This window comes from uncultured Streptococcus sp., assembly GCF_963536705.1.
Taxonomy (GTDB): Bacteria; Bacillota; Bacilli; order Lactobacillales; family Streptococcaceae; genus Streptococcus.
In genome coordinates this window covers 1-57671 of the sequence record NZ_CAUTAP010000011.1, presented here as the reverse complement: position 1 = coordinate 57671, position 57671 = coordinate 1, and the positions used below count along the sequence as shown (strand labels likewise).

Sequence of the window (57671 nt, the reverse complement as noted above, 5' to 3'; positions counted from 1 at the left end):
TATCGAGTTTTATCAGATGTCAGACACTACCATTTTCAGGTTGAGCTGGCAGAAGCGAAGGTCAAGGGTAACCGCACCTATCTGCTCAAGGCTATCAAGAATCTTTTGGATAATGCCTTTCATTATACAGTAGAAGGTGGACAGATTCTACTCAGGCTGGAGGAGCATAAGCTAGTCATCGAAAATGAAGCGGAACGAGTTTTGAACAAAGACCAAATTCAGCAGATTTTTCAGCCTTTCTACCGGCCAGACTACAGTCGCAATCGCAAGGATGGCGGAACTGGTCTGGGACTCTTTATCGTTCAGCAGATTTTGGACAAGCATGGTCTGCGATATCAGTTTGAAGCCGTTGATGGGCGGAAGATGCGCTTTAGCATTTCTCTGCCGGCTGTCGAGAAATAACCTTGGATTCTAGCTGGCCTTGCAGGAACCGAAGAGAGAAGTCAGAAGCTGTATTTTGCGAAAAATACAAGTCTTCTGGCACCTCTCTTTTTTTTGCTTTTCCCTATAGCTGAGCAGAGAATTTTTCTCTGAAAAATGTTACAATGAAATGACAAGTTAAAGGAGGAGAATATGGAGCACAAAGAAAAAGATTTTAGCCTATCTTGGTTTTTTAAATGGTTTTTAGATAACAAGGCCATTACAGTATTTTTAGTAACCCTTTTGATGGGACTGAATATTTTTATACTTAGTAAAATCAGTTTTATTTTTAGCCCAGTCATTGAATTTTTGGGAGTAATCATGTTGCCAGTTATTTTAGCTGGCCTGCTTTATTATCTGTTAAATCCCATCGTAGACTGGATGGAAAAGCACAAGATTAATCGACTGGTTGCTATTACCATTGTCTTTGTTTTAATTGCTTTTTTGATTATCTGGGGCTTGGCTGTTGCTATTCCTAGTTTGCAGCATCAGGTCATGGCTTTTGTCAGAAATGTTCCAGCTTATCTAAAGCAGGCTGACAAGTTCATCGACGATGTTGTGACCAAGTATATTTCGGCAGATTTCAAGCCGCAGATTGAAGAATACACTAGTAATCTGTCTAGCCAGATTACTGATTGGGCCAGCAATTTTTCATCGCGGGCAGTTAACTGGGCGGGGAACTTAATCAGTACAACTTCGCAGATTGTCGTGGCTATTATCATCATGCCCTTTATCCTTTTTTACCTGCTGAGAGATGGGAAAAATCTGAAAGGCTATGTGACCCAGTTTCTGCCAACTAAATTCCGCGCTTCCTTTGGTCAAGTGATGACGGATATCAACAGCCAGTTGGCCAACTATGTGCGTGGTCAGGTGACGGTTGCTATCATTGTAGCTCTGATGTTTATCGTTTTCTTCAAGATTATTGGTCTGCGCTATGGTGTCACTCTTGGAGTAATTGCCGGCGTTCTCAATCTGGTGCCTTATCTGGGCAGCTTTTTGGCTATGCTTCCGGCTCTGGCAATCGGTTTGATTGCTGGCGGTCCAGTAATGCTGGCTAAAGTCATTGTTGTTTTCATCGTTGAGCAGACTATCGAGGGGCGTTTTGTTTCTCCTCTGGTCTTGGGCAGTCAGCTCAGTATTCATCCAATTACGATTTTATTCGTATTATTAACTTCTGGTACCATGTTTGGCATTTGGGGCGTTTTCCTGGGAATTCCTGCCTATGCTTCAGCCAAGGTTGCCATTGCGGCCATCTTTAAGTGGTATCAGAAAGTAAGTGGCCTCTATGAAGCCGATTTTAAACAAGAAGGAGAAATCAGTGAGCAAGAGTGAGCAAATGTTGGCAGCTTTACAGGAGCAGGACCTAGCTCTGGCTGATCGCTATTTCGAGCAAGCCCTGACTACAGACAGCGAAGAAGAATTATTGGATTTGGCCGATTACTTAGAGAGTATCGGCTTTTTCCCTCAGGCCAAGCGTATTTTTGAAAAGTTGGCTCCTGACTATCCGGCTTCTTATATCAGCTTGGCAGCTATTGCCAGTGATGATGGAGAGTTGGAGCAGGCGTTTGCCTATCTTGAGGAGATTCAGCCAGACAGTGACTGGTATGTTGCTGCTCTCCTGGCTAAGGCTGACCTCTATCAGCTAGAGGGACTGCCTGATGTGGCTCGTGAAAAATTAGCTCAGGCAGCAGAGCTGACTGATGAGCCTTTGGTAACCTTTGGTCTGGCTGAGATAGATATGGAGCTGGGGGATTTTTCTCAGGCGATTAAGGAATACGCCCAGCTAGATAATCGTACAATCTTTGAGCAGACAGGTGTCTCAACTTATCAGCGGATTGGAGTCTGCTATGCAAGTCTTGGGAAATTTGCAGCTGCCATTGAGTTTTTGGAGAAAGCAGTTGAGCTGGAATACGACGATGCTGCGGTTTATGAGCTGGCAACTATATTAGCGGACCAGGAAGAATACCAGAAGGCCAATCTTTATTTTAAGCAACTGGATACTCTGTCACCGGATTTTGAAGGCTACGAATATGTTTATGCTTTGTCTCTTCATGCGGAACATCGGACGGATGAAGCCCTGACTCTTGCTCAGCAGGGCTTGGCTAAGAATCCTTTTGAGACTCGGCTTTTGCTTTTAGCCTCACAGCTTTCTTATGAACTTCACGATGAGAAAGCGGCTGAACATTATCTTTTGCAGGCTCAGGAAGATGCGGATGATTTGGAAGAGATTGCCTTGCGATTGACTACTCTTTATTTGGAGCAGGAGCGCTATGAGGATATTTTAGAATTTGCAGAGCAAGAAGTCGATAACGCCTTGACCCGCTGGAATCTGGCGCGTGCTTATCAGGCTTTGGAAAATCTGGAAAAAGCAGAAGAACTCTATAATCAACTGGCTCGCGAATTGCAAGATAATCCAGAGTTTCTGGAGCAGTATGTCTATCTTTTACGAGAACTAGGCCGATTTGAAGAAGCTAAAAGAGCTGCTGCTTCTTATCTAAGATTAGTGCCTGATGATGCTAGTATGCAGGAGCTTTATGAAAGCTTATAAAAGCTCAAGAAGCACTTGCTCAGCTCTTTCCCACAATTTATGGTATAATGATTGGCGGTAGAAATTCAGTAAGTACATGTAATTAGGATGAAAAAATCTTAGCTGGATGGGCAATAATATTTTTAGAAGAGAAAGATTAAGGAAAAAGAATGGCAGAACCAATCAAATTATTTCAATATAATACTTTGGGAGCCTTGATGGCTGGTCTTTACGACGGCAGTATGACTGTTGGGGAGTTGCTGCAGTATGGAGATTTGGGCTTGGGGACATTGGACTCTATTGATGGTGAGCTCATTGTTCTTAATGGTAAGGCTTATCAGGCAAAGGGATCTGGAGAAGTGCCGGAAGTGGTTGAGGTGTCACCAGATATGACAGTACCTTACGCGGCAGTTGTTCCCCATCAGGCGGAGGTCATTTTCCGTCAGCGCTTTGAGATGGATGACAAGGAGCTGGAAAAGCGGATTGAGTCTTACTATGATGGCGAAAATCTTTTCCGCTCTATCAAGATTCACGGTGATTTTGCTCATATGCATGTTCGGATGATTCCCAAGTCTACGACGGAGCAGAAGTTTGCAGAAGTAGCGGTTAATCAGCCTGAGTATCGTAAGGAAAATGTCACAGGCACCATCGTTGGTATCTGGACGCCTGAGATTTTCCAAGGGGTCAGTCTAGCAGGTTATCATCTGCATTTTGTATCGGATGATTTAACTTTTGGTGGACATGTTATGGATTTTGTTATCAAGGAAGGTGTCGTCGAGTTGGGTGCTGTAGACCAGCTGGATCAGCGTTTCCCAGTACAAGATCGCAAGTATCTCTTTGCTAAGTTTAACATGGATGAGATGAAAGAAGATATTGAAAAGTCGGAATAAATAGTAGAGGTGAGCATTGTTTGCTTCCCTCTTTTTTGATATAATTGGAAAAAATAAAGGAGAAGAGAAGCTATGATTTATTTGGTAAACGCCAGCCCGAATAGGAATGGTAATAGTTTTAAGCTGGGCCACTTTTTTCTGCGGGATAGAGATTATGAGGCTCTTCAATTAGTGGACTACCACATCGAGCAATATGGCCAGTCAGCAGAAAACGACCAGTTCTTTCAAGTCTATGAGCAACTGAGCCAGGCTGATGTACTGGTCTTTACCAGTCCTATTTATTGGTGGTCTTTTTCAGGCTTGCTAAAAACTCTGTTGGACCGAGTGGCAGATGTGCATGAGCCGCAGGAAGCACTCAAGGGCAAAAAGGTGTTTTTCCTCCTGCAAGGTTCTCAACCCAGCAAAGAAATTGAAATGCTGGACTACGTGATGAGTCGCTTTTGCCAGAACTGCGGACTCGAATATGAGGGGCTGGCAGTAACCAATCATAAGCTAAAAGAAATCGAAGGTTGGGAATTAACAGCCCTGCAGGAAAAATTAGATAAGGTTTTATCAGAAGGTTAAAAGTGAGAAGATTCGTTTGCGAGTCTTCTTTTTTTACTATAAAAATGGAGTCTTTTTTTTATGTGTCTATTTTTGGACACTATGCCCCTCAACTACAGTCATATCCATGGCTAACTAAATATAAATGTTGTATAATACCAATTGCTATTAAATATTAATATAGGAGATTCTATGGGAAAAGAATTATTTAACCCCCATTTAAACAAGTTTTCGATTCGAAAATTAAATGTCGGAGTTTGCTCGGTATTATTATCTACCGTTTTCCTTTTAGGTACTGCGGCTACAGTCAATGCAGATGAAACTTCCAGCGGATCTGTAGATGATAATATCTCATTGCCAGAAAAACCGACGGACTCTGCTGTGAGTCAGCCAGTCAGTCAGCCTGCTCTTGAGAATACAGCAATATCTGCTGTTCCTGAAACAGCTAACTTAGAAGCAAGTGCTGATCAAAATCAGCTGGTAAGTCCAGCTGCTGCCCCAGAGCAAGCGACACCTGAAAAGGCACAAGAAGCTAATCAAACAGCTGAGACCTCTAATGAAGCCAGACCAGCTGAAGCTAGTCGGACTCGCTCTTATTCAGTGCAATATACGCCAAAACCAAGTTCTGCGGCTATGCCAAGGTCTGATCGTAATGGTCAGCCAATGGAGGCAGGAACTTCATTCCGTACAGCCAGTCCTGCTGGTCAAGCTAGCTCTGCTATACAAGATGCAACACCTAATCCTACAGTTTCTAAACCAACACTGGAAGAATCAGTAAGAAAACGCTCTGATGAGTTGATGAAGCAAGTGAACTGGCTAGATTTTGGTGATACTAAATCACTGAGAAATCTAGATAAAGATGGCTCCTTTAAAGTTGGAACAGTATATGAGAAGGAAATTTCGCCGGGCTATGTGGTAAAACTGACTGTGACGGAATTGAAACCTTTCTATGCGACAGAGATCTATCGTGATCGAGTAAAGGGAACTGAGTACGAAAGCAGTTATGATCCCAATGCAAAAAATACTTGGCTTCAATATAACAATAGTAATAATTATGCTTATCAGTATTGGTATGGTGATGATTATCGCCCTAAAATTACTGGTGCTGCTCAGAATCAATGGTCTGCTATTAAGTCAGAAGGGATTGATACCAAAGGACGTAAAACCCAACTGCAGGTTCCTAAAGATGAAGCCAACTATGGTGTGAAGTTCAAAGTTGAAGCTAGATATCGTGGGAAGCCAGTTAAAGCAACCGTTGTCATGGCTGATGGAGAAGAGGCAAACCCTGGTGAGTATGCTATCTTTACAACCAATGGTAAGGGTTGGGAACATTTGGCCGAGTGGAAGCGTACAGTTACAGACGCAAATGGTGTGACTACTGAGATTACAGAAACCTATAAGCCAATGAAGCCTACTACAGAAGGACAATTTATTGGAAATGACGGTACTGGAGTTCATTGGCAGGCCTATGTCAGTCCTGACCAAAAGACTGGCGGACTGGGAAGCCAAGTATTTGGACCGAACGTTTCTAGACACAATACAATTCCGCTTGTCATGACACGTGGTGCATCAGAGGTTGGTATTTATATAGCTTCTTCTGGCCAGCAGGCTGCGATGATTGGTTTTATGGCAATCGATGAAGGGGATGCACCGGATTCCTATGGAAAAGCTATCCATGCTATTTCAAGATACAATGCAGAAACTGGCGGTCAAAATCCACAGCCATTCTTGGGCCGTGTTGCGGCTGATATTGATACCACATCTGGAAACAACTGGAAGCATGACGATCAGAATGATTTAGCCGATGAAGGTATTAATCAGCTCTTGTCTGATGATTTAGTCGGGAAAACCAATGGTCTCTTTCCAGTCAACCGTCTGCGTGACGGAGATTATTCTCTCCGCATCCATGCTTCGGCTAACGGATATGAAAAAGCCTATGTCCGTGCCTGGATTGACTTCAATAATAATGGCGTCTTCGATGAAGACGAAGCCAGTGAATTTACCGAAGTAACAACTGCGGGAGATTATACTGTCAACTTTAAGAAGAATCCAGCTATGACCAATCCTGAACTTAGCAAGTTGGGAATGCGTGTTCGTATCGCCTTGAACAAGGGAGATATTGAAAAGCCTACTGGAACAGCATTTAGTGGTGAGGTTGAAGACCTAGAAGTTGAACTGACCTATCCACCAAAAGGGGAGAAGAAGGAAAGTACTGGAATCCGTGATCAGAGACAGACAGCCACTCTTCATTTCACTCCTCAGGGCATTGCTCAAAATACTGAAAATAAGAGAGTAGCGATTGATACTACTAAAGCTCCGATTGTATTGGATGCGAGAGGAAATGCCCTGACAGCTGATGCAGAAGGCTGGTATAACACTGCTGAAGGCCGTTATAAAGTAACTGCAAACGGTGCTGATGTAGATGTGGTATATGAGCCTAAGGCAGGCTTTATCGGCACAGCCCAGGGAATTAATATCCGTCGTTTTGATACTAACGGCGCAAGTACGGATTGGATTGCCAAGAATCAGGCTGAACCAGTCATCAATGATCAACTGAATACGATGGATGGACGCTATGTGCCAACCGTGCTCAATGTTCCTAAGTATGAAACAACGGATGCTCAAGGATTAACGCAAGAAAAGACGCCTATCTTTAATGATGGTGATGCTCGCAAAACTCCGGCAAGTCCGACGGCAGCAAATCCAGTAAAATTTGTGAAAGCGGATGGAACGACTACAGATGATACTAGAGTTCCAGCTTTATCAAATGGTCGGGAAGTCGGTCGTTTTGAAGTCGAATCTGCAACAGGTAAGATTACTTTCAAACCAAACAAAAACTTTGTTGGTACTGTAGACCCTGTGTCTGTTCAAATGATTGATGGTAAAGGTATTCCGCATCAAGCTGTTTATCAACCAAAGGTGACTCCTGTTAGACCGACTGCTCAAGGTGCCAGCAGCGAGGGCATTCAAGGTGCAGTTCAGACAGGGCAATTGACCTTCAATCCAGGCAATAATCGTGTGCCTATTGATAGCAAGAAGTTGCCAACCTTTGATAATGGCAGCCAGACTAAAACAGTTGATGGTGTCGGCACTTATCAGGTGGATAATCAAGGCCTAGTTACCTTCACTCCACTACCGACTTATACTGGACGGCCAGCGGCAGAGGCTGTCAAGCGAGTAGATGTCAATGGGACAGAAGTAACAGCTACTTATCAGGCTGATGTAAAAGCAGCAGCACCAAGTGCGACGAATGCTGAAACCAGTGGTATACAAGGCCAAGTTCAGCGAGGAAAAGTCAGCTTCACAGAAGGTTCTGCGCAAGTCAACGGTCAAAAACAAACTGTGGCTTTCCCGGCTGGCTCAACTCCGCTCTTCGACAATGGTTCGACTGTTAAAGAAGTGCCTACTGTTGGTAAGTTTGAAGTGGATGAGGATGGAAATGTAACCTTTACTCCAGAGAAACAATTTAAAGGCCTTACGCCGGACATCAGGATTACTCGTACAGATACGAATGGTAGCACAGCTACAGCTATCTACAAGGCAACAGTCACTGCTGTTACTCCAACAGGGACAAACATCACCAGCACTGGTAAACAAGGTCGTCCACAGACAGGTAAGCCAAACTTTGTCAGTGGTAACCCAGATGTACCGATGGATAATGATACTCCAGCGACTTTCGATGATGGAAGTAAGCGCAAGGTGGTTCCGAATGTCGGAATCTTTGAAGTGGCACCAGATGGATCTGTCACTTTCACACCAGACAAGCAATATGTTGGTACACCGGATCCAGTAACAGTTAAGCGAGTAGATAAGAATGGCACTCCTGTGACGGCTAAGTACACGCCTACTGTTGAGAAAGTGACCCCAAGAGCAACAGGCGCTCAGACAAAAGGGCCACAAGGTCAAGTTCAAAAAGGCAAGGTTACTTTTGAACCAGGAAGTCCTCAAGTTGGTTTCCCAGAAAACAGCACGCCAGTCTTTGATACCGGCACGAATGTGAAAGAAATTGCCAAAGTCGGTAAGTTCGAAGTGGATGGAGAGGGTAATGTCACTTTTACTCCAGTCAAAACGTTTGTCGGTAAGACGCCAGAAGTTGAACTCAGCCGTGCAGATGTCAATGGCACAGTAGCTAAGGCCAAATATCGTGCGACTGTGACCGCTGTGACTCCGACGGGAACTGGAGATCAGACAGAAGGTCCGCAAGGCCAAGTTCAAAAAGGCCGTGTAACTTTTAAAGCTGGCGATCCTAAAGTAGGATTCCCAGCCAACAGCACCCCAGTCTTTGACACGGGTACGAATGTAAAAGAAATTGCCAAAGTCGGTAAGTTTGAAGTAGATGGAGAGGGCAATGTCACCTTCACGCCAGACAAGCGCTTTGTAGGTGAAACGCCAGAAATTAGCATTTCTCGCAAAGATGCAAATGGTATTGCCGCGAAAGTTACTTATATCGCGACAGTTACATCAGTAACTCCAACAGGAACTAATGTGACTAGCACTGGCCCACAAGGTCTTCCGCAAACTGGTACCCCAACTTTCCAAGGTGGTGATCCACTGGTTCCAATTGATGAAACCGCTGAGCCAACCTTCGAAGATGGCAGTAAGAAAAAGGCTATTCCAGGTCAGGGAACTTACACCATTGCACCAGATGGCACAGTGACCTTCACACCAGAGAAGCAGTTTGTAGGCAAGCCAGATTCAATTACCGTAAAACGTGTCGATAAGAATGGTACACCAGTCACTGCGACTTACAGTCCAGAGTTTACTAAGGTGACTCCAACTGGTACTGGTGATAAGACAGAAGGTTTGCAAGGTCAGGTTCAAGAAGGTCATGTCACCTTCACGCCTGGTCATGCCTCTGTACCATTCCCAGCTGAAACAACTCCACTCTTTGACAATGGTTTGACTGTTAAAGAGATTCCAACCGTTGGTAAATTTGAAGTGGATGCGAATGGCAAGGTGACTTTCACGCCAGACAAGCAGTTTAAGGGAACCACTCCTGAGCTGACATTGGTTCGAGCAGATGTGAATGGCACTCCTGTTACCGTCAAATACCAAGCAGTGGTGAAAGAAGTGGTTCCAACGGGAACAAATATCACCAGCACTGGTGAGCAAGGCCGTCCACAAACAGGCAAGCCAAACTTCGTGAGCGGCACTCCGGGAGTTCCACTGGATAATGATACTCCGGCTACTTTCGATGACGGAAGCAAGCGCAAGGTTGTTCCAAATGTCGGTATCTTTGAAGTGGCACCAGACGGTTCTGTTACCTTTACCCCAGATAAGCAATATGTTGGGACGCCAGATCCAGTTGTTGTTAAGCGAGTGGACAAAAATGGCACTCCTGTGACAGCTAAGTATACGCCAACAGTTGAAAAAGTGACTCCAAGAGCGACAGGTGCTCAGACAGAGGGGCTTCAAGGCCAAGTTCAAAAAGGCAAGGTTACTTTTGAAGCAGGAAGTCCGCAAGTCGGCTTCCCAACCGACAGCACACCGGTATTTGATACTGGCACGAACGTCAAAGAAATTGCCAAAGTTGGTAAGTTCGAGGTTGATGCGGAGGGGAATGTTACCTTCACACCAGTCAAAACGTTTGTCGGTAAGACACCAGAAGTTGAACTCAGCCGTACAGATATCAACGGTACAGCAGCAAAAGCCAATTACCAAGCAACTGTGATAGCTGTTACTCCGACAGGTACTGGTGACAAGACAGAGGGCTTGCAAGGTCAGGTTCAAAAAGGTCATGTCACCTTCACGCCAGGCCATGAATTAGTTCCATTCCCAGCAGGATCGACTCCGCTATTTGGTAACGGAAAAAATATTAAAGAAGTACCAAATATCGGTAAGTTTGAAGTGGATGCTGATGACACTGTAACTTTTACTCCAGACAAACAGTTCAAGGGTGAAACACCAGAATTAGGAATTATTCGTGTGGACGCCAACGGAACTCCAGTAACAGTCAAGTACCAAGCGGTAGTGAAAGAAGTAACTCCGACAGGTACCACAGTTACGAGCACCGGTCCACAAGGTATCCCGCAAACAGGAACTCCAATCTTCAAAGCTGCGGACCCACTAGTTCCGATTGATGAAACTGTTGAGCCAACCTTTGCAGATGGAAGTAAGGAAAAGAAGATTCCAGGCCAAGGAACTTACACCATTACTCCAGATGGCGTAGTGACCTTAACGCCAGAGAAGCAGTTTGTAGGCACACCGGACCCAATCACAGTGAAGCGAGTGGACAAGAACGGCACTCCAGTGACGGCAACTTACAGTCCAGAGTTTACTAAAGTAACTCCAACAGGTACTAATGCAACAAGCACCGGTCCACAAGGTCTTCCTCAAATTGGCACACCGACCTTTGCAGGTGGTGATCCATTGGTTCCGATTGACGAAACAGTTGAACCGACCTTTGAAGATGGAAGCAAGAAGAAGACCATTCCAGGTCAAGGAACGTATACCATCACTCCGGATGGAGCAGTGACCTTCACGCCAGACAAGCAATTTGTAGGTAAACCAGATCCAATTACTGTAAAACGTGTGGACAAGAATGGTACTCCAGTAACTGCGACTTACAGTCCAGAGTTTACCAAGGTGACTCCAACAGGTACCGGCACTAAAACAGAAGGCTTGCAAGGCCAAGTTCAAGAAGGCAAAGTTACCTTCACGCCAGGCCATGAATTAGTTCCATTCCCGGCAGGTTCAACTCCATTATTTGACAATGGTTCTTCTGTCAAAGAAGTACCGAATGTCGGTAAGTTCGAAGTGGATGCAGATGGCAAGGTGACTTTCACTCCAGACAAACAATTCAAGGGGGAAACACCGGAACTTGAATTGACTCGGACTGATGTCAATGGTACCCCTGTTACAGTTAAGTACCAAGCGGTAGTGAGAGAAGTCACTCCGACAGGTACTACCTCAACCAGCTCTGGCCCACAAGGCCGTCCACAAACGGGTAAACCAAACTTTGTTGGTGGCGACCCGAATGTACCACTGGATAATGATACCCCAGCGACTTTCGATGATGGAAGTAAACGCAAGGAAGTTCCAAATGTCGGTACCTTTGAAGTAGCACCAGATGGATCTGTCACTTTCACACCTGACAAGCAATATGTTGGTACACCAGATCCGGTAACTGTTAAGCGGGTAGATAAGAATGGTACACCAGTGACGGCTAAGTACACACCAACTGTTGAAAAAGTCACTCCAAGAGCCACAGGTGCTCAGACAGAGGGGCTTCAAGGCCAAGTTCAAAAAGGTAAGGTTACTTTTGAAGCAGGAAATCCGCAAGTCGGCTTCCCAGAAAACAGTACACCAGTCTTTGACACTGGCACGAATGTCAAAGAAATTGCCAAAGTCGGTAAGTTCGAGGTTGATATGGAGGGTAATGTTACCTTTACTCCAGTTAAAACGTTTGTCGGTAAGACACCAGAAATCGAAATCAGACGCGCCGATGTCAATGGTACAGTAGCTAAGGCTAACTACCAAGCGACTGTGACTGCTGTTATTCCGACAGGTACTGGCACCAAGACAGAAGGTCTTCAAGGCCAAGTCCAAGAAGGCAAAGTGACCTTCACGCCTGGTCATGATTCAGTTCCATTCCCAGCTGGTTCGACTCCGTTATTTGACAATGGCTCTTCTGTCAAAGAAGTACCGAATGTTGGTAAGTTCGAAGTGGACGCAGGCGGTAAGGTTACTTTCACTCCAGACAAACAATTCAAGGGTGAAACACCGGAACTCGAATTGACTCGCATTGATGCCAATGGAACATCAGTAACCGTCAAGTACCAAGCGGTAGTGAAAGAGGTAGCTCCAACAGGCACCACCTCAACCAGTACAGGCCCACAAGGCCGCCCTCAAACAGGTAAACCAAACTTTGTCAGTGGCGACCCGAATGTACCACTGGATAATGATACTCCAGCGACTTTCGATGATGGAAGCAAACGCAAGGAAGTTCCAAATGTCGGAATCTTCGAAGTAACGCCAGATGGATCTGTTACTTTCACACCTGACAAGCAATATGTTGGTACACCAGATCCAGTAACTGTTAAGCGGGTAGATAAGAATGGTACCCCAGTGACGGCTAAGTACACGCCTACTGTTGAGAAAGTGACCCCAATAGGAACTACCGCAACTAGCACCGGTCCACAAGGGGTCCCTCAAACGGGTACTCCAACCTTCGCAGGCGGCGACCCACTTGTTCCAATTGATGATACAGTAGAGCCAAGCTTCGACGATGGTAGCAAGGAAAAGACCATTCCAGGTCAGGGAACTTACACCATTACTCCAGATGGCTCAGTGACCTTTACTCCAGACAAGCAGTTTGTAGGCAGACCAGATCCAATCACTGTTAAACGTGTGGATAAGAATGGTACTCCAGTAACTGCGACTTACAGTCCAGAGTTTACCAAGGTGACTCCAACAGGTACCGGCACTAAAACAGAAGGCTTGCAAGGCCAAGTTCAAGAAGGCAAAGTCACCTTCACTCCGGGCCATGATTCTGTTCCATTCCCAACGGATTCGACTCCACTGTTTGATAATGGTTCTTCTGTCAAAGAAGTGCCGAATGTTGGTAAGTTCGAAGTGGATGCAGACGGCAAGGTTACTTTCACTCCAGACAAACAATTCAAGGGTGAAACGCCAGAACTTGAATTGACTCGCACTGATGTCAATGGTACCTCTGTTACAGTTAAGTACCAAGCGGTAGTCAAAGAGGTAACTCCAACAGGCACCACCGCAACGAGCACTGGCCCACAAGGTCTTCCGCAAACCGGCACTCCAACTTTCAAAGGTGCAGACCCACTAGTTCCGATCGATGAGACAGTTGAGCCAACCTTTGCAGATGGCAGCAAGAAGAAGACCATTCCAGGTCAAGGAACGTATACCATCACTCCGGATGGAGCAGTGACCTTCACCCCAGACAAACAATTTGTAGGCACACCGGACCCAATCACTGTGAAACGAGTAGATAAAAATGGTACACCAGTGACTGCGACCTACAGTCCAGAGTTCACCAAGGTAACTCCGACAGGTACTGGTACCAAGACAGAAGGTCTGCAAGGTCAGGTTCAAAAAGGTCAAGTGACTTTTACGCCAGGACATAAATTAGTACCATTCCCAGCTGGTTCGACTCCACTCTTTGGTAACGGAAAGAATATTAAAGAAGTGCCAAATGTTGGTAAGTTCGAAGTGGATGCGGATAACAAGGTGACCTTTACTCCAATAAAACAATTCAAGGGTGAAACGTCAGAACTGGGATTGATTCGTTTAGATACTAACGGAACTCCTGTTATTGTCAAATATCAAGCAATAGTGAAAGCAGTAGTCCCAACTGGTAAAAATGCTTCCTCTACGAATATCAAAGGCCATGTTCAGACTGGCAAACCTGTCTTCGAAGCAGGTGATCCATTGGTTCCAATTGATGAGTCAGTAGAGCCAACCTTCGAAGACGGAAGCAAGGAAAAGACTATTCTGGGTCAGGGAACATACACCATCGCACCAGACGGTACAGTCACCTTCACTCCAGATGCTGATTTCCTTGGTCAGGGTACTGGTGTGACCCTTGTCCGTCGTGATAAGAATGGCACTTCAGTTACAGCTCGCTATGTTCCAACCGTAGTTGAACCATCAACTAGCAAGGACAGTGTATCTAGCGGCCGCAAGGGCCAAGCTCAAACGGGCACGCCAATCTTTGAAGGAGCGATTGACCAGGCAGTAGCACCGACCTTTGCGGACGGCAGCACAGAGATGGTTGTCCCAGGAGAAGGAACATATCGGTTCAATATGCTGGGAGCAGTGACCTTTGTGCCGGAAGCCGACTTTGTCGGAACTGCTCGCGGAGTTGTCGTGAAACGTTCAGATATTTATGGCAATGCCGTGACGGCAACCTATACCCCAACTGTTTTGGGAAGTACTGCTACAGAAGATACCAGCAGCATAGGTCTAAAAGGACAGCCGCAGACTGGCAAACCAATCTTTGAAGGCGACGTGGATCCAACTGTTCCGCCAACTTTCGAGGATGGAAGTACTGAAAAGGTTGTTCCAGGCCAAGGAACCTACACGATTGCGCCAGATGGCACTGTAACCTTTGTACCAGAAACGGGCTTTGTCGGCCAAGCTGATGGCGTAACAGTGATTCGCAAAGACCGTAATGGCCAGACGATTTCAGCGGTTTACGTTCCAACTGTGACAGAAAATCCTGTTCAGCCAGAGCGGACGATTACACCTGCACCGCCATCACTTTCTAAGAGTGCGGGTGCAAAATCCCTTCCTAAGACTGGTACAGAAGAAACCTCATACTTGGCAGCAAGCTTACTTGCGGGAGTATCAGGTTTAGGACTGATTGGTTTAGAGAAGAGAAAGAAGAAGTCTGAAGACTAAAAATTAAGAATTTAGGTTTCAGATACTAAATTAAAAGAGGAAAGATTCGTTTATGGATCTTTCCTCTTTTTTTGTTAAAAATAGACTGTTTTCAACAAAGTGTCTAATTATAATGTTGGTTTCTTACAATTATAGTTATATATATGGATAACTAAAATAGAATAGTGTATAATAAAATCTGCAATTTAAATGATTATTTAGGAGATTATTATGGGAAAAGATTTATTTAATCCTCACCTGCGTAAGTTTTCGATTCGGAAACTAAACGTCGGTGTTTGTTCTGTGCTCTTATCAACCCTGCTTCTTTTGGGTGCGGCAACGCAGGTTAGCGCTGATGAGACTGTTTCTTCTGGGACTCAAAGCGAGGTTTCTCAAGCAGGCATAGCAGATTCCGCAGGAAGTACTGCAGAATCAGTAAATTCACCAGCTGAGGAAAGTAAGCCTGACACTATTGCAGTTCAAGCAGAAGATGCGTCTTCAGTAGCGGCTGCAAGGCCTGATTCAGTTGATAAGCCAACAAGTGAGCAGCCGACTGCAGAAACTGCCTCTTCGCAAACAACTGTTCCTGCAGAAGTTAAGTCTGAGGAAAACAGCCAACCAGCTCCTGCTCAACCGGCAGGAACTACAGAGACTCCTCAGCCTAGTCGCTCTCGTCGCGTAAGACGGGATGCGGCACCTACTGGTCTGCGAGATGGTGACCCTAACAACACCATTGAGAAGCCTACTTTGGCTGATTCTGAAAAAAAGAACCCGACAGACTTAATGAAGCAGATTAACTGGCTGGATCTTGGTGATAAAAGTGCCATCAGCAACTTAGATACGGACGATTCCTTTAAAGTTGGTACTGTCTATGAGAAGGAAATTTCTCCAGGCTATCGTATTAAACTGACAGTGACGGAATTAAAACCCTTCCACTCAACAGAGATTTATCGTGACCGTGTCAAGGGTACTGCGTATGAAAACAGCTATGATCCGAATGCGAAAAACACTTGGTTCAGATATGTAAACGAAGACTATAAAAAGCAAGAAGCCGAAGGAGATTCGGCTAGACCAAAAATTATAGGTTCGGAACAGAATCAATGGACAGCCGTCCGAGACCAAGGGATTAACACCAATGGTCGAAAGACTCAATTACAAGTCCCTAAAAATGGTGCTAGCTACGGTATAAAATTCAAGGTAGAAGCGACTTACCTTGGAAAACCTGTAAAAGCAACGGTTATCATGTCAGATGGAGAAGAAGCCAACCCAGGGGAGTATGCTATCTTCACGACCAATGGCCAAGGATGGGAACACTTGGCAGAATGGAAACGTGTCCTGCCAGATGGTCGGGAAATTACCGAAACTTATGCACCGATGAACCCTAACAGATATGGTCAATATATAGGAGATAATGCGACTATACCTGTAATCGACTGGACTGCTTTTACTAATCCAGATCAAAAAACAGGAGGCTTGGGCTCTCAGGTCTTTGGTCCTAATACTTCTAAAGATCACACAGTTCCGATTGTGATGACACGTGGCGCTTCAGAAGTTGGGATTTATATTGCTTCTTCTGGTCAGCAAGCTGCTATGATTGGTTTTATGGTAGTTGATGAGGGAGATGCACCGGCTTCTTATGGAAATGCTATTCATGCTATTTCTGGTTATGATGCCAATACAGGTGCAAGAACTCCTCAGCCATTCTTGGGTCGGGTCGAAGCAGATATTGATACTACTTCGGGTAATGACTGGAGGCATGATGACGATACTGATCACGCAGACGAAGGGGTTAATCAGCTCTTGCCTTCTGATTTGACTGGTAAGACAAATAACCTCTTCCGAGTTAATCGTCTTCAAAATGGTGACTACTCAGTTCGCCTGCAAGCCTCTGCCAATGGCAATAGCAAGGCCTATGTCCGTGCTTGGATTGATTTCAATCAAAATGGTGTTTTTGATGAAAATGAGGCCAGCGAATTTACTGAAGTAACAACGGCTGGTGACTATACTGTCAATTTTAAGAATAATCCAGCGATGACCAATCCTGCAGTTAGCAAGTTGGGAATGCGGGTCCGTATTGCCCTGAATAAGGGAGATATTGAAAAACCTACAGGAACAGCCTTTAGTGGGGAAGTTGAAGACTTAGAAGTCATCTTGACCTATCCACCAAAGGGAGAAAAGAAGGAAAGTACGGGGATAATCGGCCAGCCTCAGAAAGCTACTCTTCAGTTTACACCTCAAGGTATTGATCAAAATGATGAAAGCAAGAAAGCGGCTATTGATACAACTGTAGCACCTGTTGTTTTGGACAATGCAGGTCATACATTAACAGCAGATGGCGACGGCTGGTACAATACTGCTGAGGGACGATATAAAGTAACAGCCAAGGGTGCAAATGTGGATGTGATATTTGAACCTGGCACGGGCTATATCGGTACTACTCAAGGAATTAATATCCGCCGTGTTGATACTAATGGTGCAAGTACAGATTGGATTGCGAAGAATAATGGAGAGCCTGTTATCAACGATAAGTTGAATAATATGGATGCCCGCTATATCCCTACTGTACTCAACTTTAACGAGCATCGTTCAACAGATGCTCAAGGCTTACAACAAGTGCAAGATATTATCTTTAATGATGGCAATCCTGCTAAGACACCTGCTCAACCATCTGCAACGAATCCTGTCTTTTTCTTGGATGCTGATGGCAATCGTATTGCTGGAACAAGTGCGAAGGCAACCTCGCAAGGCCAAGAAGTGGGGACATTTGAGTTAGATCCAGCTACTGGGCGTGTGACTTTCACTCCGAATAAGTCATTTGTTGGGACAGTTGACCCTGTTAACCTACAATTGTATGATACCGATGGAACAGAGCACCGTGCAACCTATCAACCGACAGTAACGCGTGTTGTTCCAACAGCACAAGGAGCAAACTCTGAGGGTATTCAAGGTGCTGAACAATCTGGTAATTTGATCTTTACGCCAGGTGATAATCGTGTGCCAATTAATGAGGCAGTTGCTCCAACTTTTGATAATGGTCAAACAACTAAGGTTGTTCCGAATGTCGGAACTTATATGGTTGATAACGCAGGTCGCGTAACCTTCCAACCAGTTCCTAGCTACACTGGCCGTCCAAGTGCTGAATCTGTTAAACGTGTTGATATGAACGGGACAGAAGTATCCGCTGCTTATCAAGCTGAAGTTAAGGCCGCAACCCCAACAGGTCAAGATACACAGTCTACTGGTTTACAAGGGAAACTTCAAATGAGTCACCTAAACTTTACTCCAGGTCAAGCAAGTATTAATGGACAGAAAGCGACTGTGCCTTTAGCGCCAGAGGGACCACAATTTGTAGTTAATGGGCAAATTCAACAAGCTAATAGTCTACCTGTGCATGATGCAAGTGGCAAGCTACAAGGAACTTACACTGTTCAAGCTAATGGAGATATTAGTTTCCAACCTGCACCAGATTTCCATGGGACGCCAACTCCTGCGCGTCTTCGTGTAAGGGATAAAAACGGATCTACAGCAGAAGCAGTTTACCAACCTACAGTGACTCAAGTAATCCCAACCAGCACAAATGCTGAATCAACTGGCCTCCAAGGTCAACCACAAAGTGGCAAACCAACTTTCAGCCCAGGTGACTCAGCTGTTCCAATTGATATGGATTCTCCAATGACCTTCGAAGACGGTCAATCTAAGAAGACTGTTCAGGGAGTAGGGGTATACACAATTAACTCAGATGGTTCTATCACCTTTACACCTGAGAAACAGTATGTTGGCACACCAACACCGGTTACAGTAAAACGTGTTGATAAAAATGGCACGGAAGTTACCGCAACTTACACGCCAACTGTTACTAAGGTTACACCGGTAGGTACTAATGCGAATAGTACAGGTCCTCAAGGGGTACCTCAAACTGGCACCCCAATTTTTGCGGGTGGTGATCCACTTGTTCCAATTGATGACTCGGTAGAGCCTACCTTCGCAGATGGAAGTAAAGAAAAGACCATTCCAGGTCAGGGAACTTACACCATTGCTCCAGATGGGGCAGTGACTTTCACACCAGAAAAGCAGTTTGTAGGCAAGCCAGATTCAGTGACTGTGAAACGTGTTGATAAGAACGGCACTCCAGTAACTGCGACATACAGTCCAGAGTTCGCCAAGGTAACTCCAACTGGCACCACAGCGACTAGCACCGGTCCTCAGGGTGTTCCGCAAACCGGTACCCCAACCTTTGCGGGCGGTGATCCACTGGTTCCAATTGATGATACAGTGGAGCCTACTTTCGCTGATGGCGATAAGGAAAAAGTGATTCCAGGTCAGGGAACCTATACCATTGCACCAGATGGTGCAGTAACTTTCACGCCAGACAAGCAATTTGTAGGTAAACCGGATCCTATCATTGTGAAGCGAGTGGATAAGAATGGTAGCCCAGTAACGGCTACATACAGCCCAGAGTTTACTAAGGTTACGCCAATCGGCACCAACGCAACCAGCACAGGTCCTCAAGGTCTTTCGCAAACGGGTACCCCAACCTTCCAAGGCGGTGATCCATTAGTTCCAATTGATGAAACCGTTGAGCCAAGCTTCGAAGATGGCAGCAAGAAGAAAGCTATTCCAGGTCAAGGAACGTACACCATTACTCCAGATGGCTCAGTGACCTTTACTCCAGCCAAGCAGTTTGTAGGCAAGCCAGATTCAGTGACTGTGAAACGTGTTGATAAGAACGGCACTCCAGTAACTGCGACATACAGTCCAGAGTTCGCCAAGGTAACTCCAACTGGTAAAGATGCGACCTCTACGAATATCAAAGGTCATGTTCAAACTGGCACACCTGTCTTCGAAGCAGGTGATCCACTAGTTCCAATTGATGAGTCTATTGAACCAACCTTTGAAGACGGAAGCAAGGAAAAGACCATTCCAGGTCAAGGAACATATACCATCACACCAGACGGTACAGTGACCTTCACTCCAGATGCTGATTTCCTTGGTCAGGGTAATGGTGTGACTCTTGTCCGTCGTGATAAGAACGGCACCTCAGTGACAACTCGCTATGTTCCGACCGTGGTTGAACCATCAACTAGCAAGGACAGTTTATCCAGTGGTCGCAAGGGCCAAGCTCAAACGGGCACGCCAAGCTTTGAAGGGGCGATTGACCAGGCAGTAGCACCAACCTTTGAGGACGGCAGCACCGAAATGGTTGTCCCAGGAGAAGGAACTTATCGGTTCAATATGTTGGGGGCAGTGACCTTCGTACCGGAAGCCGACTTTGTCGGAACTACTCGCGGAGTTGTCGTGAAGCGTTCAGATATTTATGGCAATGCTGTGACGGCTACTTATACCCCAACTGTTTTGGGAAGCACTGATACAGAAGATACCAGCAGCACAGGTCTAAAAGGACAGCCTCAGACCGGTAAACCAATCTTTGAAGGAGACGTGGACCCAACCGTTCCGCCAACTTTCGAGGATGGCAGCACTGAAAAGGTCGTTCCAGGTCAAGGTACTTATACGATTGCGCCAGATGGCACTGTGACCTTTGTACCGGAAACGGGCTTTGTCGGTCAAGCTGACGGTGTGACTGTGATTCGCAAAGATCGCAATGGTCAGACTATTTCAGCGGTTTATGTTCCGACTGTGACAGAAAATCCTGTTCAGCCAGAGCGGACGATTACACCTGCACCGCCATCACTTTCTAAGAGTGCGGGTGCAAAATCCCTTCCTAAGACTGGTACAGAAGAAACCTCATACTTAGCAGCAAGTTTACTTGCTGGAGTATCAGGTTTAGGACTGCTTGGCTTAGCGAAGAGGAAGAAAAAGTCTGAAGACTAAAAATTAAGAATTTAGATTTCAGATACTGAATTAAAATAGGAAAGATTCATTAATGAATCTTTTTTCTTTATATTCAAAGAAATAGATCTTAAAAACTTCATAATAGCATTTCTAAAATGTTAAACATTAAGGTAGAATCTGAAATGTTACCAGATTTATTTAATTTATAAGGATTTTTCTATGGTCTATTTTTTCTTTTGTTTTCAAAAATAGACTATAAAACGCTTTGTGTCAATTTTTAAAAAAATTTTTTATATAATTATAGTTATATATATAGCTAACTAAAATGGAATGTTGTATAATAAAACTATTGTAACTAGATGATTATTTAGGAGATTATTATGGGAAAAGATTTATTTAATCCTCACCTGCGTAAGTTTTCGATTCGAAAACTAAACGTCGGTGTTTGTTCTGTGCTCTTGTCAACCCTGCTTCTTTTGGGAGCAGCGGCACAAGTTAGTGCTGACGAAGCTAGTGATTCTGGTGCCCCAAACGAAGTTTCGCAAACAGGAATAGCCGAATCATCAGTGAATTCTGCTGAAACTGTGGCTTCTGAACATTTACAAGCAAAAGAAAGTTCAGCACTTGCTTTTGCTAGTGAGACCCCTCGATCAGATGATAATCCTAGTCCAAGAAGCTCAGAGCCTGAGAAAATTGAAGAATCTACTGAACCTACAGCAACTAAACCAGTTGAGAATACTCAACCAATCACTGTTCACCCAGAAACATCCAACGCGGCTGTCGTGGCTGAAAAGTCAGAAGCAACCGTAGATCTAGCTCAGCCTAATCGCTCTCGTCGTATGAGACGGGATGCCACACCTACTGGACAACAGAACAGCGTAACAACAGGAGTTCCGATAGGTACTGGACCAGCTGGCGCAGATGATGCTACCTCTACGCCACGAGTACCTAAACCAAGCTTGGAGGAATCTGTCAAGAAAGATAGTACCCAATTAGCCAAACAGATTACTTGGCTTGATTTTTCGGATACTGCAAGTTGGAAAGGATTGGATCCACGAGGCGGACTCCAAGTAGGAACGACCTTCAAGAAGGAAATTTCACCGGGCTATGAAGTAACCCTGACGGTCACTGAGCTTAAACCTTTTAACTCGACTGAAACTTATAGAAAACGGGTTGAAGGAACACCGACAGCAAATACTTATGACCCAAATGCTCAGAATGATTTCTTGAAGTCGAGTTCAAAATATGGGAGAACACCGCTTTCAGTTATAGGGGCAAGTCAGGATCAATGGACAACTATTCGTAATCAAGGTTTTAATACCCAGAATCATAAGACGCAACTTGTTTACCCTGAGGATTCAGCTAACTGGGGAGTGAAATTCAATATTGAGGCTACCTATCTAGGGAAGCGTGTGGCCCCTACGGTGGTTATGGCCGATGGTGAAGATGCCAACCCAGGTGAATTTGCTATCTTCACTACTAACGGAGAAGGATGGGAATATCTCGGTGAATGGAAGAATAAGAGTACTGCCAAAGAAGCCTACACCGTTATTACCAAGCAAATGCTGGATGATGAAAATGTAAAGAGAAGAGGTCTCTTAATCTTAAGAGATACAAGCGTAGACTGGTATAAGTACCTCAGTCCGGATACAGTGACAGGTGGCTTGGGAACTCAGGTCTTTGGACCAAACCGTTCGAACGAACGGACGGTTCCTGTGGTGATGACACGCGGAGCTTCTGAAGTAGGATTTTACGTAGCATCATCTGGGCAACAGGCTATGATGATGGGATTTTTAGTGGTGGATGGCAGTGATGCGCCAGCGACTTATGGCGAAGCCTTCCATACCATTTCAGGTCGTGATTCTCTGACTGGTAAGCTAATTAATCAGCCTTACTTAGGGACTACTCCAGCAGACATTGATGTTGAGTCATCCAATGACTGGGTTCTGGATGATAAAAAGGAGCATAAGGACGAGGGTGCCAGCCAATTACTAGCAGACGATCAATTAAGTACTTCTAATGATTTGCTAGATTTAGACAAAGCAAAAAATGGAACTTACACAATTAAAATCAAAGCTAATCCAAATGGCAATGCTAAATCCTATGTCAAGGCATGGATAGACTTCAACAATGATGGAGTCTTCAATGAAAGCGAAGGTAGCAACCTACAAGAGATTACAGCTGCTGGTGACTATACCTTGACCTTCAATGCCAACTCAAATATTACTGGCGGTCAAGTAGACAAATTGGGTATGCGTTTCCGAATTGCGACTAATAAAGGTGATATTGAACAACCAACCGGTATTGCCTTTAGTGGTGAAGTAGAAGATATGCTCTTGCACCGCATTTATCCTCCTAAGGGGGAGAAGCAGACTACGGATGGCTTTACAGGCGAGACTCAAACTGCTGTCCTTCACTTCACACCTAAAGGAACGGATCGCTCAGACGACAGTGTCAATGCAGTTATGAGTACCCAAGCGCCTCAGGTTCTGGATAAACAAGGCAATGCTCTGACGCCTGTTGATGGCAACTATATTCGTCCAGAAGGGACCTATCGCTTGACCGTCAATGGCAATGATGTTCAAGTAGTCTTCACACCAAATGCGGAATTTTCTGGAATTGCTGATGGAATTAACATCCGTTGGACTGACAGCAATGGTACATCAACTGGATGGACTTCAACGGATGCTTCTGACCCTAATAAAAATGATCAATTGACTACAATGGATGGCCGTTATGTACCGACAGTTCGTAAGATTCCAAACTACGAATCAAGTGGTCTTCAGGGACTGGAACAAAACAAAACGCTAGTCTTTAACGATGATGATGCGAATACGCCTCCTGTTACGCCAGACGCTACCCATCCTGCCAGCTTTGTGGATGCTAACGGTCAGACAGTAGCAGGCAACACGGTGCCAGCCATGTCCAATGGCCAGCAAGTCGGGACCTATGAATTAGATCCAAATACCGGCCAAGTGACCTTCAAACCTATCAAAACTTTTTATGGTACGCCAGACCCAGTGGTAGTTCAAGTCAGTGATGCCGATGGTAAAGCACACCGAGCACGCTACCAACCTAATGTGACCCAAGTAACACCAAGAAGCACCAATGTTGAATCAACTGGCCTCCAAGGTCAAGCACAAAGTGGTAAGCCGACCTTCACCCCAGGTGACCAACAAATCCCAATTGACATGAGCAAAGCCATGACTTTTGAAAATGGGACGAACACCTTGGAAGTAGCTAATGAAGGAACTTATACTATCAATTCAGATGATACCATTACCTTCAAGCCACTTAAGCAATTCACTGGCAAGGCAACACCGGTTACAGTCAAACGTGTCGATGCCAACGGCACAGAAGTGACTGCAACCTATACACCGAACGTGACCAAGGTCACACCAACCAGCACACCTGCTACTTCATCAGGTCCTCAAGGTGTTCCACAAACAGGAACGCCAGTCTTCAAGGAGGGCGATCCAGCGGTCCCAATCGATATGACCAAGCAAATGACCTTTGACGATGGTCAACCTAAGAAGATTGTTGCGGGCGTAGGGGAATACACCATCAATTCAGATGGATCTATTACCTTTACTCCAGATAAGAAATATGTTGGAACCCCAGCCTCGGTGACGGTCAAACGAGTTGACGAAAATGGCACCGAAATAAGAGCAACCTATACGCCAACCGTGACGGAAGTGACGCCAAGAAGTACCAATGCCGTTTCAAGCGGCTTGCAAGGACAACAACAAAGTGGCAAGCCGATCTTCACCCCAGGCGACAAAGCTGTGCCGATTGATATGGCCCAACCAATGACCTTTGAAGATAATCAAACAACCAAGAAGGTAGACAAGGTCGGGACTTATGTCATTGAGTCAGATGGTACGATTACTTTCACGCCAGACAAGCAATATGTGGGGACCCCATCTCCAGTAACAGTTAAACGCGTAGACACAAATGGAACAGAAGTAACGGCTACTTACACACCAACCGTGACGCGTGTCACACCAACCAGCACCAATGCTGAGTCAACAGGCCTGCAAGGTCAACCACAAAGCGGCAAGCCAACTTTCAGTCCAGGTGACCAACAAATCCCAATTGACATGAGCAAAGCCATGACCTTTGAAAATGGTACCGACACATTGGTAGTAGCTGATCAAGGAACTTATACTATTAATTCAGATGGTTCCATTACTTTTAAGCCAGAGAAGAAATTTACTGGTAAGGCAACACCAGTCACGGTCAAACGTGTAGATGCGAATGGAACCGAAGTGACAGCTAAATATACTCCTTCTGTTGAAGAAGTTATTCCAAATGCGACTGGTGATCAGACTGAAGGTCTACAAGGATTGGTTCAGAATGGTAAGATTACTTTTGAAGCCGGAAGACCAGAAGTTGGTTTTTCAGCAGACAATACCCCAGTTTTTGACACGGGTACCAATGTGAAAGAAATTGAAAATGTTGGTAAGTTTGAAGTGGATATTGATGGCAATATTACCTTTACCCCGGTTAAGACATTTGTAGGTAAAACACCTGAAATTGAAGTCAGTCGTGCAGATGTCAACGGTACCCTTGCTAAGGCAAAATATCAAGCAACAGTGACAGCTGTAAAGCCAACTGGTGTTGGAAACAAGACAGAAGGCCTGCAAGGTCAAGTTCAAGAAGGTAAAGTGACCTTCACACCAGGGCACGACTCTGTTCCATTCCCTGTTGGTTCGACTCCATTGTTTGATAACCATTCAACAGTGAAAGAAGTACAGAATGTCGGTAAGTTTGAAGTGGACTCTGATGGTAAGGTTACCTTTACCCCACTCAAGCAGTTTAAGGGGGAAACACCAGAACTTGAATTGACTCGCACCGATGCTAATGGCACTCCAGTAACCGTCAAGTACCAAGCAGTTGTGAAAGAAGTGGTTCCAAGAGGAACTGACGCGACTAGCACAGGTCCTCAGGGGGTTCCGCAAACAGGTAGTCCAAGCTTCCAAGGTGGTGATCCACTTGTTCCGATTGATATGGATTCTCCAATGACCTTTGAAGATGGTCAACCTAAGAAGACAGTTCAAGGAGTAGGAGAATATACCATCAACTCAGATGGTACTATCACCTTTACCCCAGACAAACAGTATGTGGGGACCCCAGCTTCAGTTACTGTTAAACGTGTAGATAAGAACGGCACGGAAGTTACTGCCACCTATACGCCAACGGTAACACGGGTAACGCCTACTAGTACCAATGCTGAATCAACTGGTATCCAAGGTCAACCGCAAAGTGGCAAGCCAACTTTCAGTCCAGGTGACCAAGCTGTTCCAATCGATATGACCAAGCCAATGACCTTTGAAAATGGGACTGACACTTTGGTAGTGGCTAATCAAGGAACTTATACCATTAATTCAGATGGTTCTATTACCTTCCAACCAGTTAAGCAATTTACTGGCAAGGCGACACCTGTTACGGTTAAACGAGTCGATGCTAACGGTACAGAAATAACTGCGACTTATACACCGACCGTTACCAAGGTGATACCAACCAGCACCAATGCAACCAGCACTGGCCCTCAAGGTATTGCGCAAACTGGCACTCCGACTTTCCAAGGCGGCGACCCACTTGTTCCAATCGATGACACAGTGAAGCCAACCTTCGAAGATGGAAGCAAGGAGAAGAAGATTCCAGGTCAGGGAACCTACACCATCACTCCAGATGGCGCAGTGACTTTTGCGCCAGACAAGCAATTTGTAGGTAAACCAGATCCAATCACTGTGAAACGTGTTGATAAGAATGGTACTCCAGTAATGGCAACTTACAGCCCAGAGTTTACTAAGGTTACTCCAACTGGTACTGGCACTAAGACAGAAGGCTTGCAAGGCCAAGTTCAAGAAGGGCAAGTAAGCTTTACCCCAGGCCATGACTCTGTTCCATTCCCAGCTGCTTCAACTCCACTGTTTGATAATGGTTCCGCAGTTAAAGAAGTACCGAATGTTGGTAAGTTCGAAGTGGATGCAGATGGTAAGGTGACCTTTACTCCAGACAAACAATTCAAGGGTGAAACACCGGAACTCGAATTAACTCGTGTGGATGCCAACGGTACTCCTATCACCGTCAAATATCAAGCAGTAGTGAAAGAAGTGATTCCAACTGGCACCAATGCGATTAGCACTGGTCCTCAAGGTGTTCCACAAACCGGTACTCCAACGTTTGCGGGTGGTGATCCGCTGGTTCCAATCGATGACACAGTAGAGCCAAGCTTCGACGATGGCAGCAAGAAGAAGACTATTCCAGGTCAGGGAACGTATACCATTACTCCAGATGGCGCAGTGACTTTCACGCCAGACAAGCAATTTGTAGGCAAACCAGATCCAATCACTGTGAAACGTGTGGACAAGAATGGCACTCCAGTGACGGCTACCTACAGTCCAGAATTTACGAAAGTAACTCCAAATGGTACTGGCACTAAGACAGAAGGCTTGCAAGGTCAAGTCCAAGAGGGCCAAGTCACCTTCACTCCAGGCCATGACTCTGTTCCATTCCCAGCTGGTTCAACTCCATTATTCGATAATGGTTCCGCAGTTAAAGAAGTACCAAATGTTGGTAAGTTCGAAGTGGATGCGGACGGCAAGGTTACTTTCACTCCAGACAAACAATTCAAGGGTGAAACACCAGAACTCGAATTGACTCGGACTGATGCGAATGGCACTCCAGTAACCGTCAAGTACCAAGCGGTAGTGAAAGAAGTGATTCCTACTAGCACCAATGTGATTAGCACTGGTCCTCAAGGTGTTCCGCAAACTGGCACCCCAACTTTTGCTGGCGGTGATCCACTAGTTCCAATTGATGACTCAGTAGAGCCAACTTTCGAAGATGGAAGTAAGGAGAAAAAGATTCCAGGTCAAGGAACTTACACCATTGCACCAGATGGCGCAGTGACCTTCACCCCAGACAAGCAGTATGTAGGTAAACCGGATCCAATCACTGTAAAACGTGTCGATAAGAATGGCACACCAGTGACTGCAACCTACAGTCCAGAGTTTGTCAAGGTAACTCCAACTGGTACTGGCACTAAGACAGAAGGCTTGCAAGGCCAAGTTCAAGAAGGCCAAGTCATCTTCACGCCAGGCCATGACTCTGTTCCATTCCCAGCTGGTTCAACTCCGCTGTTTGATAACAATTCAACAGTTAAAGAAGTTCCAAATGTCGGCAAGTTCGAAGTGGATGCGGACGGCAAGGTGACCTTTACTCCAGACAAACAGTTCAAGGGGGAAACACCGGAACTCGAATTGACTCGGACTGATGCGAATGGGACTCCAGTAACCGTCAAATATCAAGCAGTAGTGAAAGAAGTGATTCCTACTGGCACCAACGCAACCAGCACAGGTCCTCAAGGTGTTCCACAAACTGGCACCCCAATTTTTGCGGGTGGTGACCCACTAGTTCCAATTGATGAAACCGTAGGGGCAACCTTCGCAGACGGCAATAAGGAAAAAGTGATTCCAGGTCAAGGAACTTACACGATTGCCCCAGCTGGCTCAGTGACCTTCACTCCAGACAAGCAATTTGTAGGTAAACCAGATTCAGTTACCGTTAAGAGAGTGGACAAGAATGGTACTCCAGTCACTGCAACTTACAGTCCAGAGTTTGTTAAGGTAACTCCAACTGGTAAAGATGCTTCCTCTACAAATATCAAAGGTCATGTTCAAACCGGCAAACCTGTATTTGAGTCAGGTAATCCATTGGTTCCAATTGATGAGACGATTGCACCAACCTTCGAAGACGGAAGCAAGGAAAAGACTATTCCGGGTGAGGGGACTTATACCATCACGTCAGATGGGACAGTCACCTTTACTCCAGAAGCTGATTTCCTTGGTCAGGGAAGCGGTGTGACCCTTGTCCGTCGTGATAAGAATGGCAGCGAGATTACAGCTCGCTATATTCCGACCGTGGTGGAACCATCAACTAGCAAGGACAGTATATCTAGCGGTCGCAAGGGCCAAGCTCAAACGGGCACGCCAATCTTTGAAGGGGCGATTGACCAGGCAGTAGCACCTACCTTTGCGGATGGCAGCACCGAAATGGTTGTCCCAGGAGAAGGAACTTATCGTTTCAATATGCTGGGGGCAGTGACTTTCGTACCGGAAGCAGACTTTGTTGGAACTGCCAGTGGAGTTGTCGTGAAGCGTTCAGATATTTATGGCAATGCCGTGACGGCTACCTATACACCAACTGTTTTGGGAAGCACTGCCACAGAAGATACCGGCAGCACGGGTCTCAAAGGCCAGCCGCAGACTGGTAAACCAATCTTTGAAGGCGACGTGGATCCAACCGTTCCGCCAACTTTTGAGGATGGCAGCACCGAAAAGGTTGTTCCAGGTCAAGGTACTTACACGATTGCGCCAGATGGCACTGTGACCTTTGTACCGGAAACTGGCTTTGTCGGTCAAGCTGATGGCGTGATAGTGATTCGCAAAGACCGCAATGGTCAGACGATTTCAGCAATCTATGTTCCGACTGTGACAGAAGATCCTGTTCAGCCAGAGCGGACGATTACGCCTGCACCACCTTCTCTTTCCAAGAGTGAGAGTGGAAAAGCCCTTCCTAAGACAGGTACGGAAGAAACCTCATATTTAGCAGCAAGCTTACTTGCGGGAGTATCAGGTTTGGGATTGCTTGGATTAGAGAAGAGAAAGAAAAAGTCTGAAGACTAACATAGGCTTGAAGAAATTCCGTTAACGAACTAGAAGAATTTCGGGAGAGCGCAAAAACAGGTAGAACTTATGTTCTACCTGTTTTGTTATCAAAAAATTCTTGAAAGTGATGGAGATAATAGAAAGCTTCAGCTAGCTAATGACTGTCCTGCTCCTAAGTCTGTTTCATAGTTAAAAAGGGTAATTCTACATTTTCATGCTTTTAATTTTCTCTTCGTCTGGTGTGACGCGCAGGGTTTTCTGGCCCGTATAGGTGACAAACCCTGGCTTACCACCGGTTGGTTTGTTGAGTTTTCTAGTCTCAATCATATCTACTTGGACCAGATTAGAGAGTCTGGCCTTGGAGAAGTAGGCCGCTAGCTCGGCAGCGTCAGTCTTGACTTCATCGCTGGGCTGAAGATTGCCTGTGATGACCACATGACTGCCTGGAATATCCTTGGCGTGAAACCAAAGCTCGTCCTTCTTGGCCATCTTAAACGTCAGCACATCATTTTGTAGATTGTTACGTCCAACCAGGATAATGGTTTGGCCATCTGTTGCCAAATATTTCTCCGGTTTCTGCCTTTTTTGGATTTTCTCTCTCTGGCGTCGGCGGATAAATCCAGTCTGGATTAGTTCCTCTCGTATTTCTGCAATTTCAGTCAGGCTGGCCTGAGCAAGAGCTATTTCCACGCTCTCTAGGTAGAGAATCGTAGTCCGTGTCTCCTCAATCAAGCTGGTCAGGTGTTTGACGGCTTCCTTGAGCTTCTGGTAACGTTTGAAATAGCGCTGGGCATTTTGGTTGGGAGTCAGGGCCTTGTCAAGCGAGATAATAATCTTCTCACCTGTATAGTAATTATCCAACTCAACCTGGTCCTGATCGTTAGGTACCTGATGGAGAAAGGTAGTTAAGAGCTCCCCTTTTTGGCGGAATTCTTCTGCATTCTCCGTTGCTAGAAGTTCTTCCTCTTGCTTGACCAGCTTTTTTCGGTTCTTTTCCAACTCATTTTCTACTCGGCGAATCAGTTCGCTGGCCTGCTGGTTGACCCGATCTCGCTCTGCTTTGTCCTTATAGAAAGAGTCCAAAAGCTCGGATAGCGTGGACATTTGGGCCTTGCTGTCGGAAAATAGCAGAGCAGAGAAGGATTTTTCGGTCAGGCTAGGCTGAGTCGGACTGGCAAAGAAGGCTCGGAAAGTTTTGAGCTTGTCAGCTGTCAGACGACAACTGAGTTCAGTAGCTGTATCCCGCCCCAATCCTTGAAAAATCTGTTGCAGGCGTTTGGGCTCTAAGTCTTCAGTATGTAAGATTTCAAAGAGCTTTTCATCACCCACAGTGAAAGGATTGAGACTGCCAGTCTGAGGAGGTGCGACATAGGTTGAGCCAGGCAGGATGGTTCGATAGCTATTCTGAGAAAATCCGACATGTTTGATGGCTTCAATAATCTTACCGCTAGACTTGTCCAAGAGAATGATATTGCTGTGCTTGCCCATGATTTCGATGACCAGAGTCACAGCCACGCTATCGCCGATTTCGTTCTTATTGGAGACGCTGATTTCCAAAATCCGATCATTCTCCACTTGCTGGATTGCTTCAATGACGGCTCCCTGCAGGTATTTGCGCATGACCATGATAAAGGTATTGGGAACAGCTGGATTTTCAAACGTGGTATCTGTCAGCTGGACGCGCCCAAAGACCGAGTGGGCTGATAGGAGCAGCTTGTGGCTTTTACGGTTGCTGCGAATCTGTAAAACCAGCTCCTGTTCAAAGGGCTGATTAATCTTCTGAATACGGCCGCCCAGCAATTCGCGGCGGAGCTCCTCTGTCATGTGGTGTAAAAAAAATCCGTCGAAAGACATGTTTTTCTCCTTGAAACTTGCTAAAGAAAATTATAACAAAAAACCAAGCTAAAAGCTTCTAAAGTCTCGCCAAAAAGCAATTTAATTTTTGTCTATAATTGCTTCTATAAACCAAATCCGAACATTTTATAAAAATTTTCAAAAAGGTCTTGACATCCTTTCAGGAAAAACTTAAAATATAGGAAATTAGAAAAGTAGTAGATGCATTTGTTTTTAGCGAGCTTGTGGTTGGTGGAAATGAGCAACAAATCTTTATGAAATTGGGCTAATGGATAAAATGAATTTGAAACAATAAGAATTCGGTGGGCACACCTTACAGTGCAGCTTGTTTGATGACAAGATAGAGACATGGGGAATATTAGCTATTTTCCATAATTGAGGTGGCACCGCGATTTTCGCCCTCACACAGAATACCTGTGTGAGGTTTTTTTGTTGCTTATTATAAAAAACAAGGAGAATTGCCTATGTTTAAACGATGGCGTCCCTAGGGATTGATAAAAAATATAAAACAAAGAAATGGAGAAAGAACATGAAAAACAAACGATTAGTAACTATCTTAGGCCTTTTGGCCGTTTTGGCAATCGGTGGGATTGTCTATTCCAGCTTGAACAGCAAAGGTAACACCACTAAGACTGGCGACGACAGTCAGACAGTCAAGGTCGGCGTGCTGCAGTATGTCAGCCATCCTTCGCTGGATTTGATTTACAAGGGGATTCAGGATGGTCTGGCTGAAGAAGGCTATAAGGGCGACAAGATTAAGATTGACTTTATGAATGCTGAGGGCGATCAGAGTAAGGTCTCTACTATGAGCAAACAGCTGGTTTCCAATGACAACGATGTGCTGATTGGGATTGCGACTCCATCTGCTCAAGGACTAGCTGCAGCTACTAAGGACAAGCCTATTGTCATGGGAGCTATCACAGATCCAGTTGGAGCAAACCTAGTGAAAAATCTGGACAAGCCAGGGGGCAATATTACTGGTGTCTCTGACCGCAATCCAGCTAAGCAACAGCTAGAGCTGATTAAAAAATTGACCCCAGATGTCAAGACTATCGGTGCGCTCTACTCTAGCAGCGAAGACAACTCTAAAACTCAAGTGGAAGAGTTCAAAAAATTAGCTGAAGAGGCAGGCTACAAGGTAGAGGAATACTCTGTTCCTTCAACCAATGAAATTGCTTCAACCATGAATGTCATGACTGGCAAGGTTGATGCTATATGGATTCCAATTGACAATACCATTGCATCAGCTTTTGCGACAGTTGTGTCCAGCAATAAAGAAGCTAAGAAGCCGATTTATCCAAGTGCGACAGCCATGGTAGAAGAAGGAGGCCTTGCCTCTGTCGTTGTAGACCAGTATGACCTAGGTGTTGCGACTGGAAAAATGGCAGCTAAAGTTCTTAAAGGTGCCAAACCTGCTGACACTGCAGTAGATATTTTCGATACAGGTAAATCTGTAATCAATACCAAAAATGCCAAAGAGCTTGGCATTACTGTACCAGAAGATGTCCTCAAAGAAGCTGGCCAGGTTATCAAATAAAAAGAAAGAAGTCTGTTGTTTCACAGGCTTCTTTTTCTCGATAGTCTCTTCTTGTAAAACCTTTCCCGCAGTTGTATAATAGAATTGGCTCAAGTGAATGAGAAGAGCAAATGAAGTGCAGTTTGCTCCAGTAGATTTTACGAAGAGATAGAAGCGGAAAGGGAGTTAGTCAAGAAAGAATGGAAGAAGATATTCAAAAAAACCGCTATATGGGATCGGTCAAGGTTGGCCCCAAGGGGCAGATTGTCATTCCTAAAGAAGTGAGAGATATGTTTGAAATTCAACCTGGGGATGCTCTGGTCCTCTTTGCAGATGCCCAGCAAGGCATTGCCATCCAGCGTTACGAACTCTATGAAGATCTATTTAATCAGACCTTCAATGGAGACAAAAATTCAAAAAGTGATTTATAAAATCGGAATCTGCTTAAGCAGATTTTTTCTTTTGCTTTTATTTGCTACTACTAATGAATAGGTGTATAATATGTATAATAAGTTATACAAATCGTACCAAACTCTTTCGAGATTGAGTTAGAATAGCTCAGTTTTTAGCTAAATGAGTAAGTTGTGACTAGCTTTAGATATCAAAGTCATATCTTTAAAATAACATTTCGCTTTTTATTTCCTCATATCTGATGAAAGGAGATGTCCTTATGTATGCAGTTGAGATGCAGGATTTGACCAAGCAATACGGCTCAAAGACGGTTGTTGATGGTTTGAATCTAAAAATTGAAGAGGATGAATTCTTTGCCATGCTGGGCTCTAATGGTGCGGGAAAGACAACAACGATTAAGATGCTGTCCTGTCTAGTTGAGCCGACAGCAGGAGATGCCCTAATGCTAGGCTATAGCATTCGTAAGGAGGAAGATGCTATCAAGGAAATGATTAATGTTTCACCTCAGGAAACAGCTGTTGCTCCCAAGCTGACAGTCAGGGAAAATCTGGAGATGATTGCTCGTTTATATGGATTTTCTAAGGAAGAAGCGGCGCAAAAGAGAGAGCATCTGATGGAGACATTTGACCTGACGGATAGGCAGCATGATCGGGCCAAGTCCTTGTCAGGTGGCTGGCAGCGCAAGCTCAGTATTGCAATGGCTCTAATCAGTCAGCCCAAGATTTTGTTTCTGGACGAACCGACCTTGGGACTGGATGTACGGGCTAGAAGGGAGTTATGGAAGAATATTGAGCAACTAAAGGGAAAAGTTACAGTGATTCTGACCACACATTATCTAGAAGAAGCCGAGGCTTTGGCCGACCGACTCTGCATTATGGATAAGGGAGTGGTGCAGATTTTGGGGACAGCCGAGGAAATTATCCAAGCTTCCGGCAAGAAGGATTTTGAAGAGGCCTTTTTGTCCTATACGGAAGGAGGGGAATTAGCATGAGAGCCTTCATTTTTGCAAAGCGCAATTTCAAAGAAATCATGCGTGATTATGTCAGCAGTCTGATGGGAATTGGTTTTCCTGTCTTTCTGATTATCGCCCTGTCCCTTATGAAGCAGAGCCTCAAAGGTATGCCAGCTATATTTTCCATTGAAAATTTTGCCCCAAGTATGATGGTGTTTGGTGCTTCCTGGATAACTATTTTTGTTGGCAGTCTAATGACAACAGACCGCAATAGCTCTTTTCTCATGCGGCTACTATCTACACCGCTTAGAAGTGTGGATTATATCTTAGGGTATTCGATTCCAGTTCTGCCTCTGGTTCTTTTACAGGGCATAGCTAGTTTTGCAGCTGCAATGATTTTTGGTTTATCCTTAAATCTGGGAACTTTTTACGCACTCTTGGTTTTGATTCCAGTAGCTCTGCTCTTTATTTCGTTGGGCTTGCTTTTAGGCTCAGCTTTCTCTAGCAGTAATGCAGTCAGTGGTTTTGGGACTATTCTTGTCAACGCCACAGTTTTTCTCAGTGGGGCAGTGCTTCCGATTGAGATGATAGGAGGTGGTTTTGAAGCATTCTGCAATGCCTTGCCATTTGCCCATGCAGCAAAGGCTGTTCAGTTGGCATGGGCTCAAGATTTAAATTCACTTTTGCCTCATCTGTTTTGGGTTCTGCTCTATGCTTTCCTATTCTTTATCCCTTCTGTCTGGATTTTCAAAAAGAGGATGAAAGTGTAGAGGTTTAGTTCAATCTAGAATTCAGCTGGATTAGCTTGCGAAATGTTTGGAAATCTGTTAGAATGAAATATAACTGAATAGCAATCCGCAAGACCAGTAACCTAGGGGAAGTTTAACAGGGAAGGGAGCCAGCGACTGAAAGCTCTCTAAATGAAAGCTAGGTGAATTCACTTGCTGTAGGATTGATAAGTAAGGTCTGGCTTGCCAGATAAAAAACGGATGGTACCGCGTGTCAACGCTCCGCTTATGGAGATTGGCGCGCTTTTTATTTTGGAGGGAAAATGACGAAAACGATTGAAGAACAACTAAAAAGCCTGCGTGAAGAGACTCTAGCTTCTCTCAAGCAGCTCAAGGCTGAGAATCAAAAGGAACTGCAGGATTTGCGTGTAGCTGTCTTGGGTAAGAAGGGTTCGCTGACTGAAGTCCTGAAAGGGATGAAGGATATCTCTGCTGAAATGCGGCCGATTATCGGGAAGCACGTCAATGAAGCGCGTGATATTCTGACAGCAGCCTTTGAAAAGACTGCTCAAGAGATGGAAGAGCAATTAGTCGCTCTGAAACTGGCTGAGGAATCCTTAGACGTGACCCTGCCAGGCCGTCAAATTCCGGTAGGGAACCGACATATTCTCAGCCAGACTAGTGAAGAAATTGAAGATATGTTCATCGGGATGGGCTATCAGGTCGTGGACGGCTTTGAAGTGGAGAAGGACTATTACAACTTTGAGCGGATGAATCTGCCTAAGGACCACCCTGCACGGGATATGCAGGACACTTTCTACATTACAGAGGAGATCCTGCTCAGAACCCACACCAGTCCGGTACAGGCGCGGGCTATGGACGCTCATGACTTTTCTAAAGGGCCACTCAAGATGATCTCACCGGGGCGCGTTTTCCGTCGGGATACCGATGATGCGACTCACTCCCACCAATTTCATCAGATTGAAGGCCTGGTGGTTGGAGAAAATATTTCCATGGCCAACCTGCAAGGAACGCTGCAACTGATTGTCCAGAAGATGTTCGGCCAAGACCGCAGTATCCGTCTGCGTCCGTCTTATTTCCCATTCACAGAGCCGTCTGTTGAAGTGGATGTTTCTTGCTTCAAGTGTGGCGGTGCCGGCTGTAATGTCTGCAAGAAGACCGGCTGGATTGAGATTATGGGAGCGGGTATGGTGCATCCGCGAGTGCTGGAAATGAGCGGTATTGATGCAGAGAAATACTCTGGATTTGCCTTTGGTCTCGGTCAAGAGCGGGTAGCTATGCTCCGCTACGGTATCAACGATATTCGTGGCTTCTACCAAGGAGATATTCGTTTTTCTCAGCAGTTTAAGTAGAAACCTGTAATTATCAATGCAGCTTTTCTGAGAAAGGAGTGCAGTATGCTAGTCAGAGTCAAGAAAGAAGAAGCGAGTCTCTTGCGGGAGTTGGAGGTCGCGACCTATCAAGAAACCTTTGGTCCTTTTATCAAGGAAGCTGATATGGCAAATTATTTTGACAATGAGCTGTCGCTTGCAACTATCGAAAAGGAGCTGGAAGATCCTGAGTCAGAGACTTATTTTGTTGTCAAAGACGTTGAAATTGCTGGTTTTTTGAAGTTTAACTGGGGACAGGCTCAAACGGAGCAAGAACTGCCACAGGCCTTTGAGGTTCAGCGAATCTATGTCTTGAAAGCCTACCATGGTCAAGGCTTGGGCAAGGAAATGTTTGAATTTGCCTTAGATGAAGCCGAGAAACGAGGCTTTGACTGGGTCTGGCTAGGCGTCTGGGAAAAGAATTTTAGAGCTCAAGATTTTTACTTCAAATACGGCTTTGAAAAATTTAGCCAGCACGACTATATCACTGGTGAGACGGTAGACACAGACTGGCTGCTGCGCAAGAAATTGAAATAAACAAGAAAATTTAAAGAGAGGAAATGAATACGACCTAAAAGCTCGAAATTTAGATGATTAGTTTCTGAAATCAGGATTTCAGACAAATCCCTAAAATTTGGTCGGTCAAGTTCCTCAGCGATAGAATAGAGAAAGGAATTGAACCCGGGCTAAAAACTCGAAAAAAAGATAGACTTGCGATCATTCGTCGAATGTTTAGCAAATCTCCTATTTTTCAGTCGTTTTTGACGCCCTTGGTATCTTAAATATGCTAGTAAGTTATAAGTGGTTAAAAGATTTAGTAGACATTGATGTGGCGAGCGCTGAGCTGGCTGAGAAAATGTCAACGACAGGAATTGAAGTGGAAGGTGTGACATCACCAGCTGCGGGCCTGTCTAAAATTGTCGTTGGTGAGGTGGTATCGTGTGAGGATGTTCCTGATACCCACCTGCATGTTTGTCAAGTCAATGTCGGAGAAGAGGAGAACCGTCAGATTGTCTGTGGTGCTCCAAATGTTCGTGCAGGCATCAAGGTTATGGTGGCTTTGCCAGGTGCTCGCATTGCCGACAATTATAAGATTAAAAAAGGAAAAATCCGTGGCTTGGAGTCACTGGGCATGATCTGCTCTCTGGGTGAGCTGGGGATTTCTGATTCTGTCGTGCCAAAGGAATTTGCGGATGGAATTCAAATCCTGCCTGAAGAAGCAGTGCCAGGTGAGGAAGTCTTCTCTTATCTGGACTTGGACGATGAGATTATCGAGCTTTCCATCACACCAAATCGGGCAGATGCTCTGTCTATGCGTGGGGTGGCTCATGAAGTGGCTGCCATATATGACAAGTCAGTACATTTTAAAGATTTTCCGCTGGTGGAAAATGAAAAGCAAGCAGGTGACAGTCTATCAGTGGCTCTTGAAACCGAGAAAGCCCCTTACTATGCGGCTCGTATCTTGGAAAATGTCACTATTGCCCCAAGTCCTCAGTGGCTGCAAAATCTCCTCATGAACGAAGGAATCCGTCCGATTAACAATGTAGTGGACGTGACCAACTACATCCTGCTCTACTTTGGTCAGCCTATGCATGCCTTTGATCTGGATACGTTTGAGGGTGACCAGATCGTTGTGCGGGAAGCGCGTGCTGGTGAAAAACTGGTGACGCTGGACGGCGAAGAGCGGGAGTTGGAAGTGAGCGACCTAGTCATCACTGTGGCAGATAAGCCTGTTGCTCTGGCTGGTGTTATGGGTGGTCAAGCAACAGAAATCTCTGAGAAATCTAGTCGTGTCGTCTTGGAAGCAGCTGTCTTTGATGGAAAATCAATCCGCAAGACCAGCGGTCGCCTTAACCTGCGCTCGGAATCATCTTCCCGCTTTGAAAAAGGCATCAATGTAGCAACTGTTAATGAAGCTTTGGATGCGGCAGCAAGTATGATTGCGGACTTGGCAGGAGCGACTGTTCAGGCTGGGATTGTATCCGCTGGCAGCTTGGATACTAGCGATGTAGAAGTGGTGTCCAGTCTTGCGGATGTCAACCGAGTTTTGGGAACAGACTTGCTTTATACAGATATTGTGGATGTCTTCCGCAGACTTGGCTTTGGCTTGTCAGGAAATGCTGAACAGTTCACTGTCAGCGTGCCTCGCCGGCGCTGGGATATTTCAATTGAAGCAGATCTTTATGAAGAAATTGCCCGCATTTACGGCTATGACAAATTGCCAGCTAGCCTGCCAAAAGATGACGGAACTGCTGGTGAATTGACTGCAACGCAACAACTGCGCCGACAAGTGCGGACTTTAGCAGAGGGAGCTGGACTGACAGAAATCATCACCTACGCTTTGACGACGCCAGAAAAGGCGGTTGAGTTCACTCTCAATCCTAGCAACTTGACTGAGCTCATGTGGCCGATGACAGTGGAGCGCTCTGTTCTTCGCCAGAACATGGTTTCTGGCATTTTGGACTCCCTAGCCTACAATGTGGCTCGTAAGAATAAGAATCTAGCTCTCTATGAGATTGGAAAAGTCTTTGAGCAGACTGGCAATCCTAAGGAAGACCTGCCAAATGAAATCAATAGCTTTGCCTTTGCTTTGACAGGTCTGGTTAATGAAAAAGACTTCCAGACCAAGCCAGCAGCAGTTGATTTCTTCTATGTTAAGGGTGTAGTGGAAGCGCTCTTTGATAAGTTGGGTTTGACAGCTGAATACGTGGCTAGCAACCAGATTAAGAGCCTGCATCCTGGACGGACTGCTTTAATCTCTATCAATGGCCAGCCTGTCGGCTTTGTCGGTCAAGTCCATCCTGCGACAGCCAAGGCTTACGATATTCCTGAAACTTATGTGGCTGAGCTCAACCTGTCTGCTATCGAAGAGCAGCTCCAGCCAGAACAGCCATTTACAGAAATCACTAAATTCCCAGCTGTCAGCCGTGATGTGGCACTCTTGCTCAAGGCTGAAATCACTCACCAAGAGGTCCTTGATGCAATCCTAGCAGCTGGTGTGAAGCGCTTGACAGATATTAAGCTCTTTGATATCTTCTCTGGTGACAAGCTGGGTGTTGGCCTCAAATCTATGGCCTACAGCCTGACTTTCCAAAATCCAGAAGCTAGCCTGACCGACGAAGAAGTGGCTAAATATATGGAAAAAATCGAAAAATCTCTGACCGAAAAACTCGGCGCAGAGGTACGTTAATGAACTATTCCCCAGTCATGTGATTGGGGATTTTGATTAATACTCTTCGAAATCTTATTCCAATCATAGTTGATTTGCAGTTTCGCTTAGCTTTCTGTCTTGGCAAACTTATTACTGGGTTGCGAGCAATGATGTAGACGAAATGAGAAGAATTCGAAATTAAAAATCAGTAGGAAAACTAATCATGGAAAATGTAAACCAATTCTCCCAATGTCAGACTCTTTGGGCTAGAAATAAATATCTGGTTCTCAGTCATTCCAGTAAGATCTATCTGGAAATCCGCCAATATCTAAAAAGCGACTCGGTGGAAGCAGCACATGTTCAAGGATTGATTGACCAGGCGGTGGCTCTGCCTGAAAATCGCGGCCAGGTCTGCAATGCCTTTCAGCATGTTTGGGGCTATTTTAAGAAGAAAGCCAGCTCAACTGAAAAAGAAGATTTTATGCATCTTTTGCTTCGATATCAATCAGGTCAGGCTGAGAAAAAAGACTTGGTAAGAGCTGTAAGGGACCTGCTAGTCAAGTATCCCAATCCTTATCTGCAGAAATCCACTTTGTTATTTGGTGATGAAGAATGAGGAACTGAAATCAAGGGGAAATAATAAGCTTGCTCGTCTAGTAGCTTTGAGGGGTGTAGATGATAAGAATAATTTGTTAGGCTCATAAACAATATTATTTTGACTGGTTTCGATACAGGCTCCGCCTCGAGCAAAACGTGTCTTTAAGGTATGATTGGAGAAAAAATGTTTTTTACTTATCAGGGAAATAAATTATATTATAAAGTGATTGGTCAAGGAAAGCCAGTCTTGGCAATTCATGGTTTGGGCTGTTCATCTGAATTGATGGAAGGATGTTTGGAACCTATTTTTGAGAAACATGCTGACTATAAAAGGATTTATTTAGATTTGCCTGGCATGGGTAGGTCTGATGCCAATCCTGCTTTTGCAAGTGCGGATGCGATTTTAGAGATGCTCTTGAACTTTATAGAGACTGTAATCAGCGGACACTCCTTTCTCTTAGCTGGAGAGTCTTATGGTGGCTATCTTGCTAGAGGAATTTTGGCTAAGAAAAGGTCGGAGATTGATGGTTTGCTGCTTATTTGTCCAGTAGTTGCACCCAATCCGCGAGAAAGAATTCTGCCAAAAGACAGCCTGTTAATTAGAGAGGTAGGTTTTGATATAGCAGGCAAAAGCGAAAATTTCGTTGATTTAGCTATTTTACAGACTAAAGAAACTTATCAACGGTTTGAAAAAGAAATCCTAGCAGGGCTTCAGATGATGAATACTCCCTTTGTCCAAAAGCTGCAAGAAAACTATTCTTTTTCGTTTGAAGTGGATCAAGAGATACAGGAAAAGGGCTATGACGAACCCAGCCTTTTTATAGCAGGAAAGCAGGACCAAGTCGTGGGCTTCCAGCAGTTAGCGCAACTGTCTCACTATTATCCAAGGGCAACTCATGCTGTAATGGATCTTGCTGGCCACAATGCACAGATAGATCAAGAGGCTCTCTTTACGGCCTTGGTTGAAAATTGGCTCAAGCGAATTGAACTTTCCTGATACTCCAAGATTTAATATGTTGAACAGATGCAGATGAAACTGGAGTTTATCTAAGAGATCTAATACAATCCGCAATTGATTTTAAAAGCATAGAAAAAAGCGGTCACACCGCTTTTTTTTGCTTATTATCCCCAGAATTTCTGGGCGATTTCTTGGCCTTGTTTGATTTTGGCCCATTGTTGTTCAATGGTGAGTTCGTTTCCAGAGTCACAAGAGGCGAAGCCGCATTGGTGGGAGAGCAGGAGACGCTCTTTCGGTAGAACGGTTGCTGCTTTCTCGAGGAGGTCTAGGACACGCTTTTCATCATCCAAGCCTGTCGTCTTACTGGAAAGCAGTCCTAAAACAACTTCAGCATCCTTGTCTTTCAAAGCTGCTAGAGCTGATACATCACCAGCTACATCGCTGTCCCACTCTAGGAAGTAGCGATCATAGTGTTGGTCGCGCAGGAATTTTTCCGCGATAGCTTCGTAGGTACCTTCAGCAGCAGAGCGGCTTTCGTAGTTACCACGGCAGTTGTGGGTCCAGACAGTCAGTCCAAGCTCATGAGCGTAGTCTACGACTTCGTTATTAATAGCGACAAACTCGTCTGCCAGGTCAGCCAGACTGGCATTGCCCTCTGTATAGAAGCTAGCAGGGTTGGACTCGTCAAAGAGTTCCCAGAGACAGTCGTCAAACTGGATAATCTGTCCGCCAGCGGCCTTATAGTCGTCTAAAAATTCCTTATAAGCTTGAATCAAGCCTTTTTTCAAATCTTCATTGGTCTCATAAACTTGTCCTGGTCCCGCCAAGCGGTCAAAGACAGCTAACTCAGTATAAGCATGGGCAGGCCCCCAGACAGTCAGCTTGGTATCTTCACCAGCAGCCTCTTCCTTGACTAGCTTATAAATCTCGATAAAGTGATGGTTTTTCCCAGAGAGTGGTGCTGTGATGCGGATACCAATGTCCTTACGGGTCTCGTATTGTCCGCCGTCGTGGTCCTTGAAGGTGTAGCCGTGGTCAGCAATGTAGCGCTCAATTCCCTTAAGTCCCCAGACAAAGTCCAGATGCCACATGGACTTGGAGTATTCTCCATCCGTCAGGATGTCAATACCCTTAGCCTTTTGCTCAGCAACAATCTTCTTGATGTCAGCTGTCTCCGTCTCATGGTAGCCTGGGAAGCTGTCGTAGAAGGGGTATTGAATATCATCTCGGTGCTCAATTTCTGTCTTATACTGGCGGAGATTTTCTGGGCGCAGAAGTGATCCAACCAGTTGAAATTTTGATTTTGTCATAAGATTTCTCACTTTCATTAGGGATTACGGTCTATTGTATCGAAAATTCCCCGGCAAATAAAATAGTTAATTCTGCTGGTAGGGTATAGCCGAAAACTATTGCTAGCGCTTAAGGTGTATTTTCCTTATAATAAAAACTGCTTTTTCTTGACAAATGAAACAGACAAGTGTAGAATATAAGTATAAACTACAAATGTAGAAAAAGGAGAAAGCGATATGACGATTACAAAAAAAGCCTTTATCGGAATTCTATCTCTGACAGCAGCAGTCCTATTAGCTGCCTGCTCAGGCAATACCAACCAAGGAGGGAATACTAGTTCATCACAGAATACACAAGGCCAAACATCACAATCTGCACAAAATCAGACTTCGCAGTCATCAGCTGCATCTTCCTCTAACCAGCCTTCATCATCAAATGCAGGGCAGGCTACGAATCTAGACGGGCGCTACCAAGCAACCGACCATGATGGCGACCAGCATGTCCTGGAAATCAATGGTACGACTGGTACTTGGACTGAGACCGAGGTTGATGGCAGTAAGGAGATCAAGCAGGTACAAGTAGAGGCTGCTAATCAAAGACTGATAGTTGGTGATGATGTCAAAAGTTACCGCCAAAATGGCAATCAGCTGATTGTGGACGAATTGGATGATGATCCAGACACTTTGACCTTTACCAAGCAGTAAAGCGCATCTCAATTTGCTCTGGACAACAGGTGGAGCAGTGAAGAAATCGGATGCTAAACGTAGAGAAAAAGAAACAAGACTAGTTTCAGTATTTAAACTGAAGCTTATGCTTGTTTCTTTTTATTTTCATACTCTTATGGATAAGCTGAAGAGGGGCAGTAGTTCAGTTGTTTTCTAGCAGAACAAAGACTTGTCTACGATTATCTATGATACTGTCTAGGCACAGAGCGATGCTGATACCAGCTTCTAATAGCAGGCTTGTATTGTTGAGAAGATTATAGATCGCGACGATTCAGTAGTCAAAATTAGAAAGAAGCTTATTTAAAGCAACAATTCTTATGGTTTAGCGTTTTAAATAAAAGTTGAAAATGATATAATAATGGTACATTTAATATTTATTCTTAACTATTAATTTCAAGAAATGAGGATAAGGTGACTGAAAAAATTATAAAGTCCAAACATAGGGTACAAAAACATGGGGAAGTTTTTACACCATCGTGGATGGTACAAAAAATGTTAGATACTCCTGGGATAAGGGAAAAAACAGAAGATATTTATGCGACTTTTCTGGAACCTTCAGCAGGAGATGGGAATTTTTTAGCAGCAATACTTGAAAAAAAACTCTCTGCTGTTACTAGGAATTATGACAAGAAAAATTGGAAAACAAAATCTTTGTTTGCTTTATCATCAATTTATGGAATTGAATATCTTGAAGATAATCTTGAAGTTGCTAGGGCAAGAATGTTTCTGCGTTATCTTGATTGGATTGAGGAAACATTTGGAGAAAGATTAAGTAGCAGAAGTGATTTATATAAATCTGCCCATTACTTAATTACTAAAAATATTGTTAGAGGGGACACATTAACAAAGAGGCATCCTGATACAGATGAGCCTATCATGTTTAATGAGTGGAAACGTATAAAGGGTTATCCTAGTTTGGTTGAAAAAATTCCTTTTGCATTTGCTGAATTGTTTGGAGAAGTTATAAATGACAAGAATAAAGTTGTTCAAAGACAATTAAGTTTGTTTGAACAACCGGAAGAAAATACAAATGAAAATGGAACAAATCATGTAAGGATTCAGAAGGTTTATACATTAGGAGATTAAAATATATATGGCATCAAACTTTGATTTTTTAAAAATAGATTCAGAAACGGCTGAACTCTTTGCGACAGCAAATATGGCTGAAAATAACTATACTCATAAGGACTATGAGGGAGTATTAACAAAGGTTCGTAAGGTTGCGGAAAATACGGCACATCTATTTGCTGAGCGTATGGATATTGATTTTCCGACACACACAACCTTTCATAATGCATTGCAAACGATTAAGCACCATATTGATAATAAAGTGATTGTGGATGCTTTCTTTGATATTAAGGGTCATGGTAATAGCTCATCTCATGTATTAAATCCTAAAGATGCAACTCAAGAAAATGCCTTGAAATCGTTAGAGCAAGTCTATATGATTCTAGTTTGGTATGTGACTGAGTATGTAGCTAATAATATCAAGAGTGAGCTTTACGATAAGTTTCTGGAACCTCAGGCACAAGAGCGCTATACAACAGCAGAGCGTAAATTTATTTACGTTCAGACTGTCAATAACAATAGTGGTATGTTTCCTGCTTATGAAGGGACGCAAAAAATTGGTGAAGGAACGGTTGCATCGGATGATGTTGAAGCAGATTGGACTGCAAATAGTGACTTTTTGCGGACAATTGCTCCTAGACGAATCAAGCAATATATGACTACTTCAGGACTTCCTTACGAACTAGGATGGGTTGAACTTGCTTATAAGAAAAAGACTAAATCTTGGTTTCACGATTATGATGTTCACGAAGTATTAAAACGTTCAGGTGTTGAAAGGTCAGAATTACTTGAGGGAAATGAATGGTTTAAAACTGATTTAGAGACTGCCAAGGCTGCTATTAAGGCAGTAAAAGAGGGAAAATCCTATATCAGTGAACCATTAGCTGCATATCGAACTGAAAAGCAAACTATTATTTTACGTCCAGAACAGGATGCAGCGGTTAAACAAACACAAAAAACATTTAAGAAAAAGAACCGAATGTTATGGAATGCTAAAATGCGTTTTGGCAAAACCTTAACCTCGTTGGAACTTATTAAACAAGAAGGGTTTCAACGTGTCCTCATCATAAGTCATAGACCGGTTGTCCGTGATTCGTGGTTCGAAGACTATCAAAAAATGGACATGGCTAAAGCCGGATATACCTATGGAACAGTTGATAAGGGTGAGAAACTCTCTACTTTAAAATCTGGAGGCCGCGGATTTATTTATTTTGCTTCGATTCAACTACTTCGATACAATGGGGCTCAAACCAATCTTCCGGAATTTATGGATGTAGATTGGGATTTAATTATTATTGACGAGGCCCACGAGGGAACACAAACAGAACTTAGTGACACAGTAATGAAGGCATTGGTAAAAAAAGATACCAAGATTCTTGAGTTATCTGGTACACCTTTCAATCTTCTGGATCAGTTCGATCCGGAACAAGTGTACACTTGGGACTATGTCATGGAGCAGGAGGCAAAGCTGAAGTGGAGCTTGGAACAACCGGGGAAACCAAACCCATATGGAAAACTTCCAGAGGTATTGATGTATACCTTTGAAATGAAAAATAAAGAGAAATTCAGTGATGAAAATAAGTCATTTAATTTTCGTGAATTTCTTAGAGTGGATGATAGAGGGGATTTACTCTATAAGGAAGATGTTCGTCGATTCCTAGATAACATCACTAATCCAAGTAGTGAGACTAACTATCCGTTTTCAACAAAAGAGTACCGCGAGGAGTTGCGTCATACCCTTTGGCTCATGCCTGGTGTAAAAGAGGCAAATGCTTTTGAAAAACTCTTGAAAGAACATCCTGTATTTGGAATGGATTATGAAATTGTCAATGTTGTACGAAATGATAAGACAGACACAGTTGTTGAAACATCTGGTGTTGATTTGGAAAAGGTTCGTCAAGTGATTACGGATGATCCTTCACAAACTAAAACAATTACCCTGACTGTTCGCCGTTTAACGACGGGGGTTAATATACCAGAGTGGTCAGCTGTTATATTCTTATCAAATACAAATAGTGCTATGAATTACCTGCAGGCTGCTTTTCGGGCGCAAACTCCATTTTCACATGAAAAATTGGGGATGAAAGAACGTTGCTATGTCTTTGACTTTGCGCCTGACCGTGCTTTGACCGTTATGGCAGAGAGTGCGCAAATTAACTCAGGGGTCGGCAAGAAAAATACCAAAGAGCAAAAGCAAGCCATGACAAATCTGCTCAATTTTTTACCGATTTTGGGTAAAGGTGATAACGGCATGCAGCCTTTTAACGTAGACCGTATGTTAACGCAGATTAAGAAGGTCTACGCTGAAAAAGCTGTTCGTTCAGGATTTGAAGATGACAGTCTTTATAATGATAATCTGTTGACTTTGACTTCTGATGAAGCAGAATACTTTAATAATCTAAATGCTATCGTTGGTACAACGAAAAGACAGAGGATATCTACGGCAGTTACAATCAGTGATAACGGCTTATCAAATGAAGAGTACGATAAAGCTGAGCGAGCTAAGAAAAAGAAAGCTCGCGAGCGTACTCAAGAAGAAAAAGAAGCTATAGAGAAGCTCAAAGAGGCTCGTAAGCAGCAGAAGACCATGATCTCTATTCTACGTGGTGTCTCTATCCGTATTCCAATGATGATCTATGGGATGGATGTAGATTTAAGTAAAGATATCACTATCCAAGACTTTATCAAAGAAGTGGATGATGAATCTTGGAAAGAATTCATGCCTAAGGGATTCACAAAGGGAATGTTTAAAGAGATTACTAAGTATTATGATACCGAGGTCTTTATAGAAGCAGGACGGATTATCCGTCAACGTGCTAAATCATTTGATAATCTTGACTTTATTGAACGCGCAGAAGAAATCGCAACCTTATTTAGAAGCTTTAAAAATCCTGATAAAGAAACGGTTTTGACACCATGGCGCGTGGTGAATATGCAGATTGTTAAAGGTATTGGCGGACTTAACTTCTATGATGATGACTTTGAGTCTATGACAGATGGAGCGAAATCAAATCTTCATTGGGTAGAAAGTGATGTGACCGACAGCATTTATCATCCAGAAAGTAAGATTATTGATATTAATGCCAAGACCGGTCTCTATCCTCTCCATGCAGCTATGAGTCTTTATTATCAGTATGTGGAAAACAATGAAGACAATCATTTTGATGCGGAGCAAGTCTATCGTGGCATCTTGGAAAATAATATCTATGCTATCGCTAAAACTCCAATGGCTAAGACTATTACCGAGCGCACCTTAGCTGGCTATAAAAATTACAAGATAAATGTAGTTTACATTGAAAACTTTTCTGATATTCTCAAAGATAGTATCGAAGAGGGAAAAAAACAAGTTGAGGAGGCTTTTAAGCAAGTGAAATTTGATGTTGTGATTGGTAATCCGCCGTATCAGGACTCTGCACTGGGAGATAATGCGACTTTCGCACCACCGATTTATCATGAATTTATGGATTTAGCCTATGAAGTGGCGGATAAGGTAGTCTTGATTACCCCAGCACGCTTTCTCTTTAATGCTGGAAGAACACCAAGAGCATGGAATCGAAAAATGCTGTCCGATGAACATTTGAAAGTTCTTTACTATGAACAAGACTCCTCTCAAGTTTTTCCAAATACAGATATTAAGGGTGGAGTGTCTATCACTTATCGTAATGCTAAGGAAAATTTCGGTGCAATTGAAACCTTTACTTCTTATGAAGAACTAAATCAAATCCTTCATAAAGTGTCATCACATCATGAAGTTACGCTAGACACTATTATTAGCGGTCGTGGTGTCTACAAACTATCACAAAAAGCCATAGAAGATCACTCACAAATTGAAGAACTACAATCCAAAGGACATAAGTTTGATGTAGGTTCTGGGGCTTTCAAGATTTTAAAAAATGTAATTTTCTTTGAACATAAGCCTGAAGATGGTAAGGACTACGTCCAAGTTTTAGGCTTGGCTAATTCGAAGAGGACTTACTATTGGATAGATAGAGCTTATCTCAATCCTCCAGAAAGTTTTGAAAAGTACAAGGTATTCATTCCTAAATCAAATGGTAGTGGTGTTTTAGGTGAAGTCTTATCTACACCCCTCATTGGGGCCCCCTTCATCGGGGCAACAGAAACTTTTCTTTCAATTGGTAGTTTTGAGACTCAATATGAGACAGAATGTTGTATAAAATATATCAGAACAAAATTTGCTAGAGTTATGTTAGGAATATTAAAGGTAACACAAGATAATACTCGTGATAAGTGGAAATATGTTCCTCTGCAAGATTTCACTGAAAATTCTGATATTGATTGGTCACAGTCAATCGCCGATATTGACCAGCAGCTTTATCGTAAATATGATCTTAGCACAGAAGAGATTGTGTTTATTGAAGAGAAGGTAAAGGAGATGGAGTAAATCATGGTAATGGAGCTTCGCTTAAAGGATATTCAAGTTATTGATAGAGAAAATAATTTAACTCATTCAAAAGAAATCCCGTTAGAATTTTCTAATTATTTGCAACAAATCTTGGATATTATCACTAATAATGAAGTCGTAAGAGAGTATAAGATTCGAAATAACAATACTTTTGTTGTATCTCAAATTAAAGAAGTTTTAACGAATCAGTTAGATGCAGAGAAAATAAAAAATGTTTTCAGAATGTCGCTGAAAAACTTTTGGAAAAAGAGGTGATAGCACAACAAAAAATTAATAAAATGAATGTAGAAGTCCAAGTCGGGTCTCTTATACAAGCAGTCTTTTATGATGACGAAAAGAAAAAATATTTGTATTTGCTTGCAAAAGTTGAGCACATTAGTTTTGTAAATGATGAAGATTATTCGTTTCAAACAGGTTTTCAGAAAGAATTAAAGAAAGTATTTAAGTCCTGTATTTTTTTAATAAAAGACGCCCCCTATTCTGTTGAGGGTGCAAAAATTTATCTTGATAATGTTGCAAAATACTGGTTTAATGACTTCTTAGAGTTAGATGAAGTTACTACTGACGAGATAAATACAGAAAGAGCATTTAAGTCAATAGATTCTTATCTGAATAGATCATTAAAAAAAGATTATCCGGAAGATCGTTCAATTTTAAGAAATTCATTTATTCGTTATTTTAGAGCAAATGAGCTTATCAATTACAGGGAAATGATAGATACTATCTTGACTGATTATAAGCCAGAAACTCTTTCTAATGATAAAATAGAGAACATTAAGGATAAATTATTAGAATTGCCTAGTAAAAAAAGTTTTGATAGTCTATTTGAGGTATCATTGGACGCTTTAAAAGCTAGGATAAGAACTACTTATGATTTGTATCCTGGAATAAAATTAAAAGTAGAGGATAATCTTGAAAAAATACAATCAAAGGAAAGTAGTGACGGTAGACGTTACATTGTTATTGAAACAACAGATGAGAAAGCATTTAATGATTTTAAAATAAGTGAAGAGTGAAGTGAATGAATCTTGAAATATTTGATATTTTTGAATGTTGGGACCATCGCAGTCGATTCGAAGCTAAGGTAAGTTTTTTTAATCGAACAGATTTTAAAGATTTTAGTTTTTTTAGTCAAATATTGGATAGTCTATCATCGCGAGATGATGGAAAATTCAATTTTGAAAATGACTTGGAAGAACGTTTTGAATTTACAAAGAAAACTCAGGAGACTGAATTTCAACGGTTTATGAATTCATCTGAGCAGATGGATATTGTGCTTACAATTGATAAGAAAATTATTGATGGTAAGCAATCTATTTATTTTTTTGATTCCTTCATAAAGCATTTAATAGGGAAGCAAGTGGCAGAAACAATGTCTTATTTTCATAATCTATTTTCTAATGAGTGTGAGAGAATTTTTTTTGAAATTTTAGATCCCAATATTTCAGAATTTAATTTACACACAGGCTCTATTTACTTTGGAACTTCTTCTAGTGAATCTGATAATCGGTTTAATAGAATTTCTAAGTTGTTTAAAGTAAAAAATGCAAGTTCGTTCTATAATCTTGACAACTATGAACTATTGCCAGATGATTTCCATGTTAGTACAGCATACCCCAAAAATGATTCTACCAGAGATTTAAAAAAATATTTCAAAAAGATAGAAATGATTCTTTCGATTATTTATGTATCTGCTTCATCAAGAATAGACGAAAGAAGATTGTATTATCAGATAAATGATGTTGCTAATACTCATATTGTTAGTTTGAATAATGATTTGGCATATAACCCTGTTATTTTTGAAATTTACAATTGGATATATAGTACGGATAGCTATATTGATAAATCATCAATTGCTCGTTCAGTATTTGAATACTTAGCAGCTGAAATTATTGATTCTGATGATAGTGTTATTCGTGGTATTCAAAAAGCTTATAATATTTATATTAAGGATAAAGTGAGCGTTTATTTAGATGCTAAAAAAGAATTGTCCAGTTACATTATTGAATCTCTTTCGAGTTTGAAACGTTACCCTAATGCTATTTTAGATACTTTTCTTAAAAATTTGTATGCGATATCTGGATTTTTCTTCTCTGTTATTCTAGCAAATGTAATTTCTGAACGAGAATTAGATAAAATTTTCACAAATGATATACTTGTAATAATCATAATTGCTTTAATAGGTTCATTTATTTTTTGGGGAATCTCAAATTATAAATTTAGTGTTGATTTACAAAATTTTAAAGATATATTCAAGACACTGAAGAATAATTATCGAGAAGTTCTGTTGGACAATGAATTAGATACTATCTTTGGCAATATAAAACTTGATGATGAAATTATAAAAGTTAAAACATTTAAGAAAAAAGTCAATTGTGTATGGGGAAGCCTATTGTTTATTTCTATGGCCGTGACCATAATTGTTCTTTTGAAAGGAAAGTAAATGTTACTGTTTTCTACAATTTTAAAGATTAGTCAATCATTGACTAGGGATGATTTCTTAAAACTTGTTATTGAATGGAATCAGAATAATCTTCATGGGAACAATGTCATTCCTTATTTAAATTAAGGTGGTTCTTACAACCAAAAATTTGGAGATGAGACAATATCTCTCGAATTTAAAGAACACAGAAATGAGGAAATCATAGCTGTAATGTTTCAGAAATAAATAAAAAAGTATTCTAAGGTAATGATATGGTTTATATGTATTCATTTAAAACTATTTTTAATGTTTTTCTAAATTTACTATCACTATATCTTATTCTTAAAAAACAATTGTGAAGTAATTTTCAGATACATTTAATTTTAGAGATTTATTGGAAAATATAGTTGATTTAATGAACCAAGATCTATAGAGTTTTAAAGGAGAAGAAACGATGAAATCAGCAGTTTATACAAAAGCAGGTCAAGTTGGACTGACTGAGATTGACCGTCCGCAAATCCAAGAAGCAGATGATGCCATTATTCGGATTGTTCGGACCTGTGTCTGTGGATCTGACTTATGGCGCTACCGCAGTCCAGATATTGAAGCAGGCCATCAAAATAGCGGGCATGAAGCGATTGGAATTGTCGAAGAAATTGGCGATGCAGTAACGACTGTTAAACCTGGCGATTTTGTTATTGCTCCCTTTACTCATGGATGCGGGCAATGTGATGCCTGCCGAGCAGGATTTGACGGTACCTGTGATTCTCATATTGGGAATAACTGGTCAAATGGGGTGCAGGCAGAATATATGCGCTTCGAATTTGCTAACTGGGCTCTTATCAAAATTCCGGGCCAGCCCTCTGATTATACAGAAGGCATGCTCAAATCACTCTTGACATTGGCTGATGTCATGCCGACTGGCTATCATGCTGCGCGAGTGGCAGATGTTAAGCCTGGTGATAAGGTGGTCGTGATTGGTGATGGAGCTGTGGGACAATGCGCTGTGATTGCTGCTAAAATGCGTGGTGCTTCCCAAATCGTTCTCATGAGCCGACACGAAGATCGACAAAAGATGGCCTTAGAGTCAGGTGCGACAGCTGTTGTTGCAGAACGTTGCGAAGAGGGAATTGCCAAGGTTCGTGAGATTCTAGGTGGCGGGGCAGATGCAGCTCTGGAATGTGTCGGAACTGAAGCAGCCGTAGATCAAGCCCTTGGGGTTCTTCACAATGGTGGACGTTTAGGTTTCGTCGGTGTTCCTCATTACAATAACCGAGCGCTCGGTTCTACCTTTGCTCAAAATATTACAGTGGCAGGCGGATCAGCCTCTGTCACGACTTACGACAAGCAAATCTTGCTCAAGGCAGTTCTTGATGGTGATATTAATCCGGGTAAGGTCTTTACAAGTGAGTACAGGCTGGATGGGATCGATCAAGCTTATAAAGATATGGACGAACGCAAGACCATTAAGTCCATGATTGTCTTTGATTAGGCAAAAAAGAAAACAGCCTTGCTGCGGTCTCTTTAAGATGGCAATGGGCTGTTTTTGAATAGCTTGATAGTTCTTTTCATGAAAGGAAATTCATTCTTTTTGCTCTCTGCACCAAGCTATCCACTTTGACCATTCGGCGGCCAGATGGAGCTGGTGTTCTTTGATAAGGCTGTCTGGACAAAGGCTGGGGAATTCGACGCAGAATCGGGCTTCTAAGCCTTTTTCTGTGTCGCGAAACTGATGGCGAATACCACCGATATTGCAACCGTTCGCTAGACTGGCGGCACCGACGGTTTGGAAGGGATAAGACGCATCACGAGGCTCCTCTATCTCAGCTTCACCACCAAGGTCAAGAAAAAACTGTGTTGGCAGTGGGCTGTTTCCTGCAGTCTCAATGACTTCAAGTTTGCTGCTGTGGGGCTGCAAAGCATAATGGTCTGGACAGGCACCAAGATTGACTCTTTTATGAGTATCTGTCTTTTCTAACATTAATTTTTCTAGCCTTTTACTGAAAGAAGCAGCAGTCAGTCCACTTGCAAAAATCGTGATGATTGCTTTTTTTCTAGGTTTCTTGGACCATTTGGCTGCCCATTTCATCAAATATTGGCTCCATTTGAGTTTGGTTCCAATTTTATGGATTAGCTCCTCGTATGTCAGCTTCATTTTTGCTTCCAGTAGGGCTTGGTCTAAAATCTCCGTGTTGTCAGTATTCGTCAGCTGTAGATTAAGTATCTTAGCTGCTTTATGGATTCTCTGCTTCCGCCATTGCTCAATTCTTTCTTGACTGACTTCTTTTTGATTGATCATAATCTTCATCTTTTAATCCTCTTGTTCTTGTCTTCTGCTTATATTTATTATATAGTGGGAGCTGGATGGTAGACAAGCATCAATTTTAGATAGACTGTTGCATTTTGAGGTGAATAGCATGTATGAGAAAAAACGAAGAAAAACAGAAAAGCAGATAGAGGATAGCTTGCTGCAACTGATGAAGGAGCAAACTTTTGAGACTATCAGTATTCGACAGCTGATTGACTTGTCGGAGGTGAATCGCAGTACTTTTTATCGGCATTATCTGGATAAATATGATCTGCTGGAGAAGATAGAAGACCGCTTGCTAGATGATTTGCAGGTCTATTATCAAGAGGCTCTAGAATCTGCCTGCTTGTTCAAGTTAGAAAAGGATTTTAAAGTGGAAGACTATATCCATGAGAAACAAAATCTTTTTCATTTTTTTGAGCCTTACTTGGAAGACTTGGCCATTCTTTTAGGGCTGAATGGCAGTCCAACTAGTTCGCAGCGGTTGCAGGAAGCTTTGAGGGAGATTTTCTGGCAGAGTATTTCCTTGGGGAATCCACATTTAGAGGAGGTAGAAGCGGACTTGCTCCTGAATCATCAGGCTGCTTCCTTTATGGGAACCCTGACTTACTGGCTGGCTCATCCTCGCTATCAGGTTCAGCAAATGAGTGATTTTCATGCTAGGGTGACCGCTGTTGGTTTAGCAGGTTTTGTCAGAGAGCATATGGAGGGGGATTGACAGGATAGTTTTTCCAGTTTGTTTCTTTATGGTATAATAGTCTCGAATATCTCAAAGGAGGACAGCTTTGTTTTTAGCTTTTAAAGAGATTGTCTACAGCCGCGGACGCTATCGTTTGGTGGTTGCTGTGGTCTTTCTCATTACCTATATGGTTTTCTTTTTATCCAGTCTTTCCGTTGGTTTGGCTAGGCTCAATCGCTTGGCTTTGGACCAATGGCAGGCTGAGTCAATCGTATTGTCGGAGTACGCCAATAAGAATCTAATAGCTTCGACTCTCAAGGAAGAGGAATACAGCCGCCTGCTTCAAGGGGACTCAATCGCTGCTTTGGGACAAACGTCAGCAGTGGCCAATTATGAAGATGGGACTGATAAACTCAATGCTCAGGTTTTTGGTCTCTCTTGGGATAGTTTTCTAGCGCCTGACATTATTGAGGGACGTCCTGCTGAGAATGCTTATGAAGTTATTGCGGATAAGCGTCTCCAGCAAAAAGGTGTGAAGCTAGGCGACCAACTCCAGCTCAATGGCAGTGAGCGCCTCTATCAGGTTGTTGGTTTCACAGAGGATAATAGCTTCTTTACTCAACCTGTAATTTTTATGGATTTAGATGATTTCAGGGAATTAAAGTACGGCTCAAGTCAGGTTAAGAATATCAGCGCACTTGTGGTCAAGGATGGTCAGAAGATTGAAGAAGCAGGACTTAGTCAGCTCTCTATGAGTGATTTTATAGAAAATATCCCTGGTTATCAGCCTCAGGTACTGACTTTTTCCTTTATGATTGGGGCCATGGTTCTGATTACATTTTTGGTATTGGGAATTTTCATGTACATCATTACCATCCAAAAGACCCATCTTTACGGTATTATGCGCGCCCAAGGAATTGCCAGTGGGAAGATTATTGCTTCTATTTTTTGGCAGATTTTCATCCTGTCCACTCTGGGAATCAGCTTAGCTGTCTTGGCTCTCTTGGGAACCCAGCTCGCCTTGCCAGCTTCTATGCCTTTTTACAGTGATTGGCAAGCTTACGCAGGATTGATTGTCCTGATTGTTTTCATGTCACTGGCTGGCGGACTCTTGTCCATTCACCGGGTTCTGAAAATTGACCCTATCACAGCGATCGGAGGTGAGTAAATGTCAATCATAGAACTAAAAGGGGTTACAAAAGAATATGGTCAGGGGCATACTCTGGTTCAAGCCCTGAAACCAACTGATTTCCAACTGGAAGCAGGGCAGTTTGTAGCTATTATTGGGCCGTCAGGATCGGGGAAAACAACCTTTCTGACCTTGCTTGGTCATTTGCAAACTCCCTCAAAAGGACAGATTCTCCTACATGGGAAAGATACTTCCCAGCTCAAGGAAAAGGAACGAGCTGCTCTACGCTTCAATGATTTCGGCTTCATTTTGCAGGCCTCCAATCTCATACCTTTTCTGAAAATCGAAGACCAGTTTCAGCTGATTGACCGCTTATCTAAAAAGGAAAGGACGGATCTAGACAGTCTGATTGAGTTGCTGGATCTTAAAGGAACACTCAAGCAATATCCGAAAGAATTGTCCGGTGGAGAACGGCAGAGAGCTGCTATCGCTAGAGCACTTTACAATAGCCCAGATATTATCTTGGCTGATGAGCCGACAGCTAGTCTGGATACGGAGCGGGCCAAGCGCGTGGTTCATTTGCTCAAAGAGGTGACCCAGAAATTCCATAAGAGCGTGGTCATGATTACCCATGATACCCGCCTGCTGGACGAGGTTGACAAGGTTTATGAGATGCAAGACGGAGTGCTGACTCAAGTTCGATAAAGCTTTAGAATAGTTTAGGCAATCAAACAGAGAAAAAACAAGGAGAGGGCTATGATTCATTATAAAATAAATCCTCAGCTAGATTTTGCGGCAGTGCTAGACCTCTATGCTTCGGTTGGTTGGAGCAATTACACTAATCGACCTCAGCAGTTAGAGCAAGCCTTCCATCAGTCCTTGTTTGTGATGGCAGCTTATGACAATGAGGGGTTGGTTGGTTTGATTCGAGCAGTCGGGGATGGACTTACCATTGTTTTCATTCAGGATTTGCTGGTGTATCCACACTACCAGCGTCAGGGGATTGGCCGAAGCCTTCTTCAGCAGACGCTGGAAAGTTTTAAGGATGTTTACCAAATCCAGTTGGCGACGGAGCAGTCAGATAAAAATCTAGCTTTTTATCGAGAGCTTGGCTTTCGCCGACAGGAAGATTTTGACTGTACCGGTATGATTTATGCACCTGATAAAAAGTAAAATTATAGAGAGAGTGGGACAGAAATCGGTAATTCGTTAGAATTCGATTTCGTCGTCCCACCTCCGCACAGTTGAGTAGGACTGTAAAAGCTGATGAAATCAGCGTAGTAGAGCCCACTCAACCACTGCGTCTTGCTCGACAATCCAAAGACAATTGAGAGGCTAGGACTTTTGTCCCAGCCTCTTTTGTCATGTTTACAAAAGTAAGAGATATGGACCGATGAAAATATTTCTCGGTCTTTTTTTGTTTTTCCTTGACAGTTAAATTGTCAGAATTTATAATAAAAGAAGAAAGGTGATAACGGTGTTATCGAATTAAAATCATGAAAAAAGAAACAGATGAGTTAAATGAAAAAATCTTGGAAAGCGCGAGGAGTGAGTTCTTGGCTTATGGCTATCAAGATGCTTCACTGCGGAGAATTTGTCGCGCTGCTGGCTTGACGACTGGGGCTTTTTATAAGCGCTATGAGAGTAAGGACAGTCTCTTTGCTGCTCTGCTTGAGCCTACTCTGACAGCCTTAGACCAGTATGGACAAGAGCAGAAGCGACGTGACTATGATTTCCTAGAAGAGGGGCACCTGTCTGATATGTGGACTCATCGCTTGGAGGATCTCCAGTCCCTGATGCGGATTCTCTATGAGAATAAGGATATCATGCAGCTCTTGCTCTTTAAATCTCAGGGTTCTTCGCAAGCGGACTTCAGGATGCGTCTGCCTCATTTGGCTGCAGACGAGACTTATCGCTATTTGGAGCTGGCTTACAAAGAGGGAAAGATCAATCATTTGGTCAAACACGAGTTTCTGCGATCGTTCATGACGGCTTATTACACAGCTGTATTTGAGCCCTTGGCTCAAGACTGGCCCCAAGAGCAGGCGCTGGAATTTTGCCATTCCATCATGGACTTGTTTGACTGGGGAGGTTTGCTAGGTTTTTGATAGAAAGAAGGATATTCTATGAAGAAAAAATCTGTTCTTGCTTGGATCTGGGAATTTGTTTCCCTTCATAAGATATATTTTGTGCTCAGTCTAATCTTTGCCTTTGCCTCTGTGATTTCAGGATTTCTGCCTTATTTCTTTATTGGTGGAATGATTAATCAGCTCTTGGATGGCAATAAAAACTGGGATTTCTACTTGCAGCAGTCAGCTTGGGCAGGTCTGGCCTGGATTGGCTACTGGGGATTTCACGGTATTTCCACCATGCTGTCACATACGGCTACTTTTAAGATTCTAGCGGAAATGCGACACCGCCTGACAGATAAGCTAGCTAGCCTGCCTTTAGGTACAGTGCTTAGTCAGTCATCAGGCAGTTATAAAAACATTATCGTTGAGCGGGTGGATGCGACCGAAACGACCTTGGCCCACCTGATTCCAGAGTTTACTGCTGGGATTTTTGGTCCGATTATTGTTCTCATTGCTATGCTGGTTATTGATTGGCGACTGACCTTGCTGTCTCTCCTGACTATTCCCATTGTGGCGCTGGCCTATATGCGGATGGTTGCCAATAGCGAAGCTGACTATCAAAATACTCTGGTCAAGACCAAAAAGCTCAATGATACAGCGGTGGAATACATCAATGGGATTGAGGTTATCAAGGTTTTTGGTAAGGAAAAGTTCTCTTACGATAAGTTTGTGACGGCTGCTAGAGAAGGAGCAGACTGCTTTATTGAGTGGATGCGCAAGTTCAATCTGGAGATGGGCATTG

33 protein-coding genes (1 of these 33 running past the window's edge) are annotated in these 57671 nt (G+C 43.4%); 30 read left to right on the top strand and 3 right to left on the bottom strand.

Annotation, left to right across the window (positions count from 1 at the left end; translation table 11 throughout):
* The 8 genes from RWX26_RS07400 to RWX26_RS07365 form a co-directional block, all read left to right on the top strand.
* On the top strand, positions 1-402 hold the 3' portion of the coding sequence (locus RWX26_RS07400) for a HAMP domain-containing sensor histidine kinase (protein ID WP_314580443.1). 972 nt of this gene lie to the left of the window's left edge; 402 of the gene's 1374 nt are visible here — the last part of the coding sequence; its start codon lies beyond the left edge, outside the window; it ends in the stop codon at positions 400-402.
* A 171-nt stretch (positions 403-573) separates the two neighbouring features.
* On the top strand, positions 574-1752 hold the full coding sequence (locus RWX26_RS07395) for an AI-2E family transporter (RefSeq protein WP_009660586.1): 1179 nt from the start codon (positions 574-576) through the stop codon (positions 1750-1752).
* Positions 1739-2968 (top strand): tetratricopeptide repeat protein, encoded by a 1230-nt coding sequence (locus RWX26_RS07390; protein ID WP_314580508.1) that lies wholly within the window; start codon positions 1739-1741, stop codon positions 2966-2968. The genes RWX26_RS07395 and RWX26_RS07390 overlap by 14 nt, the downstream gene beginning before the upstream one ends.
* Before the next feature lie 149 nt (positions 2969-3117).
* Positions 3118-3837, top strand: a complete 720-nt coding sequence (gene budA / locus RWX26_RS07385) for an acetolactate decarboxylase (protein WP_125401513.1) — start codon at positions 3118-3120, stop codon at positions 3835-3837.
* A gap of 72 nt (positions 3838-3909) precedes the next feature.
* Positions 3910-4401, top strand: a complete 492-nt coding sequence (locus tag RWX26_RS07380; RefSeq protein WP_009660584.1) for a flavodoxin family protein — start codon at positions 3910-3912, stop codon at positions 4399-4401.
* 171 nt (positions 4402-4572) lie between these two features.
* A complete protein-coding gene (locus tag RWX26_RS07375; protein ID WP_314580441.1) occupies positions 4573-14751 on the top strand; it encodes a CshA/CshB family fibrillar adhesin-related protein in 10179 nt (3392 codons plus the stop codon).
* A gap of 210 nt (positions 14752-14961) precedes the next feature.
* Positions 14962-20559 carry a CshA/CshB family fibrillar adhesin-related protein gene (locus RWX26_RS07370; RefSeq protein ID WP_314580439.1) on the top strand — a complete coding sequence of 1866 codons (5598 nt, stop codon included), beginning with the start codon at positions 14962-14964 and terminating at the stop codon, positions 20557-20559.
* 341 nt (positions 20560-20900) lie between these two features.
* Positions 20901-29213 carry a CshA/CshB family fibrillar adhesin-related protein gene (locus RWX26_RS07365; protein WP_314580437.1) on the top strand — a complete coding sequence of 2771 codons (8313 nt, stop codon included), beginning with the start codon at positions 20901-20903 and terminating at the stop codon, positions 29211-29213.
* Between the two features lie 186 nt (positions 29214-29399).
* On the opposite strand, the gene fbpA is transcribed toward RWX26_RS07365, so the two are convergent.
* Positions 29400-31049 carry an Rqc2 family fibronectin-binding protein FbpA gene (gene fbpA / locus RWX26_RS07360; RefSeq protein WP_314580435.1) on the bottom strand — a complete coding sequence of 550 codons (1650 nt, stop codon included), beginning with the start codon at positions 31047-31049 and terminating at the stop codon, positions 29400-29402.
* A gap of 529 nt (positions 31050-31578) precedes the next feature.
* Here fbpA and trpX point away from each other — a divergent pair.
* The 9 genes from trpX to RWX26_RS07315 all read left to right on the top strand — a co-directional run bounded on the left by trpX (position 31579) and on the right by RWX26_RS07315 (position 40792).
* On the top strand, positions 31579-32586 hold the full coding sequence (gene trpX, locus RWX26_RS07355; protein ID WP_061592800.1) for a tryptophan ABC transporter substrate-binding protein: 1008 nt from the start codon (positions 31579-31581) through the stop codon (positions 32584-32586).
* Positions 32587-32765: 179 nt separating this feature from the next.
* A complete protein-coding gene (locus RWX26_RS07350; RefSeq protein WP_002910015.1) occupies positions 32766-32996 on the top strand; it encodes an AbrB/MazE/SpoVT family DNA-binding domain-containing protein in 231 nt (76 codons plus the stop codon).
* Between the two features lie 221 nt (positions 32997-33217).
* Positions 33218-33967: an ABC transporter ATP-binding protein gene (locus RWX26_RS07345; protein ID WP_314580433.1), complete on the top strand. Its 750-nt coding sequence runs from the start codon at positions 33218-33220 to the stop codon at positions 33965-33967.
* Positions 33964-34698: an ABC transporter permease gene (locus tag RWX26_RS07340; RefSeq protein WP_314580432.1), complete on the top strand. Its 735-nt coding sequence runs from the start codon at positions 33964-33966 to the stop codon at positions 34696-34698. The genes RWX26_RS07345 and RWX26_RS07340 overlap by 4 nt, the downstream gene beginning before the upstream one ends.
* A gap of 281 nt (positions 34699-34979) precedes the next feature.
* Positions 34980-36029, top strand: a complete 1050-nt coding sequence (gene pheS / locus RWX26_RS07335; protein WP_314580431.1) for a phenylalanine--tRNA ligase subunit alpha — start codon at positions 34980-34982, stop codon at positions 36027-36029.
* Positions 36030-36074: 45 nt separating this feature from the next.
* Positions 36075-36584: a GNAT family N-acetyltransferase gene (locus tag RWX26_RS07330; RefSeq protein WP_314580430.1), complete on the top strand. Its 510-nt coding sequence runs from the start codon at positions 36075-36077 to the stop codon at positions 36582-36584.
* A gap of 247 nt (positions 36585-36831) precedes the next feature.
* Entirely contained in the window at positions 36832-39237 is a 2406-nt protein-coding gene (gene pheT / locus RWX26_RS07325) for a phenylalanine--tRNA ligase subunit beta (RefSeq protein WP_314580428.1), read from the top strand.
* A gap of 184 nt (positions 39238-39421) precedes the next feature.
* Positions 39422-39814, top strand: coding sequence for a YbgA family protein (locus RWX26_RS07320; protein WP_314580426.1), 393 nt, complete (start codon positions 39422-39424; stop codon positions 39812-39814).
* Between the two features lie 150 nt (positions 39815-39964).
* A complete protein-coding gene (locus tag RWX26_RS07315) occupies positions 39965-40792 on the top strand; it encodes an alpha/beta fold hydrolase (RefSeq protein ID WP_048774346.1) in 828 nt (275 codons plus the stop codon).
* Positions 40793-40917: 125 nt separating this feature from the next.
* Here RWX26_RS07315 and RWX26_RS07310 read toward each other — a convergent pair whose 3' ends face one another.
* Positions 40918-42063 carry a cobalamin-independent methionine synthase II family protein gene (locus RWX26_RS07310; RefSeq protein ID WP_314580424.1) on the bottom strand — a complete coding sequence of 382 codons (1146 nt, stop codon included), beginning with the start codon at positions 42061-42063 and terminating at the stop codon, positions 40918-40920.
* A 216-nt stretch (positions 42064-42279) separates the two neighbouring features.
* Between RWX26_RS07310 and RWX26_RS07305 the strand changes: the two genes are divergently transcribed.
* The 7 genes from RWX26_RS07305 (at position 42280) to RWX26_RS07275 (ending at position 52173) form a co-directional block, all read left to right on the top strand.
* Positions 42280-42747: an SP_0198 family lipoprotein gene (locus RWX26_RS07305; protein WP_314580422.1), complete on the top strand. Its 468-nt coding sequence runs from the start codon at positions 42280-42282 to the stop codon at positions 42745-42747.
* Positions 42748-43179: 432 nt separating this feature from the next.
* On the top strand, positions 43180-43854 hold the full coding sequence (locus RWX26_RS07300; RefSeq protein ID WP_314580420.1) for a methylase: 675 nt from the start codon (positions 43180-43182) through the stop codon (positions 43852-43854).
* 7 nt (positions 43855-43861) lie between these two features.
* Entirely contained in the window at positions 43862-48238 is a 4377-nt protein-coding gene (locus RWX26_RS07295) for an Eco57I restriction-modification methylase domain-containing protein (protein ID WP_314580419.1), read from the top strand.
* Between the two features lie 3 nt (positions 48239-48241).
* Positions 48242-48514 carry a hypothetical protein gene (locus RWX26_RS07290; RefSeq protein ID WP_314580417.1) on the top strand — a complete coding sequence of 91 codons (273 nt, stop codon included), beginning with the start codon at positions 48242-48244 and terminating at the stop codon, positions 48512-48514.
* A complete protein-coding gene (locus RWX26_RS07285; protein WP_314580416.1) occupies positions 48511-49275 on the top strand; it encodes a nucleoid-associated protein in 765 nt (254 codons plus the stop codon). The genes RWX26_RS07290 and RWX26_RS07285 overlap by 4 nt, the downstream gene beginning before the upstream one ends.
* 5 nt (positions 49276-49280) lie before the next feature.
* Positions 49281-50702 (top strand): hypothetical protein, encoded by a 1422-nt coding sequence (locus tag RWX26_RS07280; RefSeq protein ID WP_314580414.1) that lies wholly within the window; start codon positions 49281-49283, stop codon positions 50700-50702.
* Positions 50703-51135: 433 nt separating this feature from the next.
* Positions 51136-52173, top strand: a complete 1038-nt coding sequence (locus tag RWX26_RS07275) for a zinc-binding dehydrogenase (RefSeq protein WP_314580412.1) — start codon at positions 51136-51138, stop codon at positions 52171-52173.
* A gap of 90 nt (positions 52174-52263) precedes the next feature.
* Here the strand turns inward: RWX26_RS07275 and RWX26_RS07270 are convergent, their stop codons facing one another.
* Positions 52264-52989, bottom strand: coding sequence for a hypothetical protein (locus tag RWX26_RS07270; protein ID WP_314580411.1), 726 nt, complete (start codon positions 52987-52989; stop codon positions 52264-52266).
* Between the two features lie 109 nt (positions 52990-53098).
* Here RWX26_RS07270 and RWX26_RS07265 point away from each other — a divergent pair, with 109 nt between their 5' ends.
* The 6 genes from RWX26_RS07265 to RWX26_RS07240 form a co-directional block, all read left to right on the top strand.
* The gene (locus tag RWX26_RS07265; protein WP_314580409.1) at positions 53099-53707 is read left to right on the top strand and encodes a TetR/AcrR family transcriptional regulator; all 609 of its coding nucleotides are present in this window, start codon (positions 53099-53101) and stop codon (positions 53705-53707) included.
* Between the two features lie 67 nt (positions 53708-53774).
* On the top strand, positions 53775-54836 hold the full coding sequence (locus RWX26_RS07260) for an ABC transporter permease (RefSeq protein ID WP_314580408.1): 1062 nt from the start codon (positions 53775-53777) through the stop codon (positions 54834-54836).
* A complete protein-coding gene (locus tag RWX26_RS07255) occupies positions 54837-55502 on the top strand; it encodes an ABC transporter ATP-binding protein (RefSeq protein WP_002909993.1) in 666 nt (221 codons plus the stop codon).
* A gap of 51 nt (positions 55503-55553) precedes the next feature.
* Positions 55554-55970 carry a GNAT family N-acetyltransferase gene (locus tag RWX26_RS07250; RefSeq protein ID WP_314580405.1) on the top strand — a complete coding sequence of 139 codons (417 nt, stop codon included), beginning with the start codon at positions 55554-55556 and terminating at the stop codon, positions 55968-55970.
* Positions 55971-56293: 323 nt separating this feature from the next.
* The gene (locus RWX26_RS07245; protein WP_314580403.1) at positions 56294-56905 is read left to right on the top strand and encodes a TetR/AcrR family transcriptional regulator; all 612 of its coding nucleotides are present in this window, start codon (positions 56294-56296) and stop codon (positions 56903-56905) included.
* Between the two features lie 18 nt (positions 56906-56923).
* Positions 56924-57671 (top strand): ABC transporter transmembrane domain-containing protein (locus RWX26_RS07240; RefSeq protein ID WP_314580402.1); only part of this gene is annotated, 748 nt, incomplete at its 3' end.

Bases quoted from the DNA above. Each gene is read 5' to 3' on its own strand.
- RWX26_RS07395 (WP_009660586.1), top strand. From the start codon at position 574: ATGGAGCACAAAGAAAAAGATTTTAGCCTATCTTGGTTTTTTAAATGG.
- budA (WP_125401513.1), top strand. From the start codon at position 3,118: ATGGCAGAACCAATCAAATTATTTCAATATAATACTTTGGGAGCCTTG.
- RWX26_RS07380 (WP_009660584.1), top strand. From the start codon at position 3,910: ATGATTTATTTGGTAAACGCCAGCCCGAATAGGAATGGTAATAGTTTT.
- RWX26_RS07375 (WP_314580441.1), top strand. From the start codon at position 4,573: ATGGGAAAAGAATTATTTAACCCCCATTTAAACAAGTTTTCGATTCGA.
- RWX26_RS07370 (WP_314580439.1), top strand. From the start codon at position 14,962: ATGGGAAAAGATTTATTTAATCCTCACCTGCGTAAGTTTTCGATTCGG.
- RWX26_RS07365 (WP_314580437.1), top strand. From the start codon at position 20,901: ATGGGAAAAGATTTATTTAATCCTCACCTGCGTAAGTTTTCGATTCGA.
- fbpA (WP_314580435.1), bottom strand. From the start codon at position 31,049: ATGTCTTTCGACGGATTTTTTTTACACCACATGACAGAGGAGCTCCGC.
- trpX (WP_061592800.1), top strand. From the start codon at position 31,579: ATGAAAAACAAACGATTAGTAACTATCTTAGGCCTTTTGGCCGTTTTG.
- RWX26_RS07350 (WP_002910015.1), top strand. From the start codon at position 32,766: ATGGAAGAAGATATTCAAAAAAACCGCTATATGGGATCGGTCAAGGTT.
- RWX26_RS07345 (WP_314580433.1), top strand. From the start codon at position 33,218: ATGAAAGGAGATGTCCTTATGTATGCAGTTGAGATGCAGGATTTGACC.
- RWX26_RS07340 (WP_314580432.1), top strand. From the start codon at position 33,964: ATGAGAGCCTTCATTTTTGCAAAGCGCAATTTCAAAGAAATCATGCGT.
- pheS (WP_314580431.1), top strand. From the start codon at position 34,980: ATGACGAAAACGATTGAAGAACAACTAAAAAGCCTGCGTGAAGAGACT.
- RWX26_RS07330 (WP_314580430.1), top strand. From the start codon at position 36,075: ATGCTAGTCAGAGTCAAGAAAGAAGAAGCGAGTCTCTTGCGGGAGTTG.
- pheT (WP_314580428.1), top strand. From the start codon at position 36,832: ATGCTAGTAAGTTATAAGTGGTTAAAAGATTTAGTAGACATTGATGTG.
- RWX26_RS07320 (WP_314580426.1), top strand. From the start codon at position 39,422: ATGGAAAATGTAAACCAATTCTCCCAATGTCAGACTCTTTGGGCTAGA.
- RWX26_RS07315 (WP_048774346.1), top strand. From the start codon at position 39,965: ATGATTGGAGAAAAAATGTTTTTTACTTATCAGGGAAATAAATTATAT.
- RWX26_RS07310 (WP_314580424.1), bottom strand. From the start codon at position 42,063: ATGACAAAATCAAAATTTCAACTGGTTGGATCACTTCTGCGCCCAGAA.
- RWX26_RS07305 (WP_314580422.1), top strand. From the start codon at position 42,280: ATGACGATTACAAAAAAAGCCTTTATCGGAATTCTATCTCTGACAGCA.
- RWX26_RS07295 (WP_314580419.1), top strand. From the start codon at position 43,862: ATGGCATCAAACTTTGATTTTTTAAAAATAGATTCAGAAACGGCTGAA.
- RWX26_RS07290 (WP_314580417.1), top strand. From the start codon at position 48,242: ATGGTAATGGAGCTTCGCTTAAAGGATATTCAAGTTATTGATAGAGAA.
- RWX26_RS07280 (WP_314580414.1), top strand. From the start codon at position 49,281: ATGAATCTTGAAATATTTGATATTTTTGAATGTTGGGACCATCGCAGT.
- RWX26_RS07275 (WP_314580412.1), top strand. From the start codon at position 51,136: ATGAAATCAGCAGTTTATACAAAAGCAGGTCAAGTTGGACTGACTGAG.
- RWX26_RS07270 (WP_314580411.1), bottom strand. From the start codon at position 52,989: ATGAAGATTATGATCAATCAAAAAGAAGTCAGTCAAGAAAGAATTGAG.
- RWX26_RS07265 (WP_314580409.1), top strand. From the start codon at position 53,099: ATGTATGAGAAAAAACGAAGAAAAACAGAAAAGCAGATAGAGGATAGC.
- RWX26_RS07255 (WP_002909993.1), top strand. From the start codon at position 54,837: ATGTCAATCATAGAACTAAAAGGGGTTACAAAAGAATATGGTCAGGGG.
- RWX26_RS07250 (WP_314580405.1), top strand. From the start codon at position 55,554: ATGATTCATTATAAAATAAATCCTCAGCTAGATTTTGCGGCAGTGCTA.
- RWX26_RS07245 (WP_314580403.1), top strand. From the start codon at position 56,294: ATGAAAAAAGAAACAGATGAGTTAAATGAAAAAATCTTGGAAAGCGCG.